At 74.4% G+C, this 57,671-nt stretch carries 43 protein-coding genes, 1 pseudogene and 1 riboswitch; of the genes and pseudogenes, 16 read left to right on the forward strand and 28 right to left on the reverse strand.

The window, feature by feature from the left end; genetic code table 11:
• Window positions 1–63 precede the first annotated feature (63 nt).
• Window positions 64–1,653: a methylmalonyl-CoA mutase gene (locus tag ACH4B3_RS16750; RefSeq protein WP_398463589.1), complete on the reverse strand. Its 1,590-nt coding sequence runs from the start codon at window positions 1,651–1,653 to the stop codon at window positions 64–66.
• 225 nt (window positions 1,654–1,878) lie between these two features.
• On the opposite strand from ACH4B3_RS16750, the gene ACH4B3_RS16755 reads away from it, so the two are divergent.
• On the forward strand, window positions 1,879–2,856 hold the full coding sequence (locus ACH4B3_RS16755) for a L,D-transpeptidase family protein (protein ID WP_398463590.1): 978 nt from the start codon (window positions 1,879–1,881) through the stop codon (window positions 2,854–2,856).
• Window positions 2,857–3,120: 264 nt separating this feature from the next.
• On the opposite strand, the gene ACH4B3_RS16760 is transcribed toward ACH4B3_RS16755, so the two are convergent.
• From ACH4B3_RS16760 to ACH4B3_RS16775, 4 genes are all read right to left on the reverse strand, one after another.
• Window positions 3,121–4,332, reverse strand: coding sequence for a hypothetical protein (locus ACH4B3_RS16760; protein ID WP_398463591.1), 1,212 nt, complete (start codon window positions 4,330–4,332; stop codon window positions 3,121–3,123).
• A complete protein-coding gene (locus ACH4B3_RS16765; RefSeq protein WP_398463841.1) occupies window positions 4,332–4,997 on the reverse strand; it encodes an RNA polymerase sigma factor in 666 nt (221 codons plus the stop codon). Before ACH4B3_RS16765 ends, ACH4B3_RS16760 begins: the two co-directional genes overlap by 1 nt.
• Before the next feature lie 125 nt (window positions 4,998–5,122).
• Window positions 5,123–6,094: a DUF4328 domain-containing protein gene (locus ACH4B3_RS16770; RefSeq protein WP_398463592.1), complete on the reverse strand. Its 972-nt coding sequence runs from the start codon at window positions 6,092–6,094 to the stop codon at window positions 5,123–5,125.
• Window positions 6,095–6,457: 363 nt separating this feature from the next.
• The gene (locus ACH4B3_RS16775) at window positions 6,458–8,107 is read right to left on the reverse strand and encodes a glycoside hydrolase family 20 protein (RefSeq protein ID WP_398463593.1); all 1,650 of its coding nucleotides are present in this window, start codon (window positions 8,105–8,107) and stop codon (window positions 6,458–6,460) included.
• Window positions 8,108–8,352: 245 nt separating this feature from the next.
• Between ACH4B3_RS16775 and ACH4B3_RS16780 the strand changes: the two genes are divergently transcribed.
• The 5 genes from ACH4B3_RS16780 (at window position 8,353) to ACH4B3_RS16800 (ending at window position 12,620) form a co-directional block, all read left to right on the forward strand.
• Window positions 8,353–9,015, forward strand: coding sequence for a 2-oxo-4-hydroxy-4-carboxy-5-ureidoimidazoline decarboxylase (locus ACH4B3_RS16780; RefSeq protein ID WP_398463594.1), 663 nt, complete (start codon window positions 8,353–8,355; stop codon window positions 9,013–9,015).
• 168 nt (window positions 9,016–9,183) lie between these two features.
• Window positions 9,184–9,564: a succinate dehydrogenase, cytochrome b556 subunit gene (gene sdhC / locus ACH4B3_RS16785; RefSeq protein ID WP_398463595.1), complete on the forward strand. Its 381-nt coding sequence runs from the start codon at window positions 9,184–9,186 to the stop codon at window positions 9,562–9,564.
• Between the two features lie 2 nt (window positions 9,565–9,566).
• Window positions 9,567–10,055, forward strand: a complete 489-nt coding sequence (locus ACH4B3_RS16790) for a succinate dehydrogenase hydrophobic membrane anchor subunit (RefSeq protein WP_398463596.1) — start codon at window positions 9,567–9,569, stop codon at window positions 10,053–10,055.
• A 34-nt stretch (window positions 10,056–10,089) separates the two neighbouring features.
• The gene (gene sdhA / locus ACH4B3_RS16795; RefSeq protein WP_398463597.1) at window positions 10,090–11,850 is read left to right on the forward strand and encodes a succinate dehydrogenase flavoprotein subunit; all 1,761 of its coding nucleotides are present in this window, start codon (window positions 10,090–10,092) and stop codon (window positions 11,848–11,850) included.
• Window positions 11,850–12,620, forward strand: a complete 771-nt coding sequence (locus tag ACH4B3_RS16800) for a succinate dehydrogenase iron-sulfur subunit (protein ID WP_398463598.1) — start codon at window positions 11,850–11,852, stop codon at window positions 12,618–12,620. Before sdhA ends, ACH4B3_RS16800 begins: the two co-directional genes overlap by 1 nt.
• 362 nt (window positions 12,621–12,982) lie before the next feature.
• Here the strand turns inward: ACH4B3_RS16800 and ACH4B3_RS16805 are convergent, their stop codons facing one another.
• The 3 genes from ACH4B3_RS16805 to ACH4B3_RS16815 all read right to left on the reverse strand — a co-directional run bounded on the left by ACH4B3_RS16805 (window position 12,983) and on the right by ACH4B3_RS16815 (window position 17,180).
• The gene (locus ACH4B3_RS16805; protein ID WP_398463599.1) at window positions 12,983–14,545 is read right to left on the reverse strand and encodes an ABC transporter substrate-binding protein; all 1,563 of its coding nucleotides are present in this window, start codon (window positions 14,543–14,545) and stop codon (window positions 12,983–12,985) included.
• Window positions 14,546–15,289: 744 nt separating this feature from the next.
• On the reverse strand, window positions 15,290–16,894 hold the full coding sequence (locus tag ACH4B3_RS16810) for a metallophosphoesterase (protein ID WP_398463600.1): 1,605 nt from the start codon (window positions 16,892–16,894) through the stop codon (window positions 15,290–15,292).
• 31 nt (window positions 16,895–16,925) lie between these two features.
• On the reverse strand, window positions 16,926–17,180 hold the full coding sequence (locus tag ACH4B3_RS16815; protein WP_398463842.1) for an SCO4848 family membrane protein: 255 nt from the start codon (window positions 17,178–17,180) through the stop codon (window positions 16,926–16,928).
• Between the two features lie 172 nt (window positions 17,181–17,352).
• Here ACH4B3_RS16815 and ACH4B3_RS16820 point away from each other — a divergent pair, with 172 nt between their 5' ends.
• Window positions 17,353–18,636, forward strand: a complete 1,284-nt coding sequence (locus ACH4B3_RS16820) for a D-alanyl-D-alanine carboxypeptidase family protein (RefSeq protein WP_398463601.1) — start codon at window positions 17,353–17,355, stop codon at window positions 18,634–18,636.
• A 429-nt stretch (window positions 18,637–19,065) separates the two neighbouring features.
• Here ACH4B3_RS16820 and ACH4B3_RS16825 read toward each other — a convergent pair.
• From ACH4B3_RS16825 to glyA, 4 genes and pseudogenes are all read right to left on the reverse strand, one after another.
• Window positions 19,066–19,906: pseudogene (locus ACH4B3_RS16825) on the reverse strand (YihY/virulence factor BrkB family protein); the annotation flags it as partial.
• Window positions 19,907–20,002: 96 nt separating this feature from the next.
• Complete coding sequence (locus ACH4B3_RS16830; RefSeq protein WP_398463602.1) at window positions 20,003–20,587, reverse strand: 2'-5' RNA ligase family protein; 585 nt, start codon at window positions 20,585–20,587, stop codon at window positions 20,003–20,005.
• A gap of 202 nt (window positions 20,588–20,789) precedes the next feature.
• Window positions 20,790–21,803, reverse strand: a complete 1,014-nt coding sequence (trpS, locus tag ACH4B3_RS16835) for a tryptophan--tRNA ligase (RefSeq protein WP_398463603.1) — start codon at window positions 21,801–21,803, stop codon at window positions 20,790–20,792.
• Between the two features lie 169 nt (window positions 21,804–21,972).
• Window positions 21,973–23,256: a serine hydroxymethyltransferase gene (gene glyA / locus ACH4B3_RS16840; protein WP_398463843.1), complete on the reverse strand. Its 1,284-nt coding sequence runs from the start codon at window positions 23,254–23,256 to the stop codon at window positions 21,973–21,975.
• A 41-nt stretch (window positions 23,257–23,297) separates the two neighbouring features.
• A riboswitch (ZMP/ZTP riboswitch) is annotated at window positions 23,298–23,391 on the reverse strand.
• A gap of 205 nt (window positions 23,392–23,596) precedes the next feature.
• Between glyA and rocD the strand changes: the two genes are divergently transcribed.
• Entirely contained in the window at window positions 23,597–24,802 is a 1,206-nt protein-coding gene (rocD, locus tag ACH4B3_RS16845; RefSeq protein ID WP_398463604.1) for an ornithine--oxo-acid transaminase, read from the forward strand.
• Between the two features lie 52 nt (window positions 24,803–24,854).
• Here rocD and ACH4B3_RS16850 read toward each other — a convergent pair whose 3' ends face one another.
• A complete protein-coding gene (locus tag ACH4B3_RS16850; protein ID WP_398463605.1) occupies window positions 24,855–26,360 on the reverse strand; it encodes a S41 family peptidase in 1,506 nt (501 codons plus the stop codon).
• Window positions 26,361–26,426: 66 nt separating this feature from the next.
• Window positions 26,427–27,350 carry a LysR family transcriptional regulator gene (locus tag ACH4B3_RS16855; protein ID WP_398463844.1) on the reverse strand — a complete coding sequence of 308 codons (924 nt, stop codon included), beginning with the start codon at window positions 27,348–27,350 and terminating at the stop codon, window positions 26,427–26,429.
• A 72-nt stretch (window positions 27,351–27,422) separates the two neighbouring features.
• Here ACH4B3_RS16855 and ACH4B3_RS16860 point away from each other — a divergent pair, with 72 nt between their 5' ends.
• Window positions 27,423–27,812, forward strand: a complete 390-nt coding sequence (locus ACH4B3_RS16860; RefSeq protein WP_398463606.1) for a RidA family protein — start codon at window positions 27,423–27,425, stop codon at window positions 27,810–27,812.
• Between the two features lie 196 nt (window positions 27,813–28,008).
• Entirely contained in the window at window positions 28,009–28,482 is a 474-nt protein-coding gene (locus tag ACH4B3_RS16865; protein ID WP_398463607.1) for a hypothetical protein, read from the forward strand.
• A 112-nt stretch (window positions 28,483–28,594) separates the two neighbouring features.
• Here ACH4B3_RS16865 and ACH4B3_RS16870 read toward each other — a convergent pair whose 3' ends face one another.
• Window positions 28,595–30,490, reverse strand: a complete 1,896-nt coding sequence (locus ACH4B3_RS16870; RefSeq protein ID WP_398463608.1) for a PLP-dependent aminotransferase family protein — start codon at window positions 30,488–30,490, stop codon at window positions 28,595–28,597.
• Between the two features lie 46 nt (window positions 30,491–30,536).
• Between ACH4B3_RS16870 and ACH4B3_RS16875 the strand changes: the two genes are divergently transcribed.
• The 3 genes from ACH4B3_RS16875 (at window position 30,537) to ACH4B3_RS16885 (ending at window position 32,662) form a co-directional block, all read left to right on the forward strand.
• Window positions 30,537–31,040: a carboxymuconolactone decarboxylase family protein gene (locus tag ACH4B3_RS16875; protein ID WP_398463609.1), complete on the forward strand. Its 504-nt coding sequence runs from the start codon at window positions 30,537–30,539 to the stop codon at window positions 31,038–31,040.
• Window positions 31,037–31,771 carry an isocitrate lyase/phosphoenolpyruvate mutase family protein gene (locus tag ACH4B3_RS16880; RefSeq protein ID WP_398463610.1) on the forward strand — a complete coding sequence of 245 codons (735 nt, stop codon included), beginning with the start codon at window positions 31,037–31,039 and terminating at the stop codon, window positions 31,769–31,771. Before ACH4B3_RS16875 ends, ACH4B3_RS16880 begins: the two co-directional genes overlap by 4 nt.
• Window positions 31,772–31,954: 183 nt before the next feature.
• On the forward strand, window positions 31,955–32,662 hold the full coding sequence (locus ACH4B3_RS16885) for a carbon-nitrogen hydrolase family protein (RefSeq protein WP_398463611.1): 708 nt from the start codon (window positions 31,955–31,957) through the stop codon (window positions 32,660–32,662).
• 127 nt (window positions 32,663–32,789) lie between these two features.
• On the opposite strand, the gene ACH4B3_RS16890 is transcribed toward ACH4B3_RS16885, so the two are convergent.
• The 5 genes from ACH4B3_RS16890 to ACH4B3_RS16910 all read right to left on the reverse strand — a co-directional run bounded on the left by ACH4B3_RS16890 (window position 32,790) and on the right by ACH4B3_RS16910 (window position 40,483).
• Entirely contained in the window at window positions 32,790–33,809 is a 1,020-nt protein-coding gene (locus tag ACH4B3_RS16890) for an ABC transporter substrate-binding protein (protein WP_398463612.1), read from the reverse strand.
• A 1-nt stretch (window position 33,810) separates the two neighbouring features.
• Window positions 33,811–35,805 (reverse strand): ABC transporter permease, encoded by a 1,995-nt coding sequence (locus ACH4B3_RS16895; protein ID WP_398463613.1) that lies wholly within the window; start codon window positions 35,803–35,805, stop codon window positions 33,811–33,813.
• Window positions 35,806–35,810: 5 nt separating this feature from the next.
• Window positions 35,811–37,154 carry a betaine/proline/choline family ABC transporter ATP-binding protein gene (locus ACH4B3_RS16900; protein WP_398463614.1) on the reverse strand — a complete coding sequence of 448 codons (1,344 nt, stop codon included), beginning with the start codon at window positions 37,152–37,154 and terminating at the stop codon, window positions 35,811–35,813.
• Entirely contained in the window at window positions 37,154–38,875 is a 1,722-nt protein-coding gene (locus tag ACH4B3_RS16905; RefSeq protein WP_398463615.1) for a GMC family oxidoreductase, read from the reverse strand. Before ACH4B3_RS16905 ends, ACH4B3_RS16900 begins: the two co-directional genes overlap by 1 nt.
• Before the next feature lie 105 nt (window positions 38,876–38,980).
• Window positions 38,981–40,483 (reverse strand): aldehyde dehydrogenase family protein, encoded by a 1,503-nt coding sequence (locus tag ACH4B3_RS16910; protein WP_398463616.1) that lies wholly within the window; start codon window positions 40,481–40,483, stop codon window positions 38,981–38,983.
• Between the two features lie 213 nt (window positions 40,484–40,696).
• On the opposite strand from ACH4B3_RS16910, the gene ACH4B3_RS16915 reads away from it, so the two are divergent.
• Together ACH4B3_RS16915 and ACH4B3_RS16920 are read left to right on the forward strand one after the other, a co-directional pair.
• Window positions 40,697–41,500 (forward strand): hypothetical protein, encoded by an 804-nt coding sequence (locus ACH4B3_RS16915; protein WP_398463617.1) that lies wholly within the window; start codon window positions 40,697–40,699, stop codon window positions 41,498–41,500.
• A gap of 380 nt (window positions 41,501–41,880) precedes the next feature.
• Window positions 41,881–43,119: a metallophosphoesterase gene (locus ACH4B3_RS16920; protein ID WP_398463618.1), complete on the forward strand. Its 1,239-nt coding sequence runs from the start codon at window positions 41,881–41,883 to the stop codon at window positions 43,117–43,119.
• 183 nt (window positions 43,120–43,302) lie between these two features.
• Here ACH4B3_RS16920 and ACH4B3_RS16925 read toward each other — a convergent pair whose 3' ends face one another.
• From ACH4B3_RS16925 to purN, 7 genes are all read right to left on the reverse strand, one after another.
• Window positions 43,303–44,292: a malate dehydrogenase gene (locus tag ACH4B3_RS16925; protein ID WP_398463619.1), complete on the reverse strand. Its 990-nt coding sequence runs from the start codon at window positions 44,290–44,292 to the stop codon at window positions 43,303–43,305.
• 615 nt (window positions 44,293–44,907) lie between these two features.
• Window positions 44,908–47,364, reverse strand: coding sequence for a DUF2690 domain-containing protein (locus ACH4B3_RS16930; RefSeq protein ID WP_398463620.1), 2,457 nt, complete (start codon window positions 47,362–47,364; stop codon window positions 44,908–44,910).
• 389 nt (window positions 47,365–47,753) lie between these two features.
• Window positions 47,754–48,155: a DUF3017 domain-containing protein gene (locus tag ACH4B3_RS16935; protein ID WP_398463621.1), complete on the reverse strand. Its 402-nt coding sequence runs from the start codon at window positions 48,153–48,155 to the stop codon at window positions 47,754–47,756.
• Window positions 48,156–48,177: 22 nt separating this feature from the next.
• Window positions 48,178–49,047 carry a bifunctional methylenetetrahydrofolate dehydrogenase/methenyltetrahydrofolate cyclohydrolase gene (locus ACH4B3_RS16940; protein WP_398463622.1) on the reverse strand — a complete coding sequence of 290 codons (870 nt, stop codon included), beginning with the start codon at window positions 49,045–49,047 and terminating at the stop codon, window positions 48,178–48,180.
• A 127-nt stretch (window positions 49,048–49,174) separates the two neighbouring features.
• Window positions 49,175–50,626 (reverse strand): RodZ domain-containing protein, encoded by a 1,452-nt coding sequence (locus ACH4B3_RS16945; protein WP_398463623.1) that lies wholly within the window; start codon window positions 50,624–50,626, stop codon window positions 49,175–49,177.
• Window positions 50,627–50,732: 106 nt separating this feature from the next.
• Window positions 50,733–52,334 carry a bifunctional phosphoribosylaminoimidazolecarboxamide formyltransferase/IMP cyclohydrolase gene (gene purH / locus ACH4B3_RS16950; RefSeq protein ID WP_398463624.1) on the reverse strand — a complete coding sequence of 534 codons (1,602 nt, stop codon included), beginning with the start codon at window positions 52,332–52,334 and terminating at the stop codon, window positions 50,733–50,735.
• Entirely contained in the window at window positions 52,331–52,975 is a 645-nt protein-coding gene (purN, locus tag ACH4B3_RS16955; protein WP_398463625.1) for a phosphoribosylglycinamide formyltransferase, read from the reverse strand. The genes purH and purN overlap by 4 nt, the downstream gene beginning before the upstream one ends.
• Window positions 52,976–53,575: 600 nt before the next feature.
• Here purN and ACH4B3_RS16960 point away from each other — a divergent pair.
• Window positions 53,576–54,469, forward strand: a complete 894-nt coding sequence (locus tag ACH4B3_RS16960) for a hypothetical protein (RefSeq protein ID WP_398463626.1) — start codon at window positions 53,576–53,578, stop codon at window positions 54,467–54,469.
• Between the two features lie 590 nt (window positions 54,470–55,059).
• Here ACH4B3_RS16960 and ACH4B3_RS16965 read toward each other — a convergent pair.
• On the reverse strand, window positions 55,060–57,519 hold the full coding sequence (locus ACH4B3_RS16965) for a DUF6350 family protein (RefSeq protein ID WP_398463627.1): 2,460 nt from the start codon (window positions 57,517–57,519) through the stop codon (window positions 55,060–55,062).
• Window positions 57,520–57,671: the final 152 nt, after the last annotated feature.

Genomic DNA, 57,671 nt, shown 5'->3' on the forward strand with positions numbered 1-57,671 from the left:
TGCCCTTCCTGACGCCGGACCGGCTGCCGCCGGTTCCGCCGCCCCGCCGGGCCCGCGCCGCGGTCAGCGGACGCCGCCGGGCTCGTAGCTGCCCCAGACGTCCCGCAGCGCCCCGCACACCTCGCCGATGGTGGCCCGCGCCGCCAGCGCGTCCTTCATCGGGTGGAGCACGTTGACGGTGTCCGGGTCGCTCGCCGCGGCCGCCCGCACCGCCGCGAGCGCGGTGTCCACCGCCCGCCGGTCGCGTTCGGCGCGCAGCCGGGCGAGCCGGCGCACCTGCCGGGTCTCGATCGCCGGGTCCACCCGCAGCGGCCGGTACGGTTCCTCCTTCTCCAGCCGGAAGCGGTTGACCCCGACCACCACCCGCTCGCCGGACTCGGTCCGCAGGGCCGTGCGGTAGGCGTTCCGCTCGATCTCGTCCTTCTGGAAGCCCTGTTCGATGGCGGCGACCGCGCCGCCCAGGCCGGCCACCCGCCGCATCAGGTCCAGCGCCGCCGCCTCGATGCCGTCGGTCATGGACTCCACGGCGTAGGAGCCGGCGAACGGGTCGACGGTCGCCGTCACGTCGGTCTCGTGGGCGAGTACCTGCTGGGTGCGGAGCGCCAGCCGGGCGGAGGTCTCGGTGGGCAGCGCGATGGCCTCGTCGAAGGCGTTGGTGTGCAGCGACTGGGTGCCGCCCAGGACGGCGCCGAGCGCCTGCACCGCCACCCGCACCAGGTTGACCTCGGGCTGCTGGGCGGTCAGCTGCACCCCGGCGGTCTGGGTGTGGAAGCGGAGCATCAGCGACCTGGGGTCGCGTGCGCCGAACTCCTCGCGCATGGTGCGGGCCCAGATCCGGCGCGCGGCGCGGAACTTGGCCACCTCTTCGAGCAGGGTGGTGCGGGCGACGAAGAAGAAGGAGAGCCGGGGGGCGAAGTCGTCCACCGCCATGCCGGCCGCCACCGCGGTACGGACGTACTCGATGCCGTCGGTGAGGGTGAAGGCGATCTCCTGCGCCGGCGAGGCGCCGGCCTCGGCCATGTGGTAGCCGGAGATGGAGATGGTGTTCCACCGGGGGATCTCCGCCTGGCAGTAGCGGAAGACGTCCGCGGTGAGCCGGAGCGAGGGGGCGGGCGGGAAGATGTAGGTGCCGCGGGCGATGTACTCCTTGAGCACGTCGTTCTGGATGGTGCCGGTGAGCGCGCCGGGCGCCACGCCCTGCTCCTCGGCGACGAGTTGGTACAGCAGGAGCAGCAGGGCGGCGGGCGCGTTGATGGTCATGGAGGTGGAGACCCGGTCCAGCGGGATGCCCTGGAACAGCAGCCGCATGTCCTCGATCGAGTCGACGGCCACCCCGACCCGGCCGACCTCGCCGTGCGCGAGGGGGGCGTCGGAGTCGTGGCCCATCTGGGTCGGCAGGTCGAAGGCGACCGAGAGCCCGGTGGTGCCGTGCTCGATGAGCTGCCGGTAGCGGGCGTTGGACTCGGCGGCGGTGCCGAACCCGGCGTACTGGCGCATCGTCCACGGGCGGGTGGTGTACATCGTCGGGTACACGCCCCGGGTGTACGGGTAGCCGCCGGGTTCGCCCAGGCGCTCCGCCGCGTCCCAGCCGGTGAGTGCGTCCGGTCCGTACACCGGCTCGACGGGCAGTCCCGATTCCGATTCACGCGCCATGGCGCACGCCTCCCGGCTGGTGTGCCGGGGCCCGGCGCCCCGGCATCGGCAGGTGCTGACGCCGGGACTCTAACGGCGTGCGGGGCGGAACGGCGGGGTGCGCGCCGGGCGCACACCCATCGGCCCGCCAACCCGCCGGGGAGACGGGATTATCCGATGTTCGCCCCGACGAGGGGGCGGGCATCAGAGGATGGGCGGGAGAGTAGGGCTCAGGGAGGGGATCACATGATCCGGATACGTCAGATGCACCGGGCATCCGTCGTACGGACCGCGGTCGCCGTGGCGGCGGCGGCCGCGCTCACGGCGGGGTGCGGGGCGGGAGCCGCCGATTCCGGCGGCGGACAGCGGGAGAACGCCGGGACGTCCCGCGCCGACGGCGGGAAGCTGACCGGCGCCGAGCAGGACCGGGTGGCCGCGGAGCGCGCGGCCGAGCGGGCCGCCGACCGCGAAGTCGCGCTGGAGGTCGGCCCGTTGGCGCAGCCGGGCGGCACCGGGGCGGACGGCGGGGAGGGCACGCGGGCCGCCGGGGCGCGTTCGGAGACGGCCACGGTGTCCGGGCTCGCCACCCGGCAGGCCGGGGTGCAGTCGCTGGGCTCGTCCGGGGTGAAGGTGCGGGAACTCCAGGCCCGTCTGCTGCAGGCCGGGTTCTTCCACCTCAACCCGACCGGGTACTTCGGGCCGGTCACCCGGAAGTCGGTGCTGGCCTTCCAGCGCAAGCACCACGTCCGGACCACCGGCAACGCCGGGCCGCTGACCTGGAAGGCGCTCAACCGGGTCACCCGGAAGCCGACCCGCGAACAGCTGTACCCGTCCACCACGCGGCCGATCGCCAAGCCGCACAAGCGGTGCCTCACCGGGCGGGCGCTGTGCATCAGCAAGAAGAGCCGCACCCTCACCTGGATGGTGAACGGCAAGGTCAAGGCGGCGATGGACGTGCGCTTCGGTTCGCAGTACACCCCCACCCGGGAGGGCGCGTTCACGGTGTACTGGAAGAGCCGCGACCACGTCTCGTCGATCTACCACACGCCGATGCCGTACGCGATGTTCTTCAGCGGCGGCCAGGCGGTCCACTACTCCAAGGACTTCGCCACCCGCGGCTACAACGGCGCGTCGCACGGCTGTGTGAACGTCCGGGACAAGGCCAAGCTCGCGAAGCTTTTCGGCCAGGTGCGCAATGGCGACAAGGTGATCGTCTACCGCTAGGCGGAACCGGCTGAATCCGGGCAGAAGCCCTGAAGAGGAAGGGGGCGCGGGTGGGACCGGGGGAACGAGTCCCACCCGCGCCAGGATGCGCGGTGCCGTAGGTACGGGGGGAACCCCGGCTCCCGCGCGGCCGATGACCAGTCGGCCCGTTTCTTACAGCGTCACCGCGGCCGAAAATGTCACACCCGCTGGTCATGGGCTGTTCGCGGGGGCGTCAGGCAACCCCGCCGGGCGGCCGGGCGCCGCCGGGTCCGGCGCGCTCCGCTAGCCCTGGGTACCGCTCGCCGCGCCCGGCTCGCCGGGGCCCGGCGCGTCGCCGCCGGGCGCTTCGGCCCCGGGCGGCGCGGTGACGGGCTCACCGCCGGCCGCCGGCTCACTCGCCTCGGGGCTCCGCACCGGCTCGGAGTCCGGGTCCGTTGTGCCGGGCAGGGTCGGCGTCGGGGATGGCGTCTGTGTGGGGGGCGGCGTCGGCGTGGAGGGTGGCGGCGGGCTTCCGGTGCCCCCTCCGGACCCCCCGTCGTCACCTCCGCCCCCGCTGTCGCCGTTGCCGTCGTCCCCGTCGTCGTCACCGTTGCCGCCGGAGTGGCCGCCACCGCCGCTGTCGCCCCCGCCGTGGTGGCCGCGGATGATCCGCTCGCAGTAGCGGCGCACCGCCGCCGGTCCGCCCGCCGCCTTCTCCAGGCGGCGCAGCCGGTCGGGGTCGATGTCCGGGGTCTCGCCGGCCAGGTACTGGCGGCAGGCGGTGACGATCCACCGCTTGGGGTCGTCGTCGCCGGTGGGCGGCGGGGTGGTGCCCGTGGGGTCCGGGTCCGGTTCCTTCTCCTCGCCCGTCCCGGCGGTCTCGGCCGGCCGGGTCTCCTCGGGCCGGTCGCCGTCGTTCCCCCCGGAGGGGGTCGCCTCGCCGGTGCCGCGGGTGGTCCCGCCCGTCGGGGACACCGGCGGGGTGGACAGCTCCGGTTCCACGCTCCGTTCGCGGCCGCTCTCCGCCGCGCTGACGCTGGAACCCGGTCTGGGGCGCTCGGCGCTCGGCCCGAACGGCAGCACTCCGGCCCCGGCGGCCACCGCCACCCCGCCGAAGGCGCAGCCCGCCAGCACCGCGACCATCCCGGCCCGCAGCGGGCGGCGCAGCCGGGACGGCCGGTCCACCGGAGTCCGGCCGAAGCGGACACCCACCGTCCGCACCACGGTCAGTTGCCGGGCCCCGGAGACCTCCCGGGTGGTCCCGGGTGCCGCGCCGCCGGCCCGCACCGCGCGAAAGGCGGCCACCGCCTCGTCCTCACCCGGCAGCGGGCCCGCCGGCGGCGGACCGGATTCGGCCAGGGCTTCGAGGGCGGCGGCCAGCCGGTCGGCGTCGGCCTGGGCCTGGGCCTGCCGGTCGACGCTGTCCTCGCTTCGGCACGTGTCCACCGGCTCGCCGCGGAGCAGCTTCTCCACGGCATCGTTGTCCAACCAGCTGTAGCGGTGGTCGTCGGCCATCACATGTCCTTCTGCGTCCGCGCGCGTGATTCCGTCACACCAGCCGGATCGGCCGTACCGCTGTGTGACTCCCGTTGCGCGGGCACGCCGTCGAGCACCGCCGCGTCGTCGCCGGCCGCTCCACCGAGCAGATCGGCGAGCCGCCGCAGGCCGCGGTGCGCGGCGGTCCGCACCGCCCCGGGGCGCTTGCCGAGCACCGACGCGGCGCTCTTGGCGTCGAGCCCCAGCACCACCCGCAGGACCACGGCCTCGGCCTGGTCCTGCGGCAGCCGGGCGATGAGGCCGAGGGTCCGGTCGGTGCCGAGCGCCTCCAGCGCCTCGGTGGCGGTGTCCGCGTCGGCGGGCCTGCCCTCCAGCTCGGTCTCGTCGCCGCCGATGGCCGGCCGGCGACCGCGCATCCGGATGTGGTCCAGCGCCCGGTTGCGTGCGATGCGCGCCGCCCAGCCGCGGAACCGGTCCGCGTCGCCGCTGAATCTGCCCAGGTCACGGGCGATCTGCAGCCACGCTTCGGAGGTGATGTCCTCCGCGTCGGACTCTCCGACGAGCGTTCTCACGTACCCGAGGAGGCGTGGGTGCACCGCTCGGTACACCGTTCGGAACGCCGTCTCGTCCCCGTTCTGCGCCGCGCGCACCGCGGCGGTCAGTTCCGCGTCGTCCCCCTGCACGCCCTCTTCCTGCCCCACTCGGAGAAATTGAGGTCTCGCGATGCCGATGCCGATGCCGTTGCCGACGCCGATGCCACCGGCGTAGTCGGCGCTTATCCCGTAGTCAGCCGTGACTGCCGCCTTACCTAGTAGCCCGTGGGGCCCGAGCCGTAGGGCGGGTACGGTCCGGCCTGCGGGCCGGGCGCGGGCGGCTGTCCGTACGGTGCGGCGCCGGGCTGCCCGGGCATCTGCCCGTAACCACCGGGCATGCCGTACGGGGCCGGGCCGCCGGGCTGCGGACCGAGGGCGGCGCGCTGCTCCTGCATGGTGGTGATCTGGCGGATCAGCAGCAGGGCGAGGATGGCGGCGGCGATGTTGAGGACGGTGGCGAACATGCCGATGGCGACCGAGCCGTGCATGGTGTCGATCAGGTCGTTCACCTCGTCCAGGGTGGAGTAGTCGCCGTCCTCCAGCTTGTTCTCGGCCACCGTGTACTGGACGTTGCCCCAGACGTCGACGAGCATGCCGGCCAGGAACGTCACCCACCAGCCGTTGAGCAGGCCGCGCGACACCGCCTGCGGCCCCTGCGGGGAGCTGGCCCGCCAGATGTCGTTGGCGATCTGCTTGGGGAACCACAGGTTGACGACGGGGGTGAACCAGGCACCGGCCGCCCAGCCGGGACCGAAACGGTGCCCGCCGGGGGCGAAGACCTCGGCGTTGAGCCGGAGCCGCCGGAACCAGACCGCCCACAGCACGATGACGGGCACGACGACCAGGAAGTACAGCACCGAGGCGACCTCGGCGAAGTCGTCGGCGTCCTCCGCCTCGCTCAGGGTCTTCTTGCCGTCGAGGAAGTCGCCGAACACGGAGTACTGGTTGCCGGCGGCTATCAGGACCAGCACCAGGCCGGCGAGCGTGAAGCCGAACATCACCGTCAGCGCCGTCCGCACCCCGCGCCGCAGGTCGACCCCGCCGGCGGGCATGCCGATCGGCGGTGCGGCCGGATATCCGGCGAGCCCGCCCGGCTGCTGCTGGAGTTGCTGCTGATAGGTCCCGCAGGCTGCGCAGCGCCCGTCCGGTCCGACGGCGGCGGCGTGGCAGTTACCACACGGATACATGATTTCGCGTCCCCCAGGGACGTGGCCGAGGCGTGGGCCACGCGAGAAATAACCAACAGACCGCGCGCCATAGCGCGGACCTGCACGTTACGGGCATCGGCGGGGCCGCGTCCAGAGCCTCTGCGAGCAGCGCCACGCGCTGGTCACGCGCTGGTCACGGGCTGGGCACGCGCCGGGCACGGACGGGAGGTGTGACGCTTTCGCGGCGTGCGACGCTGTAGGTGGTACGGGTCCGTACGCGGGCCCGAACCGGACGGCGGTCGGGGCCTCTCCTGTGGGGGGTGGCGGCCCCGGCCGTCCCTCCTCTTCCGGCCGGCCCTCCGTGCCGCGCGCCCGGGCCACCCGCCCCGGGCGCCCGCCCGCTCAGTCCACCCGCCCGGCCAGCGCCACGAAGTCCGGCCAGCTCAGCGGGGGTCTGCCCGGGTACCACAGGCGCTGGGCCAGGGCGGCCAGCGGCAGCCGGATCCCGTCCGCCACCTGCTGCGGGGTCTGCGCGCCCGGGATGTCGCCCCAGACCGCCAGCCGGGCTCCGGGCACCCGGTCGGGGCCGGTGTCCACGCCGGGCGGCACCGGCTCGGTACCGCGCAGCACCGCGGGCGACCACTCCTCGTAAATGCGTTCACCTGTCGGATAGATGAACTGGTTGGGCTGGCCGAGCACGTAGTAGAGGTACTCGTCGTTGAGGTTCACCACCGTCCAGCCCTCCCGCAGGTACTCCACGGGGAGCCGGGCGCCGATCTCCTTGCCGGTCCAGTAGTCGATCTCGAAGATGCGGGCGGGCTTCACCACCCCGCCGCGGAAGAACCCGTCGTTCCACGCCTTGGGGCGCTTGCCCAGTTCGGCCACGACCGCCCCGCGGTCGTTCAGCCAGTCGGTGGCCAGGTCCTGGACGCCGGCCTGGGGGCCGAACCGCGCGCGGGCGGCGGCGGCGAGTCCAGGGTAGGCGGCCTCCGGGTCGCTCGACATCAGGGCGCGGTACTCGTCGCCGCCCAGGTGCCAGTAGCGGCCGGGGAAGAGCGGGGCGAACTCGCGCAACAGGTCGTCCACGAGGCGCGCGGAACCGGGGTCGGAGATGTCCACCGCGCCGGCGACGGGGGTGCCCGCGGCGTTGCGCAGTTGCAGCTCGGGGTGGGCGCGGAGCACCGCGCCGAGGTGGCCGGGCGAGTCGAGTTCGGGGATGACGGTGATGTGCAGCCGGCGGGCCAGCCGGACGATCCGCCGGACCTCGGCCTTGGTGAGGTGCTGCGCGGAGACGACCTCCGGGTGGCTCTCGCTCTGGATGCGGAAGCCCTGGTCGTCGGAGAAGTGCAGGGCCAGCTGGTTGAGCTTGATGTCGGCCATCTCGCGCAGCCGCGCCTCGATCCACGCGGCGGTGAAGTGCTTGCGGGCGGTGTCCAGGTTGAGACCGCGCTGCGGTCGGTCCGGGCGGTCGCGGATCTCGCCGTCGGGCAGCTTGCCGGTCGAGCGGACGGCCTGGCGGACGGTGCGGGTGCCGTAGAAGACGCCCGCGTCGGTGGAGCCGGTGATGGTGGCCCGGCCGTCGCGCACGGTGAGGGTGTACCCCTCCCTGCCGCCGGGGTGGTCGCGGTCGAGGGTGAGTTGCAGGTCGCCGCGGCGGGCCGGGCCGCGGGAGGTCTCCAGGCCCAGTTCCCCGGCGAGCATCTCGGCCTCGTCGGCGACCGCGCTGCCGGGGTCGGCGACGATCCGGCCGCCCGCGCCGGGCCGCCAGCCGGGACCGGCGACGGTGTCGGCCTCCCGGACCGACGGGATGGTGGCCGGCGGCGGGACCGGGCGCGGGGGCGGGGCGGAGGTGGTCGCCGGGGCCGAGGTCGCCGGGGTGGTGGCGGCGGTGGTGGTCCGCTTCGTCGCCGAGGGGGTGCGGGTCGTCGGCTGGTCGCCGCCGTTCCCGTCGCCGTCGCTGCAGCCGCCGAGCGCGGTCAGCGCCAGGGCGAGGGTCAGCGCGGTGCCGGCCCGGGCGGCCGTGGTCCGGAACGTCCCCGAAGGCTCCCGCATGGCGTGCACTCCTTGTCGGCCTGGCGGTGGCTCACCCCGCCCCGGTCCGGCGGCCGCTCACCGGTGGCCGCGGGTGAGCGCCCGGCCGACCGGTGACAGCCTGTCCGAATGAGGCGTTTCCTCCCTGAAATTACGGTCTCCGGAGCGTTCTCGCACGCCGCGGTCCGTCCACCACATGCCCCGAACCCTCCCGTTCGGGTGAAATTTACGCATCCTTCGAACGGTGCAAGAAGTACGCCGTTACGGTGGCCTCGCTCCTGTCCCAGATGCCCCACCCGCCACGCGCGCCCGAGGAGCCCACGCTGTCCAGCGACACCCCCGCCCCACCCCCGCCCGCCCCGGGCGGCATACCGGGGCGGACCAGCGCCCCCGTACCGCCCCGCACCCCCGTACCGCCCCGCAGCCGCGTCCCGCTGGGGCTGGCCCGGTTCAACACCGCCCCCGCACGGGCCGCCGAGGCCGCACTGCTCGGCTGCTGCGGGTCCCGCCGCTGGGCCCGCCGGATCGCGTCCCGCCGCCCCTACCCGGACCTGGGATCACTGCTCGCGGCGGGCGAGCGGGCGAGCGCCGGCCTGAGCGCCGCGGACCTCGCGGAGGCGCTGGCCCGGGAGCCGGCCCAGCACCCCCTGTCCGGGGCGCGGCAGGCGAGCCGGCTCGCCGCGCGCACCGCTCTGACCGCGGCGCACGCGGAATACGAGCGGAAATTCGGCCATGTGTTCGTGATCTGTCTGGACGCGCTGGACCCGGCCGAGGCGCTGGACGCGGTACTGGCCGGAATCCACACCAGGCTCGGCCACCCGGTGGAGAAAGAGACCGCGGTGGCCGCGGACGAGCTGCGTCGGATCGCACAAGGCCGACTCGCCCGACTGGTGGCTCCGCACCATGGAGTGTCCGGAATCGGCCGGTAAGGGCGGGCCTGGTAGCCCGTACGTGGCTGTTTGATCACACCTGAGGACCCCGGGCGAGCGAACCGACAACACGTCGCTACGATGGCGAGGGCCGGTGGACCGTACCCGGCCGGGCCCGACCGACAGCGAAGCCGGCAGGCCCCGATCCCCGCTCCCGGAGGGTTTTCCGTGCCGGCTGGAACGCTTTACCGCGGCCGGGAAGGTATGTGGTCGTGGGTGGCTCACCGAGTCACCGGTGTCCTCATTTTCTTCTTCCTGTTCGTGCACGTGCTCGACACCTCGCTCGTCCGCGTATCGCCCGAGGCTTACGACGACGTCGTCGCCACGTACAAGACCCCCCTGGTCAACGTGATGGAGTACGGCCTCGTCGCCGCCATCCTCTTCCACGCGCTCAACGGCCTCCGCGTCATCGCGGTGGACTTCTGGTCCAAGGGCCCGCGGTACCAGAAGCAGATGCTCTGGACCGTCATGGGCATCTGGGTCGTGCTGATGGCCGGGGCCTTCTACCCGATCCTGCAGCACACGCTGCGTGACCTGTTCGGGAGCTGACGATGTCCTCCGATACGACTTCCACCGCGAACGACGTGAACACCGTGAACGACTCCGTCAGCCTGTACGACGTGGACAACCCGGCGCCGGTCATCGAGCCCCCGCGGGCCCGCACCAAGACGACGCCGCGGAGCACGCGCACCAACTTCGAGATGTACGGCTGGCTCTTCATGCGGCTGTCCGGCATCCTGCTCGTCGTCCTGGTCCTGGGCCACCTGCTGATCCAGCTCGTGCTGGACGGCGGCGTGACCAAGGTCGGTTTCGCCTTCGTGGCCGGCCGCTGGGCCTCGCCGTTCTGGCAGACCTGGGACCTGCTGATGCTCTGGCTCGCCACGCTGCACGGCGCGAACGGCCTGCGCACGGTGATCAACGACTACGCGGAGCGGGACTCCACCCGCCTGTGGCTGAAGGGGCTGCTCTACACCGCGGCCACCTTCACCATCCTGCTGGGCACGCTGGTGATCTTCACCTTCGACCCGAACATCCGCTAGGCGTTTTGGATAACAGGGACCGAGGTATCCACTCATGAAGATCCACAAGTACGACACCGTCATCGTCGGCGCCGGCGGCGCGGGCATGCGCGCCGCCATCGAGGCGACGAAGCGCAGCCGCACCGCCGTGCTCACGAAGCTCTACCCGACCCGCTCCCACACCGGCGCCGCCCAGGGCGGCATGGCCGCCGCCCTCGCGAACGTCGAGGAGGACAACTGGGAGTGGCACACCTTCGACACGGTCAAGGGCGGTGACTACCTGGTCGACCAGGACGCCGCGGAGATCCTGGCGAAGGAGGCCATCGACTCGGTCCTGGACCTGGAGAAGATGGGCCTGCCGTTCAACCGGACCCCGGACGGCACCATCGACCAGCGCCGCTTCGGCGGCCACAGCCGCAACCACGGCGAGGCCCCGGTCCGCCGGTCCTGCTACGCCGCGGACCGCACCGGTCACATGATCCTCCAGACGCTCTACCAGAACTGCGTCAAGGAGGGCGTGGAGTTCTTCAACGAGTTCTACGTCCTGGACCAGCTCCTCGTCGAGGACCCCGAGACCGGGCTGAAGAAGTCGGCCGGCGTGGTGGCGTACGACCTGGCCACCGGCGAGCTGCACATCTTCCAGGCGAAGGCCGTCATCTACGCCTCCGGCGGCTGCGGCAAGTTCTTCAAGGTCACGTCCAACGCGCACACCCTCACCGGGGACGGCCAGGCCGCCGTCTACCGCCGGGGCCTGCCGCTGGAGGACATGGAGTTCTTCCAGTTCCACCCGACCGGCATCTGGCGCATGGGCATCCTGCTCACCGAGGGCGCCCGCGGTGAGGGCGGCATCCTCCGCAACAAGGACGGCGAGCGCTTCATGGAGAAGTACGCGCCGGTCATGAAGGACCTCGCCTCGCGTGACGTCGTCTCCCGCTCCATCTACACGGAGATCCGCGAGGGCCGCGGCTGCGGCCCCGAGGGCGACCACGTCTACCTGGACCTGACCCACCTGCCGCCGGAGCAGCTGGACGCCAAGCTGCCGGACATCACCGAGTTCGCGCGGACGTACCTGGGCATCGAGCCGTACACCGACCCGATCCCGATCCAGCCGACGGCGCACTACGCGATGGGCGGCATCCCGACCAACGTCGAGGGCGAGGTGCTGGCCGACAACACCACCGTCGTGCCCGGCCTCTACGCCGCCGGCGAGGTCGCCTGCGTGTCGGTGCACGGCGCCAACCGCCTGGGCACCAACTCGCTGCTGGACATCAACGTCTTCGGGCGCCGCGCCGGCATCGCCGCCGCCGAGTACGCCGCGAAGGCCGACTACGTCGAGCTGCCCGAGGACCCGGCGAGCCTGGTGCGCGAGCAGGTCGAGCGGCTGCGCGAGTCCACCGGCAGCGAGCGGGTGGCCGAGCTCCGTCGCGAGCTGCAGGAGACCATGGACGCCAACGTCATGGTGTTCCGCACCGAGCAGACGATCAAGACCGCGGTCGAGAAGATCGGCGAGCTGCGCGAGCGCTACCGGAACGTGTCCATCCAGGACAAGGGCAAGCGGTTCAACACCGACCTGCTGGAGGCCATCGAGCTGGGCAACCTGCTCGACCTCGCCGAGGTCATGGCGGTGTCCGCACTCGCCCGCAAGGAGTCGCGCGGTGGTCACTACCGCGAGGACTTCCCCAACCGCGACGACGTCAACTTCATGCGGCACACCATGGCGTACCGAGAGGTGGGCGCGGACGGCTCCGAGTCGATCCGGCTCGACTACAAGCCGGTCGTCCAGACCCGCTACCAGCCGATGGAGCGTAAGTACTGATGAGCACCACAGCCACGCTCGACAAGGTCGAGGACGCCAAGCCCGCCGAGGCCGCCTCGCCCTACATCACGGTCACCTTCCGGGTCCGCCGGTTCAACCCGGAGATCTCCGACGAGGCGACCTGGCAGGACTTCCAGTTCGAGATCGACCCCAAGGAGCGGGTCCTCGACGGTCTGCACAAGATCAAGTGGGACCTGGACGGTTCGCTGACGTTCCGGCGCTCCTGCGCCCACGGCATCTGCGGCTCCGACGCCATGCGGATCAACGGCCGCAACCGGCTGGCGTGCAAGACCCTGATCAAGGACATCAACCCGGACAAGCCGATCACGATCGAGGCGATCAAGGGCCTCACGGTCCTCAAGGACCTGGTCGTGGACATGGAGCCGTTCTTCCAGGCGTACCGCGACGTGATGCCGTTCCTGATCACCTCCGGCAACGAGCCGACCCGGGAGCGCCTGCAGTCCGCCGCGGACCGCGAGCGCTTCGACGACACCACCAAGTGCATCCTGTGCGCCGCGTGCACCTCGTCGTGCCCGGTGTTCTGGAACGACGGCCAGTACTTCGGCCCGGCGGCGATCGTCAACGCGCACCGCTTCATCTTCGACTCGCGTGACGAGGCCGGGGAGCAGCGGCTGGAGATCCTCAACGACAACAACGGCGTGTGGCGCTGCCGCACCACGTTCAACTGCACCGATGCCTGCCCGCGCGGCATCGAGGTCACCAAGGCCATCCAGGAGGTGAAGCGCGCGCTGATCACGCGACGCTTCTGATCCGCGGCGGCCGGCCTGCGTGACGGAGCCCGCTTCCCCTCGGTGCGAGGGGAAGCGGGCTCCGTCGTGTCCGGGGCGGCGGATACCGGCACGTCCGGGGGCGGGTGGGCGCCGGCACGTCCGGGGGCGGGTGGGCGCCGGCACGTCCGGGGGCGGGTGGATACCGGCGCCTCCGGGGCGGTCGGTGCCGGCGGGACGGTCGGTGACTTCGGGGCCGGGCGGTCGGGCACGTCCGGGGGCGGTCGGTGCCTCCGGGTCCGGAGCGCTCGGCGCCGACGGGTCCCGGGCGGTCGGCGCCGGAAACGGCGGAGCCCCCGGCGAAGGCCGGGGGCTCGGGTCCGGGACGCGCCGGGACGGGCCGGTCAGATGCGGTTCAGCCGCCAGAGCCGCCACATGCCGGTACCGTCCGACAGGTACTCCGTACCGGAGACCTCGTTGCCGCTGAGCACGTAGTCCTTCTGCTGCCACAACGGGATCATCGGCACGTCGTCGGCGACGATCCGCTGGATCGCGCGGAAGTCCGGAGCCGTGCGGTCCCGCTTGGCCTCCTGCTGGGTCTTGAGGATCAGGTCCTCGACCCGCTTGCTCTCGTAGCCGGTGCGCCAGACCGGGTCGTGCCCCACCAGCGGGGTGGTGAAGGTGTCCGGGTCGGGGAAATCGGCGACCCAGCTGATCAGGAAGCCGTCGAACTCGTGATCGCTGATGCTCTCCTGGAACGTCGCCCAGCTGCGCTTCGCCAGCTTCACCTCGAACAGCCCGGAGGCGTTCAGCTGCTTGCGCACCGACTTCGCCTCGGCCTCGTTCATGGTGCCCTCGGCGTGCCCGAGCGTCAGCTTCACCGGCGTGGTCACCCCCGCCTCGGCCAGCATCTCGGCGGCGCGGTCGGAGTCGGGCTCCGGGTAGGTGTCGTGGAACGGCGTCTTGTGGCCGTTCATGCCCTGCGGGATGAGCGAGTACAGCGGGTCGACGGTGCGCGCGTACACGTCCCGGGAGATCGCGTCCCGGTCGATCAGCGCGGCCAGGGCGCGGCGGACCGCCTTCTCCTTCACCGGCGAGTTCTTGGCGTGCTGGTCCAGCACGAGGGTGCGGGCGTTCGCCGCGGCGCTCTCCACCACCTTGGTGTCCGGGTCGGCGGGGTTGATGTCCGCCAGCTCCTTCGGCGGCATGCCGCCGGAGACCACGTCCAGCTGCTGCTTCTTCCACGCGGCACTCACCGCCGCGGCGGAGGTGAAGTAGCGGACGGTGACCGGACCGCCGGTCTCACCGCTCTTCCCGGTGCCCTCGTATTCGTCGTTGGGCCGCAGCTCGGCCTTGTCACCGCTCTTGTACGTCTCCAGGACGTACGGTCCGGAGCCGACGACCTTGTTGTCGGTGCGGAGGCGGTCCGCCGGGTAGGACTCGCGGTCCACGATCGACCCGGCGCCGGTGGCTATCTTGTACGGGAAGGTGGCGTCCGGCGTCCGCAGCTGGAAGACGATCTTGCGGTCGCCTTCGGTGCGGGTGCTCTTCAACGTGTTCAGCAGGGTCCGGGGGCCCTGGGGGTCGTTGATGGCACGGATGCGGTCGAAGGAGTACTTCACATCGGCCGCGGTCACCTCACGGCCGTCGGAGAAGCGCAGCCCCTCGCGGAGCGTGCACGTATAGGTCGTCAGTCCGCTGCCCTGGAAGCCGCAGGCGGAGGCCGCGTCGGGCACCGGCTGCAGGGAGCCGGGCCGGAAGGTCATCAGCGACTGGTACACGTTGCTGAACAGCGCCCAGGATCCGCTGTCGTAGACGCCGGCCGGATCGAGCCCGGTCACCACTTCCGCCGTGCCGATGGTGATCGGCTCCGCGTCCTCCTCCGAGGACGACATCAGCGTCAGACCGCCCGCTCCGACGGCCGCAACGACCGCGCAACCGATGGCGATCTGGATTCCCTTGCGCATACTGCGTCCCCTCCGGCACACAATGCACCGCGGGCGTGCGACCGCACTCGCACGCCCGTTCAGTGTTGTTCAGCACCCAACCATATGGAGCGGGCCGTCGTCAGCAACTCCCGCGCATCGATGACATCTTGTGTCCGCAAACATCACAACTCGTCCAGCAGATTCGCGGGTTCCACACATCGATACAGGGTCGGCCACGGGGCCGGCGCAGGGTTGACCCCGACCGGATACGGGGAGGCTCAAGGGTTGGGCCGAGGGTCGGGGCCGCACGGCCGGACCGCGGCCGGCGAGGCGGGGCGGGCGGGCCGGGCCCGGCGGGCGGCACGAGCGGTGACGGGCACGGCCGGGCAGGACTGCCGGGCGCCGCCGCAGGGCGGACATGGCCGGGCAGGGCGGGCGCCGCCGGCGGAGCGGGCACGGCCGGGCAGGGCGGGCCCCGTAGGCGGGGGGATACGGCCGGGCACCGCCGGGCCGGGCGGCCACCGCCGGGCAGAGCGGCCGCCCCCGGGCAGGGCGGAGGCGGTCGGCGGTGCCGCGGGATGGCCCGGGCAGGACGGCGGCGAGACCGGCGGGCCCGGGCCGGGCCCGGGCCCGGGCCGGACGAGCGGGCGGGCGGGCGGGACGCGGGCTGCCGGCCGGGACGCAGGCTGCCGGAACGGCGCCGGTGAGCCCGGCGTGGCGGCGCCGACCGGGAGGCGGCCGGGGCCGCTCAGGCCCGGGTGGCCGGGAGGCGGCCGGGGCCGCTCAGGCCCGGGTGGCCGCCAGCCGGATCAGGGTGATGTCCGAGGGTGCGCCCACCCGGACCGGCGGCCCCCAGGCGCCCGCGCCGCGCGTGACGTAGAGCTGGGTGTCGCCGTACCGCTCCAGTCCGGCGACGGTCGGATTGGCCAGCGCGGCGATGTGGTTGCCCGGCCACATCTGCCCGCCGTGGCTGTGCCCGGACAGCTGGAGGTCCACCCCGTACTCGACCGCGTCGTGGATCACCACCGGCTGGTGGGCGAGGAGCACCGACGCCCGCGCCGGGTCCCGGTCGCCGAGCGCCCGTTCGTAGTCCGGGCCCTGGCCGTCGTCCTCGCCGCTGATGTCGTTGACGCCCGCCAGGTCGAACCAGGGCAGCTCCCGCCGGGCGTTCTCCAGGGGGTGCAGACCCAGTTCCCGGACGTGCGCCACCCACTCCTCGGCGCCGGAGAAGTACTCGTGGTTGCCGGTGACGAAGTACGAGCCGTGCCGGGCCCGCAGCCCGCGCAGCGGCTCGGCGGCCGGCCCGAGGTCCGCCACGCTGCCGTCGACCAGGTCGCCGACCACCGCGACCAGGTCGGGTTCCGCGCGGTTGATGGTGTCGACGATGCGCTGGGTGTGCGCGCGGCCCAGGATCGGCCCGAGATGGATGTCGCTCACCACCGCGATCTTGTAGCCGTGCGCGGCGCGCGGGAGCTTGGCCAGCGGCACCGTGACGCGCTTCAGCCGCGGGCCGCTGAGCACGGTGTACATCCCGTACCCGACGGTGCTCGCCGCCACCACCCCGGCGCCCGCGGCCACGGTCCGGGCCACGAAGAGGCGGCGTGAGGGGCCGGCCGGCGCGGACGCGCCGATGCGCTCCCCAGCGGGGTCGGCGAGGGCCGGCCGGCCGGACTCCGGCCCGGTGTCCGCGCCGTCCGTCGCGGCCGTGGCGTCTGCGGCGGCGGTGTCGTCCGTGGCGGCCGTGTCGCCCAGGGCATCCGTGTCGTCCGCGGTGGCCACCGGGCCGGCGGCGGCCGCTGCGGTGTGCTCCCGGTGGTCCGGGGTGCCACCCGTCGCCGGAGCGGTGTCCGCGGTCCGGCCCCGGCCGGCGGCCGCTTCCCGGCCCACGGCGGCCGCGGGGGCCGGGCCGTGGACGCCGGGGGTACCGGCCGGGCCGTCCGCCGGGTGACCCGCCCGCTCGGCCCCGACCGGTACGGCCGCCACCGTCCGGCGGTCGGCCCGTTCGGCACCGCGGGCCGGGGAGTCCGCGGGGTCCGGGGGCTGCGGTGCGGTCCCCCGGCGCCGGTCGCGCCGGACCAGCCAGCGCAGCAGCAGCGGACGCACCGCCTCCCCCACCAGCAGCGCCAGGGTCAGGTAGAGGACCATCGCCAGCCACAGGTAGCCGGGCCAGGCCAGCACCCGCTGCAGCGTGAAGGGTGCCCCCGCCCGTCCGCTGACCAGCGCCGCCACGCTGATCACCGGCAGCGCGAAGGCCGCCCACGTCCCCACCCGGCGGGCCCGCCCGCCGGGTGCGGTGGTGTCCCGGACCAGCCGCCGCCACAGGTACCAGTGCACCACCGCCAGCAGGCCGAGCACGGCCACTGCGATGAGGACGAAGACCGCGACCACCGGATTTCCCCTTACGACGTACGGCGTATGGCTACTGCTCTACGTCGACGAGCGGCGCGCGTCCATCGTTCCGCCGAAGGGCCCGGAGTCCACGCAACCCGATCACTCCGACGGCCGTCCCCAAGAGAAACGAGGTGATCGCGAGCAGCAGGTGCACCCAGAAGTACGTGGTCGGATCACCGGCGTCGTCGAAGGCCAGCCCGCTGCCGTCCTTCCACAGGTTCTTGACAAAGGTGATCCAGATGAACCAGCTCCAGACCCCGAAGGCGAGCAGGAACCAGGCCACCGGACGGCTGGTGACGACCGGGAGGGCGCGGGCGGCGGGGGTGCGGGGGGCGTCCCCTCGGGTGTGGAGCATGTTTTCCAGTATGCGGACCGGGCGAACCATGCGTCCGGGTGGGTCGCCTTCCGCCGAGGCACCCCCCGTTCGTCAAGTCCCTGACGGTACGTTCACCCCCGTGCCCACACCTTCCACCGCACCCGCCGCGGCCCCGGCAGCCGCCCTCGTCGTTGCCGTGTCGATGCTGCTCGCGGCCGCCCCGGCGCAGGCCGCCCCCCGGCGCGCCGACCCGGAACCACCCGCCAGGATGTCCACGGTGGGCGGGGAGCGGCTCGGCCGCCCCGGCACCCAGGTGGCCCTCAGGCCGGGCGCCCCCGCCCTGCCGGAGGGCCTGACCGGCCGCTCCTGGCTGGTGGCGGACGCGAAGTCCGGCGAAGTGCTGGCCGCGCACAACGCGCACTGGCAGCTGGCTCCGGCGAGCACCCTGAAGATGCTCTTCGCCGACACCCTGCTGCCGCGGTTCCCCCGGGACCGGAAGCACAAGGTGCGGCCCTCGGACCTGGAAGGCATCGGGGAGGGCAGCAGCATGGTGGGGATCAAGGAGCACTACACCTACTCGGTGCACGACCTGTGGCTCGGCGTCTTCCTCCGCTCGGGGAACGACGCGGTGCACGTGCTGTCCGCGATGAACGGCGGCAAGGAGAAGACCGTACGGGACATGCAGGCGCACGCCCGGGAGCTCAACGCGCTGGACACCCATGTCGTCAGCCCCGACGGCTACGACGAGAAGGGCCAGGTCAGCAGCGCCTACGACCTGACCCTCTTCGCCCGCGCCGGGCTGGGCAAGGCGGACTTCCGGGAGTACTGCTCGACCGCGACCGCCAAGTTCCCCGGTGATGTGAAGAAGCCGAAGAAGGGCGCCAAGCGGGGTGCCGAACCGGAGCGCGAGTACTTCGCGATCCAGAACACCAACCGGCTGCTCACCGGCGCCGGGGTCCCCTTCTACGAGGGCATCGGCGGGGTGAAGAACGGCAGCACCACCCACGCGGGCAACACCTTCACCGGCGTCGCCCGCCGGGGGGACCGGGAACTGCTGGTGACGGTCATGAACCCGGCCAAGCAGGAGGCGTACGAGGTCTACAAGGAGACCGCGATGCTCTTCGACTGGGGGTTCGCGGCGGCCGGTTCGGTCGACCCGGTGGGCGCCCTGGTCGCCCCGGGAGCGGCCGGCGCGCAGAACGACGGCAGCCCGCGGGGCGGCGGCGAGCGGGACGGCGGCACCGGGCACGCCGGAGCCGCGTCCTCCGCGCGCGCGGACTCCGGCTCCGGGTCCGGTGGCATGTGGACCGCGCTGGGGCTCACCGGCGGGGCGCTGGCGGCGGTCGCCGCGGCACTGTTCGCGGTGCACCGGCGTCATCCGCTGCCGGCGCTGGTCCGTCGCCGCGGCGGGGACCGGGGCTGAGGCCGTCCGGGCGGTCCGCACCGGCTGAGCCCGCGGCCGGACCGGTGCGGCCGTGGGCCCCGGCGGCGGGGGCTTCGGCACGGCGGTCGGCTCCGGTGCGGTCCGGGCCGGGGTCCGCGGAACCGGCGGAGTCCTCCGGAGGGCCGGCGGGCGCGGCGGAACCCGGGGCTTCCCCGGGCGGGGCGGCGCCGGCGGGGCCGGGAGACGCGGCGGGGCCGGGGGCTTCCCCGGACGGAGCGGCACCTTGGGGGCCCGGGGACGCGGCCCCGCCCGACGCTGCGGGGCCGGGAGACCCGGCGGATGCGGGAGACCCGGCGGATGCGGGAGACCCGGCGGATGCGGGAGACGCGGCGGGGCCGGTGGTTTCGGAGGGCTCGGCGGGGCCGGAGCAGTCGGGGCACCGCTGGTCCGGCCGCTCGCCCCGGTGGTCCCCGGTGGCCGTCCACGCCGCGCAGTACAGGGTCAGCTTCGCGGTGAGGTTGATCCACAGCAGCAGGGCGATCGGCACCCCGAAGGCCCCGTACATGCTCTTCGCCGCCACCCCTTGCAGATAGCTGCTGAGCAGCAGTTTCAGCAGCTCGAAACCGATGGCGCCGATCAGCGCGGCGGTGATCACGGTCCGCCGGGGCGGCTGCACCCCGGGCAGCAGGGTCAGCACGTAGCCCAGCAGCAGGACGTCCGCGGCGACCGCGGCGGCGAAGGCGGCGATCCGCAGCAGCCAGCCGCCCGGCCCGTTCTCGGCCAGGCCCATGTGGTCGGCGCCCCAGCCGACGGCGGTGACGGCGAAGGTGGAGACGGCGAACGAGCTGAGCGCGACCCCGCCCAGCCCGATCAGCACCCCCGCGTCCTTGACCTTGCGGGCGACCGGGTTGCCCGGGTCCTCCTCCAGTTCCCACACCGCCCGCAGGCACTCGCGCAGCGACCCGACCCAGCCGATGCCGGTGAGCAGCAGCAGCGCACCGGCGACGGATCCGACCGTGGCCGCGTTCTCCACCAGGCCGCTCAGGTCCAGCTGCCCGGAGATGCCGGGGACCTGTTCGGCCAGCTTCCGCTCCAGCTGGGCCATCCGGTCGTCGCTGAGCACCGCCGCGCCGATGGCCGCGCCGACGGTGATGAGCGGGAACAGCGCCAGGAAGCTGATGAAGGTGATCGCGGCGGCCAGCCGGGTCCAGTGGACGCGGTCCAGCGTCTCGTACGCACGCCAGGCGTGGGTACGCATCACGCGGGCAGCCACCGGCCCGATCACCGGCAGCCGGGTCAACCAGTCCATGATCGACCTCTTACCGTTTCGCCGGATTTCATGCCTTTCCCGCACCGGATACCCGGAAGGCTCGGTACCGGAGGTGGGCCGGGTGCGGCGCCCGCTCTAGACGGAGGGCGCCGGCGGGCGGGCCAGCTGCGTCTGGCGGGGCACGCCGGTGGCCGAGCCGGCGCCGAACGGGTACTCGCGGTCCAGCCGCCAGACCCCGTCCGCACCCTGCTCGTAGAGGGCGAACCCGCCGATGGTCCAGGCCGCCTCGAAGTCCCGCAGCTCCCGCTGGGCCCGGTCCATGGCCTCCTCGTCGATGCCGTGCGCCACGGTCACGTGCGGGTGGTACGGGAACTGCAGCTCACGGGCGCACGGCCCGGAGGCCTCGCGGACCCGCTCCTGGAGCGCCGTGCACTCCTCCGCGCCCTCGACGATCTTGACGTAGACCACCGGGGACAGCGGCCGGAAGGTGTCGGTGCCCCGGAGCCGCATGGGGAAGGGGCGGCCGGCCGCCGCGACCTCGGCCAGATAGGTCTCGATGGCGGGCAGCGCGGAGGAGTCGACCTCGGTGGGCGGCAGCAGCGTGACATGGGTGGGGATGCCGTGGGCCGCAGGATCCCCGAAGCCCGCACGCCGCTCCTGAAGGAAGCTGCCGTACGGCTCCGGGACCGAAATCGAAACGCCGAGCGTCACGGTCCCCACGGTGATCTCCCTTCTGGGCGCCAGGTCAGGCTTCGCTGTCGCACCCGTGTCAGTGTGGCGGCTGGGCCGCTCCCGCGGCCAGCCGCCTGAAGTCCCGCGCCTTCGGGTCCATGGACCCCTTGTCGCCGGGGCCGAGGACCCGTACGCCGCGCCGTCGTCTCCCCCGCTCGTCCGGCCCGCGGACCCGCCGCGGGCCACGTGGTCAGGGCCTCGCCGGCAGGAACCCGATCTTGTCGTAGGCCACGGCCAGCGTCTCCGCGGCGACCGCGCGGGCCTTCTCGGCCCCCTTGGCCAGGATCTTGTCCAGCGTCTCGGGGTCGTCCAGATATTCCTGGGTGCGGCTCCGGAACGGTGTCACCCACTCGACCATCACCTCGGCGAGGTCGGTCTTCAGCGCACCGTACCCCTTGCCCTGGTACTTCGCCTCCAGGTCCGCGATGGAGGTGCCGGTGAGGGTGGCGTAGATGGTCAGCAGGTTGCTGACGCCGGGCTTGTTCTCCTCGTCGAAGCGGATCTCGGTCTCCAGGTCGGTGACCGCGCTCTTGATCTTCTTCGCGGAGACCTTGGGCTCGTCGAGCAGGTTGATGATGCCCTTCGGCGTGGACGCCGACTTGCTCATCTTGATCGCCGGGTCCTGGAGGTCGTAGATCTTCCCGGTCTCCTTGACGATGTACGGGTCCGGGATGGCGAACGTCTCACCGAAGCGCCCGTTGAACCGCTCGGCGAGGTCGCGGGTCAGTTCCACGTGCTGCCGCTGGTCCTCCCCGACCGGCACGTGGTTGGCCTGGTAGAGCAGGATGTCGGCCACCTGGAGCACCGGATAGGTGAAGAGGCCGACGGTGGTCCGGTCCGCACCGTGCCGGGCCGACTTGTCCTTGAACTGGGTCATCCGGGACGCCTCGCCGAAGCCGGTGAGGCAGTTCATCAGCCAGCCGAGCTGGGCGTGCTCGGGCACATGGCTCTGGACGAACAGCGTGCAGCGATCGGGGTCCAGGCCCGCCGCCAGCAGCTGGGCGGCGGCGGTGCGGGTGTTCTCCCGCAGCTCCCTCGGGTCCTGCGGGACGGTGATCGCGTGCAGGTCCACGACCATGTAGAACGCGTCGTGGGTCTCCTGCAGGGCGACGTACTGGCGGATGGCGCCGAGGTAATTCCCGAGGTGGAAGGAGCCTGCGGTCGGCTGGATACCGGAGAGCGCACGAGGACGGTCAAGGGCCATGGCACCCATTGTCTCAGGTCCCGGAGGCGCTCGATCCGGGCCCCGGTCCCGATCCGGTCCGGATCCGGTCATGATCGCGTCATCGGGGCGGGCTCCGGCCGGCCGGGCCCGGGCCGCGGCCCGGCGGACCGGGCGGCGCACCGCCCGGTCGCGGCCGGCCGGGGCCGGGTCAGCCGGTGGTGGTCGGCAGCCCGGGCGCCGGGTGGGCCGCCATGAGTTCGGCGACCTCCGCCCGGATCTTCGCCAGCGTCTCCTCGTCGCCGGTCCGGGCCGCGCCCACCCCGCGGTCGATCCATTCGGCGACCGTCGCCATGTGCCCGGCGCGCAGGCCGCGCGAGGTCAGCGAGGGGGTGCCGATGCGGATGCCGGACGGGTCGAACGGCTTGCGCGGGTCGAAGGGCACGGTGTTGTAGTTGACGACGATCCCGGCCCGGTCCAGGGCCTTGGCCGCGACCTTGCCCGGGACGTCCTTGGGGGTGAGGTCCATGAGCACCAGGTGGTTGTCGGTGCCGCCGGAGACCAGGTCGAAGCCGCGCGCCAGCAGCGCCTCGGCGAGCGCCTTGGCGTTGGCCACCACGGCGTGCGCGTACTCGCGGAAGGAGGGCTGCGCGGCCTCGTGCAGGGCCACCGCGATGGCGGCGGTGGTCTGGTTGTGCGGGCCGCCCTGCAGACCGGGGAAGACGGCCTTGTCGACGGCCCGGCCCAGGTTCTCGGCCTCCCTGGCCAGGAGCATGGCGCCGCGCGGGCCGCGCAGCGTCTTGTGGGTGGTCGTGGAGATCACATCGGCGTGCGGCACCGGGGAGGGGTGCGCGCCGCCCGCGACCAGCCCCGCGATGTGCGCGATGTCCGCGACCAGCACGGCGCCCACCTCCCGGGCGATGTCGGCGAAGGAGGCGAAGTCGATGGTGCGGGGCACCGCGGTCCCCCCGCAGAAGATCAGCTTGGGACGCTCCCTGCGGGCGATGTCGCGCACCTCGTCGAAGTCCACCACGCCGGTGTCCTGGCGGACGCCGTACTGCACCCCGCGGAACCACTTGCCGGTGGCGGAGACGCCCCAGCCGTGGGTGAGGTGGCCGCCCATGGGCAGCGCCATGCCCATCACGGTGTCGCCGGGCGAGGCGAAGGCGAGGTAGCAGGCGAGGTTGGCGGGAGACCCGGAGTAGGGCTGGACGTTGGCGTGGCCGGTGCCGAACAGCGCCTTGGCGCGCTGCACGGCGAGCGCCTCGACCTGGTCGATGACCTGCTGTCCCTCGTAGTAGCGGCGGCCCGGGTAGCCCTCGCTGTACTTGTTCTGCAGCACGGTGCCGCCGGCTTCGAGGACGGCCCTGGAGACGTAGTTCTCGCTGGCGATCATGCGCAGCGTGGTGGCCTGCAGCCGCTCCTCGTCGGCGACGAGCGCGGCGAGCTCGGGGTCGTCGGCGGTGAGCGCGGGATGGTGGTGGGGCAGGGTCATGTCGTCCTCCGGGGCGATCGGCTGGTCTTCCGGTCGTGTTCCCGGGGTGCCCAGGCGGGGCGACACCTCGTGATGGTTGCGCCGCGCGCCGCTTCCTCGTGGTCGGTTCCACGTTCGCCAGTCACGGTGCGCGGGTCCCAGTCTACGGCGGGGCGGGCCCGCGTCCGCGCGCCCCCGAACCGGTCCGCGCCCGGTCCGCGCCCGGTCCGCGCCCGGCCCCCGCCCGGCGCGGGCCACCCGGGTACCCGCCGGCCCCGCGCGCCGGAAGGTCCCTTCGCATTCCGGCCGGGCGGCGATAGAAATGACTCCACGTCAGCCGCGAGACCGAACGGAGCACCCGGTGACCGCAACGGAACGGGCGATCGCAGCAGCCGAGGCGCACAGCGCGCACAACTACCACCCACTGCCGGTCGTCGTGGCCACCGCCGAGGGCGCCTGGATGACGGACGTCGAGGGCAACCGGTACCTGGACATGCTCGCCGGCTACTCCGCGCTCAACTTCGGGCACGGCAACCCCCGGCTGATCGGCGCCGCCAGGGCGCAGCTGGAACGGGTCACGCTGACCTCGCGCGCGTTCCACCACGACCGGTTCGCCGACTTCTGCGCCGGGCTCGCGGAGCTGTGCGGCATGGAGATGGTGCTGCCGATGAACACCGGCGCGGAGGCGGTGGAGACCGCCGTGAAGACGGCCCGCAAGTGGGGCTACCGCGTCAAGGGCGTCCCGGACGGCAAAGCGAAGATCGTCGTCGCGGACAACAACTTCCACGGCCGGACGACGACCGTGGTCAGCTTCTCCACCGACCCGGAAGCGCGGGCCGACTTCGGGCCGTACACCCCCGGGTTCGAGATCGTCCCCTACGGCGACCTCGCGGCGCTGGAGGCGGCGCTGGACGAGCACACGGTGGCGGTGCTGCTGGAGCCGATCCAGGGCGAGGCGGGGGTGCTGGTGCCGCCGCCCGGCTATCTGGCCGGGGTGCGGGAGGCGACCCGGGCCCGGAACGTCCTGTTCGTCGCGGACGAGATCCAGTCCGGGCTGGGCCGCACCGGAAGGACCTTCGCCTGCGAGCACGAGGGCGTCGTCCCCGACATGTACCTCCTGGGCAAGGCCCTCGGCGGCGGTGTGGTGCCGGTGTCGGCGGTGGTCTCCACCCGCGAGGTCCTCGGGGTCTACCGCCCCGGCGAGCACGGTTCCACCTTCGGGGGCAACCCGCTGGCCTGCGCGGTGGCGCTGGAGGTCATCGCCATGCTGCGCGGCGGCGAGTTCCAGCGGCGGGCCGCGGAGCTGGGTGAGCACCTGCACCGCGAGCTGAACCTGCTCGCCGCCGGCGGCGCCGTGCGGGCCGTCCGGGGGCGGGGCCTGTGGGCGGGGGTGGACATCGATCCGGCGCGCGGCACCGGCCGGGAGATCTCCGCCAGGCTGATGGAGCGCCGGGTGCTGGTGAAGGACACCCACGGCAGCACGATCCGCATCGCGCCGCCGCTGGTGATCAGCGAGGAGGACCTGGACTGGGGCCTGGAGCAGCTGCGGCAGGTGCTGGCCGGCTGATCCCGCCGCCGGGTGTCCCCCGGTGGCGGTGGGACACCCGACGCGGGCCCCGCTAGCGCCGGCCGATCGGCAGCACGGCGACCGCCCGGTCGAAGGCGCTGTCCCGGTCGTGGTCGAACTCCTCGTCGGTGAAGACGGGTTCCGGCAGGTGGGGCGGGATGCCGCCGCCGTCGAAGGTGCCGCCGTCCCGGGTGCGGAACACCTCGTTGGGCAGGCCGAACCGCCATCCGTTGGGGAGTGCGCGTTCCATCACGTCGGAGAAGACGCCCTGGGTGGGCTGCCCGATCCGCACCGTCCGGCCCGGCCGGTCGATCAGCGCCTGGGTGAAGGTCTCCCCCGCGCTGAAGGTGGAGCCGCCGGTCAGCACGGCGATCGGGCCGGTGTACCGGGGCCCCGGCGCGGGCTTCACCCGGATCGGCTGGGCGCGGGTGAAGGCGGAGGCGTCGGCCGGGTCGTTGCGGGCCTGCTTGCGGTAGGCGACGTAGCCGCGGTCGGTGAGGCGCTCGGCGATGGCCAGCCCCAGGCTGTCGGAGCCGCCGCCGTTGATCCGCAGGTCGATGACGAGGCCCCGCAGCCGTGCGGTGCGCTCCGGGGTGAGGACGGCGTCCAGGGTGCGGTCCAGCTCGGCCCGGTTCGCGGCGTAGCTGTTGTGCGGGTCCTGGGTGTAGCCGCCGAATCCGGAGATGCGCAGGTAGCCCTGGTCACCGGGGAGGTCGGCGTATCCGATGCGGCCCCCGGCGAACTGCCGCAGCCGCTCGCCGCCGAGGTCGCGCCGTTCGACGAAGGAGACGACCTTGGCGTCCAGCTCCCCGTCCGGCACGAGGGTGCCGGGACGGCTCTGGGTGAACCTCTCGCCACCCGGCCCGGTGACGTGGACGTGCGCGTCGTCCAGCGGCCGGACCATGTCGCGGAGCACGGCGAACAGCTGCGCGTCGGACATGCCGCCGTGCACCCTCGGCCGGTGGCGGTCCCGCACCGCCTGCCAGTCGACGCCCTTGGCCTCGAAGAAGGGGTAGTTCTCGGCGAAGGTCTGCCAGAACACGTCGAAGACCGCGACCGGGTCGCGGCGGCCGGTCCCCGGCGCGGCGCAGTCGCGGGGCGGGGCGTCGACGCGGCGCAGTCCGCGGTCCCCCGGCGACCCGTCGATGTGCAGCCAGGCCCGGTCCGGGTCCTGGCCGCCGCGGGCGAGGCGCACCCGGTGGACGGTCCGGTCGTCCGAGGTGTAGGTGGCCGCGACCCCGCCGCCGGCGGTGCGCCGGGCGACGTCCCCGTCCAGACAGCCGACCGAGGTGGTCTCGTACTGCCGCAGCCGGCCGTGCGAGATCTCCAGCACGGTGCCGTAGCCGTCCATCCGCCAGGTCCCGTCGACCGAGGCCGTGGGCGCGGCGTGCGACGCTTCGCCCGGCAGCAGGAGCGCCGCCCCTCCGGCGATCGCCAGCAGTCCGGCGACGGCCACCCCCTTGGCGGCGGAAGTCTTGGTGAGCACGGTCGTCGGCCTCCTGCTTGACGCGTCGGTTCGGGAGCACCAGGTTCGTTCCGCGGGACGTCCACCGGCCATCCGGCTGCCCCGCCGGTCCGTCCGGGGGTTATCCCCCGCGGCCGCCGCGGGCCGGTGGCGGCCGGGTCATCCGCGTGGCGGCCACTGCGCCGGACGGCCCTCGCCGATGGTGGCCAGCAGGTTCGCGACCAGCGGGTCCGGGTCGTCGGCCCGCCAGCCGACGGCGGCCCGGGTGCGGGGCGCGCCGGGGTCGATCCCCCGGAAGGCGACGCCCTTCAGGCGGATGCGGCGGATGCCGGCGGGCGCCAGCGAGACGCCCAGCCCGGCCTCCACCAGCGCGCAGACGGTCTGCCACTCCACCGCCCGCTGCACCACCCGGGGGGTGAAGCCGGCCGCGGCGCACAGGGCGGTGATCCGGTCGTGCAGCCGCGGTCCGGCCTCCCGGGGCAGCAGGACGAACGGCGAGTCCGCCAGCTGCGCGACGCGCACGGTACGGTGCGCCGCCCGCGGGTCGGTGGCGGGCAGGACCGCCACGAACGGCTCGGTCAGGACGGTCCGGAAGCGCAGCTCCGGCTCGTCCTCGGGCGGCTCGCGCAGCAGGCCGACGTCGAGGGTGCGCTCGCGCAGCGCGGCGATCTGCGGGGCGGTGGTCATCTCGTGGATGTCCAGGCGCACCTCGGGGAAGCGTTCCCGGAAGGTGCGCAGCAGGCCGGGCAGCACGGTGAGGGCGAGGGAGGCGGCGAAGCCGATCCGCAGCCGGCCGGTCCGTCCGGCGCCCGCCGCCCGCGCGGCGGCCAGCCCGTCCGCGAGTCCGGTGAGGCTCCGGCGGGCGGCGGGCAGCAGCTCCCGGCCCGCCGCGGTGAGCGCGACGCCGCGCCCCGGGCCGCGCAGGAACAGCGGGTGCCCGACCTTCTCCTCCAGCCGGCGGATCTGCTGGCTCAGCGGCGGCTGCGCGATGCCCAGCCGTGCGGCGGCACGGCCGAAGTGGAGTTCCTCGGCGAGGACGGTGAAGGCGTGCAGCTGCGGCAGGGGCAGTTCGGGGCGGTCCATACCTCCAGGCATATCAGACCCCCTCATTTCCGGTATTGGACGTATCACCGCTGCTCACCTAGCGTGCGGCGCATGACGAAGCGACGTGCGGTCCTGAGCGGTTCCCCGTTCGAGGAGCAGATCGGCTATGCCCGTGCCGTGGTCGACGGCGACTGGGTGCATGTGTCCGGGACGACCGGTTTCGACTACGCCACCATGACCATCTCGGACGACGTGGTGGAACAGGCGGAGCAGTGCCTGCGCAACATCGGAGCGGCGCTCACGGAGGCCGGGTGCTCCTTCGCCGACGTGGTGCGGGTGCGGTACCTGCTGCCCGAGCGGGCCGACTTCGAGCCCTGCTGGCCCACGCTGCGGCGCTGTTTCGGGGAGGTGCGGCCGGCCGCCACGATGCTCGTCTGCGGCCTCGCCGACCCCCGCATGAAGATCGAGATCGAGGTGTACGCGCGGCGGCACGGGGGGTGAGGCCCCGGGATGCCGTTGCCGGGCCGGGGTGCTGACGGGTCGACAGCCGCTGCACCATCCGGGCGAACCACGCCGCCATTCATACAACCGGACAAAACTTCTGGGTGTCTCCTCTGATAGGGAGACACATGGGGCGAACCCGTGACCGCACGGGACGCGGCCGACGGTCCCCTCTCTCATCACCCAGGAGATCACCATGAAGACCGCAAGGAAGAACGGAACCCGTCCGCCCCGGCACGCCCTGCTGGCCGCGGGTGCACTGGCCGTGGGTGCCGCGGTGGCCGGAGCCGTACCGGCCGGGGCCACCGGGGTGCACACCCCGCCGAAGACGACTCCGCAGACCAGCACCATCGCGACCAGCACCCTCGGCAACGACCTGCGGGTCACGCTCACCGCGGTCCGTTCCACCCGGGACGAGCTCGCCGCGAGCGTGCGCCTGACCACCCACACCAAGCACCGCGGCCACTGGAAGCACCAGGACACCGCCCAGGTGGGCAAGAAGGACAGCTGGTTCTGGTTCCCGCTCACCGGATCGCAGGCGGTGTGCGAGTTCTCCACGGCGAGCCGGACCCCGCAGCGGATCAAGGTCCAGCTGCTCGTCACCCCGTCCATCGGGTGCTCGCCGGTGCACAAGTTCAAGGTGAAGGACGGCCAGATCGTGGCCGGCTGAACCGCCCGGCCGCCCCCGGGCCGCCCGCCGCCGCGCGCGGGGACGTCCGGGACGCGGCCCCCGCTACGCCGTCTCCGGTGGTACGTCCCCCTGCCCTCCCCCCGAGCGCCGCTCAGGGGGAGGGCAGGGCACGGCACAGGGCGTCCAGCGCGCCCGCGAAGGCGTGCTCGGGAGGTGTGCCGTAGGCGGCGACCAGGCCGTCCCGGATCGTCCCGGCGCCCTCCTCCGCGGCACCGCCCGGCAGCTCCGGCGCCCCGGGTCCGGCCGGTGCGCCGACCTGCTCCGGCCGCACCGGATCCGGCTCCGGCCCGTCCGCGTACCGGAAGCCCGCCAGCCCCCACACCGCCAGCCCCTGCCAGGCGGCGGCCCGCAGCACCGACCGCTCGGTGCCCGGCGGCAGTTCCAGGACGGCGTGCAGCCCCGCGGCGATCCCGGTGACCGTGATGTGCGGGGCGCGTTCGGCGAGGGCACCGACCAGCTGGTCGCGGCGGCGCCGGTAGCGCAGCCGCATACCGCGCACATGCCGGTCGTACGCCCCGGACCGCATGAACTCCGCCAGCGTCAGCTGGTCCAGCGTGCCGGACTGCCACTCCCCCGCCGACCTGACCGCCAGCACCTCGTCGACGAGCCGCTCCGGCAGCACCATCCAGCCCAGCCGCAGCGCGGGCGCCAGGCTCTTGCTGGCCGTGCCCAGGTAGACCACGTGCTCGGGGTCGAGCCCCTGGACCGCCCCGACCGGCTGCCGGTCGTAGCGGAACTCCCCGTCGTAGTCGTCCTCCAGCACCAGTCCGCCGGTCCGGCTCGCCCAGTCCACCACCGCCGCACGGCGGTCCGGGTGGAGCGGTACGCCGGTCGGGAACTGGTGGGCGGGGGTGAGCAGCACCGCCCGCGCGTCCGGCAGCCCGGCCAGCAGCCCGGTGCGCGCGCCGTGCCCGTCCACCGGCAGCGGCACGGTGCGCAGCCCGGCCCGGTGGATCACCGCACGGTGGGCGGCCAGCCCGTAGGACTCCACGGCCATCGTGCCGGTGCCCCGCGCCCGGAGCACCCGGCTCAGCACCGCCAGGCTCTGGATGAAACCCGCGCAGACCACGATCCGGTCCGGATGCGCCCGTACGCCCCGGGCGCGCGCCAGGTACTCGGCGAGCACCGCGCGCAGCTCCGGCCGGCCGCGCGGATCGCCGTAGCCGAACGCCTCGCTGGGAGCGCCGGTCAGCGCCCGGCGGGCCGCACCGAGCCAGGCGGAGCGCGGGAACGCGGAGACGTCCGGAGCCCCGGAGGTCAGGTCGTACCGGGGCCGGACCGCCGGACCGGCCGGGCGGGACCGGAGCGACTCCGCCGACCGCGGCGGGACGACTCGCCGGGCGACCCGGGTGCCGGACCCCTGGCGGGCGGTCAGCCAGCCCTCCGCGACCAGCTCCCCGTAGGCGTCGGCCACGGTGTTGCGGGCGATGCCCAGGTCGGCGGCGAGGGTCCGGGACGACGGCAGCCGGGTGCCGGGGGCGAGCCGGCCGCTGCGCACCGCGTCCCGCAGCGCGCGGATCAGCCCGGCCCGCAGTCCGCCCGCCGCGCCGAGCGCGCCGAGGTCCAGATGGAGATCGCTGCCGGTGCCGCGGCCGCCGGCGACCGCCGGCCCGGCGGAGCGCCCGGTGCCGGGAGCCCCGGCACCGGAGCCCCTGGCATCGGCGCCGGCGCCCGCCTGGCCGTCGGGGGCGCGGCCGTCTCCCGCGTCACCGGTACCGCCCGGGCCGCCGCCACCTCTCGGGTCACCGGCATCACCCGGGTCACCGGTACCGCCCGGCCCCGCGGCGTCCCCCGCTTCACCGCCACCACCCGCATCACCGGCACCACCCGGGCCCGCGGCGTCCCCCGCTTCACCGCCACCTCTCGGGTCACCGCCACCTCTCGGGTCACCGGCGCCGCCCGGGCCACCGGTACCGGCCCGGTCGCCCGCGCCGCCCGCCGTGCCCGCGCCGCCTTCGGTGGCCTCGATGGCCCATGAATCCTCCATGGGAATGGACCATACCGATGGGCTGCCCGGCTCCTAGCCTGAGGCCATGAGCACCCGTCCGGAAGCCCCGGAGCACCCCACCGAGCAGCAACCCCGGCTGAACTTCGCCGAGTTGGCCCCCGAGGTGTACAAGGCCATGTACCGGCTCGACACGGCGGCCCGGCAGGGCCTGGACCCGGTCCTGGTCGAGCTGGTCAAGATCCGCGCCTCGCAGATCAACCACTGCGCGTTCTGCATCGACATGCACACCAAGGACGCCCGGCACGCCGGTGAGAGCGAGGCCCGCATACACCTGCTCAGCGCCTGGGAGGAGGCCGCCGGCCACTACACCGCGAAGGAGCGGGCGGCCCTCGCGCTGACCGAGGCGGTGACCGTGCTGACCGACGGCTTCGTCCCGGACGCGGTGTACCGGCGGGCCGCCGCGCACTTCGAGGAGCGGGAGCTGGCCCAGCTGATCGCCCTGATCCTCACCATCAACGCCTGGAACCGGATCGCGGTGACCTGCCGGTCCGTCCCCGGCACCTACCAGCCCGGGCAGCCGCACCGATGAGCGGCGGCGGCACGGTACTGCGGGCCCTGCACCACGGCCGCGCGCCCGGCGATCCGCTGGTGCTGCCCGGCCCCTGGGACGCGGCGAGCGCCCGGGTGTTCGCCGACGCCGGGTTCGCCGCCCTGGCGACGCCGAGCGCGGGGATCGCGGCGTCGCTGGGGTACCCGGACGGCGGCGGCACCCCGCCCGGCGAGATGTTCGCCGCCGTCGCCCGGATCGTCCGGGCGGTGGACGTCCCGGTGTCCGCGGACGTCGAGGACGGCTACGGGCTGCCGCCCGGCGAACTCGTCGAGCGGCTGCTGGAGGCGGGGGCGGCCGGCTGCAACCTGGAGGACACCGACCTGCGCACCGGGGAGCTCAAGGACCCGCGGCGGCACGCCGACTGGCTGGCCCGGGTGTGTGCGGCGGCGGACGGCGCCCTGGTGGTCAACGCCCGGGTGGACACCTTCCTGCGCGGCCGGCCCGGTGCCGCGGCGGCCGTGGAACGCGGCCGGCTCTACGCCGCGGCGGGCGCCGACTGCGTCTACCCGATCGCCGCACCGCCGGAGCTGCTGGCGGAGCTGGCGGACGGCATCGGCGTCCCGATCAACATCAACGCCCGCCCGGACGGCCCGTCGCCGGCCCGGCTCGGCGAACTGGGCGCCACCCGCGTCACCTTCGGCGGCTCCCTGCACCAGGTGACCGTCACGGCGCTCCGGCAGACCGCCGAGCGGCTGGGCGGCACGGGCTGACGACCGGCCCGGCACGGGCTGACGACCAGGCCGGGACGGTGCCCCGGGCGGAGGCGGCACCCGCCACCCGGGGCGCCCGGCCCTCCGGCTAGTTTGATCACACAGCTGTTCGTCCCGGCGGGCGGTGGTGCCCCTCGCGTACCCGCGCCGCACCGCGTCCGGCCCACCGATCCGGAGGAGCCCATGCCCGGTCCGCTCACCGTCGCCGTCGCCCAGCCCGCCTGCGCCGGCCCCGACGTCGCCGCGAACGCCGCCGCCCACGCGGCGGTGATCGGCTCCGCGGCGGCCCGGCTGGTGGTCTTCCCCGAACTCTCCCTGACCGGCTACGACCTCACCGTCCCGGCGGTCGCGCCGGACGACCCCCGGCTGGACCCGCTGGTCGCCGCGTGCCGCGGCACCGGGGCGACGGCGCTGGTCGGCGCCCCGGTGCGGGCCGGGGACGGGCGGGAGTACATCGCCACCCTGGCGGTGACGGGCGACGGCGCGCGGGTCGCCTACCGCAAGATGTGGCTGCACGGCGCGGAGACCGGGCGCTTCACCCCGGGCGGGCAGCCCGAGGTGCTGGTCCTCGGCGGGTGGCGGCTCGGGCTCGCGGTGTGCTTCGACGCGGCCGTGCCCGAGCACGCCGCGGACACCGCGGCCCTGGGCATGGACGCCTACGTGGCGTGCACCCTCTACGGCACCGGCCCGGAGTCGGCGGCCCGCCGCGACGCACACCTGGGCGGGCGGGCGAGGGCGCACCGGGTCTGGGCGGTGCTGTCCACCGCCGCCGGGCCGAGCGGGGAGTACGCCGGGACGTCGGGCGGCTCCGGGGTGTGGGCCCCGGACGGGGAGGTGCTGGTCCAGGCCGGGCCGGAGCCCGGTGCCGTGGTGCGGGCGACGCTGCGCTGACGCCGCGTCCACCGGCCCCCGGGGGCGGCGCGGCGGTGGCCCGCACCCCCGGCGCCCCGGGCGGGCCGGGCACCGGGCGGGCTCCCGGTGCCGGGCCGCGCCGGGCCCGGCACCGGCCGGTCGCGCGCTACGGCAGCCAGGCGCGCCACACCTCCGGGTGGTCCTTCACCCAGCGCTCCGCCGCGTCCTGCGGGGACAGCTTCTCCGCGGCGATGAGTTCGGAGACCTCGTTCTGGTGCTCCTTGGTCCAGCGGAACTTCTTCAGGAAGGCCGCCGCCTTCCCGCCGTTCCGGGCGAAGTCCGCGTTGAGGTACTTCTGCAGCGGGGTGGTCGGGTAGCCGCAGTCGACCGAGGCCGGGTCCTCCGCCCCCTCGGCCGCGCACTCCTCGGTGTGCTCCGGCAGCTTCACCTCCACCATCGGCACCTCGTTGAACAGCCACTGCGGCTCGTACCAGTAGGTGAGGAAGGGCTTCTTCTCCTTGGCGAACTGCTTGATCTGGGTGATCTGCGCCGCCTCGGAACCGGCGAAGACCACCTTGTAGTCCAGGTCGAGGTTGTCCACCAGCGCCTTGTCGTTGGTGACGTAGGACGGCGAGCCGTCCAGCAGCTGGCCCTTGTCGCCGCTCTCCGGGGTGCGCAGCCGGTCCGCGTACTTGTCGAGGTTCCGCCAGTCGGTGACGTCCGGGTGCGCGTCGGCGAAGTACTTCGGCACGTACCAGCCGATGTGGCCGGTGACCCCGAGGTCGCCGCCGGCGGCGATGGTCTTCTTGTCCTCGACGTACCGCTGCTCCTGCTCCGGGTGGCCCCAGTCCTCCAGGAGCGCGTCCACCCGGCCCTGGCTGAGCGCGTCCCACGCCGGGACCTCGTCGACCTGCACGGTGTCGACGCGGTAGCCCAGCTCCTCTTCCAGCAGGTGCTGCGCGACGGCGACGTTGGCCTGCGCGCCCACCCAGGACTGGACGGAGAGGGTGACGGTCCGCGCCCCGTCGGCGTTGGCGTACGGCGAGGACTGCCGGGTCATGTCGGCCGCGCCGCAGCCGGTGGTGAGGGCGAGCAGCGCCGCGGCACCGGTGGCGGCGGCGATGGCCGGCCTGGTCCGGGAGCGGGCGCCGGCCGGGCGGGACGGGCGGGTGTGTGCACGAGCCATGTCAGGCCCCCTTCCGCGGGCGGCGCGCGGTGGGCTGCGTCACCCGGTCGAGCATGAGTCCCAGGCAGACGATCGCGGCTCCCGCGACCAGTCCGGTGGCCAGATCGCCCTGGGCCAGGCCGAAGACGACGTCGTAGCCGAGCGCGCCGGAGCCGACCAGACCGCCGATGATGACGACGGAGAGGACGAGCACCACGCCCTGGTTGACGGCGAGCAGCAGGGCGGGCCGGGCGAGCGGCAGCTGCACCTGGAACAGCTGCTGGGTGCGGGTGGCCCCCAGGGAGCGCGCCGCTTCCAGCGCGGCCGGATCGACCTGCCGCAGCCCCTGGGTGGTGATGCGGATGACGGCGGGCAGGGCGTAGACGATGGCGGCGGCCGCCGCCGGGGCCCGGCCCACGCCGAACAGCGCGACCACCGGGATGAGGTAGACGAACTGCGGCATCGTCTGGAACACGTCCAGCACCGGGCGGAGCAGCCGTTCCAGACGCGGGCTGCGGGCGGCGGCGACCCCGACGGCGAAGCCGAGCACCAGGGTGACGGCGACGGCCGCCAGCACCTGGGAGAGGGTGTCCATGGACGGCTCCCACACGCCCAGCACGCCGATCGCGGCCATGGCGAGGGTGGCGGTCGCGGCGGTTCCCCAGGTGCCGATGAGCCAGGCCGACGCGGCGACGATCAGCAGCACCGACCACCAGGGCAGGGCCTGCAGGCCGTCGCGGAGCGGGTTGAGGACCCAGGTGACGTACGCCGAGGCCCAGTCGGCGGTACCGCCGATGACCGGCACCCCGGTGTAGAGGTGGTCGACCATCCACTCCTTGGCCTCGTTCACCGGGGCCTCGATGGCCACGGTCCAGCCGTCCGGCCAGTGCAGCGCCCCCACGGCCCGCGAGCCGAGCGCCGCGGCGGCGGTGAGCACGGCGGCCGCGGCCCAGCGGGCCGGGCCGGGCAGGGCGGCGGGCCCGCGGGAGGGCCGCGGTGCCCGGTCGCCCCGCTCACCGGCCGCGGCGGTGGTGCGGTCCAGCACCACGGCGAGCAGCACGATGGGGATGCCCGCGGCCAGCGCCTTGCCGACGTCCACCGTGGACAGGGCCTGGTAGACCCGGTCGCCGAGGCCGCCGCCGCCGATCATCGAGGCGATGACGGCCATCGACAGCGCCATCATGATCGTCTGGTTGACGCCGAGGAGGAGCTCCTTGCGGGCCAGCGGGAGCCGCGCGGAGAGCAGCCGCTGCCGCCCGGTGGCGCCGAGCGAGGTCACCGCCTCCAGCACCCCGGCGTCGGCCCGGCGCAGGCCGAGCGCGGTGAGGCGGGCCATCGGCGGGGCCGCGTAGACGACGGTGGCCAGCACCGCGCCGGGCACCCCGATGCCGAAGACCAGCACCACCGGCAGCAGATAGGCGAACGCGGGCAGCACCTGCATGGTGTCGAGCACCGGCCGCAGGGCGCGGTGCGTCCGGTCGGACAGGCCGCCGGCCAGGCCCAGCAGCCCGCCGATGACGACCGAGACGCTGACCGCGACGGCCATCAGCGCCAGCGTCTGCATGGTCGGCACCCACATGCCCAGCAGCCCGCAGACGGCGAACGACCCGCCCGCCACGGCCGCCACCCGCCAGCCGGCGACCCGCCAGGCGAGCAGTGCGGCACCGGCGGTGACCCCGGCCCAGCCGAGCGCCAGCAGCGTCAGGTAGACGGCGCGGACGGAGACGATGACGGCGTTGCTGATGTGCCCGAAGAAGTAGAGGAAGACCGGGTGGCTGTCCCGGTTGTCGATGATCCAGTCGTTGGCGTCGCCGAGCGGTGCGGAGACGTCGACGGTCAGCGCGCCGGGCCAGCTGCCGCTCGCCCAGCGGGCGTGGACGACGGGCACCAGCACGGCCGCCAGCACCGCGAGGGTGAGCAGCTTGCGTGCGGCGGGGCGGCGCAGCAGGGCGGCCGCGGCGCCCGCCGGGCTCGTGGCGCGGGTCCGCGGCGGTGCGACGGCGGTGTGCGAGGTCATGGCGTTCACCCCCGGTCCAGCCCCGCGACCACCGCGAGCAGCCGCTGGTGGTCGACGACGCCGAGCAGTCGGGGCCCGTCCATGACCCGTGCCGGGCCGCCGGTGCGGGCGACCGCCTCGATGGCGGCGGCCACGGTGGTGTCCGGGGTGAGCGCGGGGCCGGTCGCGGCCTCGTCGCCGACGGCCGGCCGCAGGGCGCCGCGTACCGTCAGGACCTGTTCCCGGGGCACGTCCCGGACGAAGTCGCGGACGTAGTCGTCGGCCGGGGAGCCGACGATCTCCTCCGCGGTGCCGAGCTGCACGATCCGGCCGTCGCGCATCAGCGCGATCCGGTCGCCCAGCCGCAGCGCCTCGTTGAGGTCGTGGGTGATGAAGACCATGGTGCGGCCCTCCTCGCGGTGCAGCCGGACGACCTCCTCCTGCATGTCCCGGCGGATCAGCGGGTCCAGCGCGCTGAACGGCTCGTCGAACAGCAGTACTTCGGGGTCGGCGGCGAGCGCCCGGGCCAGGCCGACGCGCTGCTGCTGGCCGCCGGAGAGCTGGCCGGGACGCCGCTGCTCCAGTCCGGCGAGGCCGACCTTGGCGACCATCTCGGCCGCCCTGGCGCGGCGTTCGGCGCGCCCGACGCCCTGGATCTCCAGGCCGTAGGCGACGTTGTCGAGAACGGTGCGGTGCGGCAGCAGGCCGAAGTGCTGGAAGACCATGGCGGCGCGGTGCCGGCGCAGGTCCCGCAGCCGGGCCCGGTCCATGCCGACGACGTCCTCGCCGTCGATGGCGATGGCGCCGCTGGTCGGCTCGATCAGCCGGGTCAGGCAGCGCACCAGGGTGGACTTGCCGGAGCCGGACAGGCCCATGACGACGAAGACCTCGCCGGGCCGCACGTCGAAGGAGACGTCGCGCACGGCGGCGGTGCAGCCGGTGCGTTCCCGCAGGTCGGCCGGGGAGAGGTCGGCCTCGGCGCTGCCGGGGATCCGCTCGGCCCTGGGCCCGAAGACCTTCCACAGGTTGCGGACGGAGAAGACCGGGGCGCGGGTGTCGCCGTCCCCGGCGGCGGTGTTCTCGGCGGCGGTGCTCCCGGTGACGGTCTTCGCCGTGCCGGTGCTCTCGGGGGCGGTGCTCTCGGTGCCGGTGCCGGCCCCGGCCGGTGCGCTTCCGGTGCCCGACGGCACGGTCGCCGACGGCGCGGTCCCGGCCGGCACCGCAACCGCGGCAAGCGCGGCGGGGGCGGTGGGCGCGGCCGACGCGTCCCGGGTGGCGGGCGCGTCGGAGGTGGCGGGCGTGACGGGGATGCTGGGGGTGGTGGGGGCGGTGGCCCCGGTGGGTCCGGTGGTCGGACGGTCCGTACTCATCACGCGTCACCACCCTCGGCCGACCCCACGCCGAGCAGGCCGGCACCCGGCGCCCGGCCCCGGAGCAGGCCCTCGCCGGCCGGCACCGCGGCGCCGGCATCGGCATCCGTTTCGGCGCCGGCAACGGCACCGGCACCGGTCCGGAGGTCTGCGGCGAGCAGTTCGGCGCACTTCTCACCCACCATCAGCACGCCGATCATCGGGTTCACGGCGGGCATGGTCGGGAAGACCGAGGCGTCGGCGATCCGGATCCCGGCCAGGCCGCGGATCCGCAAGTGCGGGTCGACGACGGCGAGTGGGTCGTCGGCGGCCCCCATCCGGCAGGTGCCCGCCGGGTGGTAGACGGTGTGCGCGACCTGGCGCGCGTACGCGCTGAGCTCCTCGTCGGAGGTGACGTCCGGCCCCGGGCAGACCTCCCGCTTCAGCCAGCCGGCCAGCGGCTCGGTCCGGGCGATCTCCCGGGCGATCCTGATGCCGTCCACCAGGGTGCGGCCGTCGTAGTCCTCCTCGTCGGTGAAGTACCGGAAGTCCAGGGCCGGTTTGACGTCCGGGTCGGCGCTGGTGAGGTAGAGCCGGCCGCGGCTGCGGGGCTTGGGGATGTTCGGGGTCATCGAGACGCCGTGCTCCGGCTTCTGGTAGCCGATTCGCTCCGGATTGTCGGTGAACGGAATCTGATAGAAGTGGAACATCAGGTCAGGGCCACGCGAATCGGGGTCGCGCCGGACGAAGAGACCCGCATCCGAATCCATCGCGGAATTCTCCGGAATCGGCCCGTCGGTTTCCCAGACGATCACCGATTCGGGGTGGTCCAGCAGGTTTTCACCGACTCCGGGAAGATCGTGGACCACCGGAATTCCGAGGTTCCGCAGATCGGCCGCGGGGCCGATCCCGGAGTGCAGCAGCAGCCGCGGGGTGTCCACCGCGCCCGCGCACACCACCACTTCGCGGCCGGCCTCCACCAGCAGCTCCGCGCCGTCAGCGGTGCGCACCCGGACCCTGGTCGCCCGGTCGCCGTCCAGCTCCAGCCGGAACGCCCAGGTCTCCAGCATGAGATGGAGGTTGGGCCGGTCGAGGAAGGGGTGGAGGTACGCCACCGAGGCGGAGGAGCGCTTGTTGTCCTCCGGGTGGTAGGCGAGGTCGAAGAAGCCGACGCCCTCGTCGAACGGCCGGCGGTTGAACCCCTCGACCCGCGGCACTCCGGTGGCCTCCTGAGCGGCGGTCACGAAGTCGCGGGCGATGGCGTTCCGGTCCTTCTCGTGGACCGGCACGATGTTGTTCCGGAGGCGGTCGAAGTAGGGGTCCATGGCGGCCGCGTCCCAGCCCTCGGCACCGGCCTCGGCCCACTCGTCCCAGTCGCCGGGCAGCGGCTTGAAGGAGATCAGGGTGTTGTGCGAGGAGCATCCGCCCAGCACCCGGGCCCGGCTGTGCCGGATGTGCGAGTTGCCGCGCGGCTGCGGGGTGGTCGGGTAGTCGTAGTCGAGTTCGCCACCGAGCAGCCCGAGCCAGCGGCGCAGGGTGAGCACCTCGGGACGGTCGACGTCGGAGGGGCCGCCCTCGATCACGGCCACCGTGGTTCCGGGGTCCTCGGTGAGGCGGGAGGCGATCACCGATCCTGCGGTGCCGCCGCCGACCACGACGTAGTCGTACCGCGCGGTGGGCACGGCCGGGCGGCCGGCATCCGGCGCGCGGCGCGGGGTGGGGGGAAGCGTGGGCTGGGACATGGGGGAGTCACTCCTCGACTGCAAGGTGCGTGGCGTAATGAGCGGGTGGGCCGGGCGCGTGCCGCCCGGACTCCCGGACCGGGAGGCGGGCGGCCCGTGCCCGGATCAGCCCGCGAACCAGCGGACCGGCCGGGGCCGGAGGTTTTCGTAGACGTGCTTGGCCTCCCGGTACTCGGCGAGGCCGGAGGGTCCCAGCTCGCGTCCGACGCCGGACTTGCCGAACCCGCCCCACTCCGCCTGCGGCAGGTAGGGGTGGTAGTCGTTGATCCACACGGTGCCGTGCCGCAGCCGGGCGGCGACCCGGCGGGCGCGGGCGGTGTCGGCGGACCAGACCGCGCCGGCCAGGCCGTACTCGGTGTCGTTGGCCAGCGCCACGGCCTCGTCCTCGGTGTCGAAGGACTCCACCGTGAGGATCGGGCCGAAGGTCTCCTCCCGCACCACCCGCATCTCGCGGTGGCAGCCGTCGAGCACGGTGGGCAGGTAGAAGTAGCCGGTGGCGGGGCGGGTCGCGGAGGGCTCGGGCCGGGCGCCGCCGCAGCGCAGCCGGGCGCCCTCGGCGAGCGCGGAGGCCACGTACGCCTCGGTCTTCGCCAACTGCTGCGCGGACACCAGCGGTCCGCACTCCACCCCGTCCTCGGTGCCGCGGCCGAGCCGGATCCGCTCGGCGCGGCGGGCGAGTTCGCCGACGAAGCGTTCGCGTACGGACTCCTCGACGATCAGCCGGGCGCCCGCCGAGCAGACCTGCCCGCTGTGGATGAAGGCCGCGTTGAGCGCCTGGTCCACGGCGGTGTCGAAGCCCTCCTCGGTGGCGCAGGCGTCGGCGAAGACGACGTTCGGGTTCTTGCCGCCGAGCTCCAGGGCGACCTTCTTGACGCCGTCGGCGGCGGCGCGCATCACCGCTGTGCCGCTGGCCAGGCCGCCGGTGAAGGAGACCAGGTCCACTCCGGGGTGCTCGGCCAGCCGGGCGCCGACCGGGTCGCCCGCGCCGGTCACCAGGTTGGCGACGCCGGCCGGCAGCCCGGCCTCGCCCAGCAGCGTCACCAGTTCGATGGTGGACAGCGGGGTGACCTCGCTGGGCTTGATGACGAAGGTGTTGCCGGCCGCGAGCGCGGGGGCGATCTTCCAGCTGGCCTGGAGCAGCGGGTAGTTCCACGGGGTGATGAGCGCGCAGACGCCGACCGGCTCGTACACCACGACGCTGTGCACGTCCGGGCTGCCCGCGTCCACCACCCGGCCGGCCGCCTCGGCGGTGACCTGGTCGGCGAAGTAGCGGAACGCGGCCGTCACGTCGTCGACGTCGACCCGCCCCTCTTCCAGGGTCTTGCCGGTGTCCCGGCTCTCGATGAGGGCGATCGCCTCCCGGTTGCGCTGCAGCAGGTCGGCGACGCGGCGCAGCAGCGCTGCCCGCTCGGCGACCGGGGTCCGGGGCCAGGGCCCGTGGTCGAAGGCGCGGCGCGCCGCGGCGACCGCCGCGTCGGTGTCCGCGACCCCGCCCTCGGCCACCACGGCGAGGGACTTGGCGTCGGCGGGGTCGAGGACCTCCCGCTGCGCGCCGGACGCGGCGGCACGCCACGCCCCGTCCACATAAATGGTCTCGACTGCCGACACGTGTTCTGCCTTCCGGTTTTCCTGATCTTTCCCTGCCGGCAATGCCGGCAACACGAACCCCTAACCGGAGACGTCGTTCGTATGCGCGATCGGCGCTGGAAAGTGGCCTGAGTCACTGGATGTGCACCGGAAACGCCCGGGCACGTAAGGTAAAGCGTTCGTAAGCAACATCGAATCTCGATCCACGGGATCCATAGGGGTAGGGCGCTCGGCATGAAGAAGTACGGAGTTTGGGCTGTCGCCGCTTGTGCGGCGATGGTGATGGGGGTCTCCGGCTGTGGGGACAACGACAAGGACAGCGACAAGGGTGGCGACAAGGTCACCGGCGGCGAGCAGAGCAAGGCGCCCGCCTCCAACGGCGTCGACAAGCTCTCCGCCACGGAGATCTACGAGAAGTCCACTACCGAGCTCGGCAAGGCGAAGTCGCTGCGGATCCTGGGCGACGGCAAGGAAGAGGGGCAGGCCATGAAGATGGATCTGCTGCTCGACAAGTCGGGCAACTGCCGCGGTTCGATGACCATGGGCAGCGCGGGCTCCTTCGAGCTGGTCAAGGTCGGCGAGAAGGTCTGGATGAAGCCGGACGACGCGTTCTGGAAGACCTCCATGGGCTCGGAGGGCGGCGAGCAGGCCTCGAAGCTCTTCTCCGGCAAGTGGATGTACGGCACCACCTCGGACGACATGCTCAAGGACATGGCCGGCGTCTGCGACCTGTCGGCCATCCAGGCCAAGGCCGCCGCCGACTCCGCCGACGAGAAGGGCTTCACCAAGGGCGCCCCGACCTCGATCGACGGCCAGCAGGTCATCCAGCTGAAGGGCAAGAACGACGAGGGCAAGCCGCTCACCTACTCCGTCGCCCTCACCGGCAAGCCGTACCCGGTGAAGATCGAGGAGGCCGGTGCCGACCAGTCCACCATGACGTTCTCCGACTTCGACAAGCCGGTGGGCACCGACACGCCGGCCGAGGCCGAGTCCATCGACGTGGCGAAGATGGAGAAGGAGTTGGGCGCGGGCGCCTGACCCTCCCCGCCGGGACGCTCGGGGTAGGACCTCCGAGACGCTCCTGGAAGAACGACCGGGACCCTCCGAAGAACGACCGGCCCCCCACCCGGAAGCACGACCGGATCCCCGGAAGCACGACGGCGATGCCCTCGCCGCGGCCGACCGCCGCGGCGAGGGCATCGCCCGCATCGGAGACTCGGCCAGGATCCGGCCGGGGCCGCCGCCGGGAGGGCCGCCCCGCTCACCCGGCGACGCACGCGGCATCTCATCGGCGTACCCCGATACCGGGCATTCCCCCACGCACCGGGCAGGCGCACCGCCCGGCGCACAGAACACCTTCACCCATCCTTCGTCAGTGCTTCACCAGTCCGGTGAAGTTACCTGCGAGAAACATGGGCATGTGTGATGACGAGTACATCCCGCCGCGCCCCGACCTCACCGAGCCCCAGTGGCTCGACCTCGACGGCAGCGTGACCACCACCGGCCGGACCGTCCCGGCCGCCGGCCCGCTGACCCGGCGCACCGTACTCGGCGGGGCCGTCGCCGGCGCCGCCGCCCTGACCGTGCTGCCGCAGTTGACGGCGGGCCAGGCGCACGCGGCCCCCGCCAGCGCCCCCGCGGCGTCCTCCGGCACCCCGGTCACCAAGTTCCCGCTGCCCGACCGGCCCGGTCCGGGCGGGGAGTACGCGGTACTCGTCACCGGCGACGCCGGCACCGGCAACGAGGCCCAGTACGCGGTGGCCGCCGCCGCGAAGCGGGTCTGCGAGGCCGAAGGGGTGGGGCTGGCCGTCGGGCTGGGCGACAACCTCTACGAGAACGGCCCGGAGTCGGCGCACGACGACGAGTTCGCCACCAAGTTCGAGCAGCCCAACACCGGCATCGACGTGCCCTGGCTGATGGTGCTGGGCAACCACGACTGCTCCGGCCTGATACCCGGCAGCGGCGGCGACCCGTCCCGCGGCGACCGCGAGGTCGCCTACGCCACCACCTCCCGGCGCTGGTACATGCCCGCCCGGTACTACTCGGTCGCGCTGCCCACGGCACCCGGCTCCGGCGCCCCGCTGGTGGAGTTCTTCGCCCTGGACACCAACCCGGTGGCCTCCACGGTGGTGCAGCTGGACCCGTACTTCTACTGGAACGGCCCGTACATGCGGGAGCAGCGCCGCTGGCTGGACGCCGCGCTGACCGCCTCCCGGGCCAAGTGGAAGGTGGTGCTCGGCCACCACCCGTACCTGAACAACGGCAAGCACGGCAACGCCGGTTCGTACGACGGCTTCGTCATCGGCAACTACACCAGCGGGGTGCACCTGAAGGAGCTGTACGAGGAGGTGGTGTGCGGGCGGGCCGATCTGATCCTCTCCGGCCACGACCACACCCTGCAGATCCTGGAGCCGACCACCCGCAGCCGCGGCACCCGGCAGATCGTGTGCGGGGCGGCCGGCAAGTCCGGTGACGGAAAGGCGCACGGCAGCACCCCGGCGCGCTGGCAGGACTTCTCCCACCACGGCTTCATGGTGCTCAAGGCGGCCGCCGACCGGCTGACCGTGGACGCCTACACGGTGGACGTGGCGACCTCGACCGCCCGGCTCGCGCACACCTTCACGACCGGCGCCCCCGCCGCGGCGGTACGCGGCTGAGTCCGCGGCGGGAGAGGCCACCGCCGGCCCCGCGCGGGGCGGGCCCGCGAACGCGGCAGGGCCGCCCGGAGAACTCCGGGCGGCCCTGCCGCGTTGCGTGGACCCCGGTCCGGGACGGCCGCCCGGACGAGGGCGCGGTCGGGGGCCCGGCCGGGAGCCGGACCGGGAGCCGACCGAGGGGGCTCAGATGAGGCCGAGCCCGCGGACCGCGTCGCGCTCCTCCGACAGCTCCTGCACCGAGGCGTCGATGCGGGTGCGGGAGAACTCGTTGATCTCCAGGCCCTGGACGATCTCGTACTTGCCGTCCTTGCAGGTGACCGGGAAGGAGGAGATCAGGCCCTCCGGGACGCCGTAGGAGCCGTCCGACGGGATGCCCATGGAGGTCCAGTCGCCCTCGGCGGTGCCGTTGACCCAGGTGTGCACGTGGTCGATGGCGGCGTTGGCGGCGGAGGCGGCCGAGGAGGCGCCGCGGGCCTCGATGATCGCCGCACCGCGCTTGGCGACGGTCGGGATGAAGGTGTCGGCCAGCCACTGCTCGTCGTTCACGACCTCGGCGGCGTTCTTGCCCGCGACCTCGGCGTGGAAGACGTCCGGGTACTGGGTCGCGGAGTGGTTGCCCCAGATGGTGAGCCGGCGGATCTCGGAGACCGGGGCACCGGTCTTCTTCGCCAGCTGCGAGATGGCGCGGTTGTGGTCCAGGCGGGTCATCGCGGTGAAGCGCTCGGCCGGTACGTCCGGCGCGGCGGCCTGCGCGATCAGGGCGTTGGTGTTCGCCGGGTTGCCGACCACCAGCACCTTGATGTCGTCCGCGGCGTGGTCGTTGATGGCCTTGCCCTGCGGCTTGAAGATGCCGCCGTTGGCCTCCAGCAGGTCACCGCGCTCCATGCCCTTGGTCCGCGGGCGGGCACCGACCAGCAGCGCGACGTTGGCACCCGCGAAACCGACGTTCGGGTCGTCGGTGATGTCGATGCCGCGGAGCAGCGGGAAGGCACAGTCGTCCAGTTCCATGGCGGTGCCCTCGGCGGCCTTCAGGCCCTGCGGGATCTCCAGCAGACGCAGCTTGACCGGCACGTCCGCGCCGAGAAGGTGACCGGAGGCGATGCGGAAGAGCAGCGCGTAGCCGATCTGGCCGGCGGCGCCGGTGACGGTGACATTAACGGGAGTGCGGGTCATGGCGGTCTCCTGCGCTGTGTTTTTTGATCGATCTCTTGGTGTCGAGATACCGGGCGTCAGGCTATCCGACCCGCGCCCGCGCGGGGTCCGCCGCCCCACTGTGTCGATGCTCACCGCCCGCACGGGCGGCCGCCTGCTCACTGAGGAGGGGGAAGCAGGCGGCCGCCGGGTGGGGGAGATACCCGTGGGGGGTCGAACTGCGCCTGCCCCGCATCCCCGGTCTCATTCCTCTTCCGTTCGCGGAGATTTCGTGACGGCCGGATGGGGGCCCGGCAGGTCCACGGGGTTGCCCGCGGGGCCCCGCCGGGGGCGCGGGGACGGCGGTCCCGCGGAGTCCCGCCGGAGGCGGAGACGGCCGGGGCCGGAGGCGGAGACGGCCTGGGATGGAGGCGGTGACGGCCGGGGCCGGAGGCGGAGACGGCCTGGGATGGAGGCGGTGACGGCCTGGGATGGCTGGGCCGGAGGCCATCGGCCGGCCGGGAACCGGCGAGTCCGGCCCAGGGGCCCGCCCCGCCCGAGGCGGAGAGGGCCGGGGCCGGAGGCCGGCGGCGGGTCGGGATCGGCCGGCGGGCCGGTGCGGCGACGGGCCGACGCCCCGGGCCCGGCCGGCCCGGCTCAGGGCCGGATGACCGGCCGGGTGCAGCCGCTCTCGCCGCCGGCGAGCGTCACACACGCCTCCGCCTCGTCGCTGGACGGCACCGCGAGCATCCTGGTGTAGGCGCCGCCGTCCGTGCCCACCCGGTCGCTCTCCTCGGCCCGCGAGCCGCCGCCCTCGCCCACCCGGGCGACCCGGACCTCGTCCCCGGGGCTGCCGTGGGCGATCCGGGCCCAGGCCGCGCCGCACACCGCGCTGTACCGGACCTCGATGTAGGCGTTGCCGACCATGGCGTCCGCGGTGGTCTGCACCCGGTCGTCGCCGCACCCCATGGCCTCGGGGTCCTTGCCCGCGCAGTCACGGCCGGTGCACTTGACCCCGGGCGGCAGCAGCGGCTCGCTGCTGCGGGCCGGCGGCGACGCCTTCGCCGGGCGGTCGTCGCCGTCGCCGCCGAGCAGGAGCACCCCGGAGAGCACCAGCAGCCCGGCGCCGACCGCCGCGGCCGCGGCGACCGCCTTGGCCGACGCCCGACCCCGGACCCGCCGCACGGCGGCGGCCGCGACCGACCGCGGGGGCCGCCGCGCGGCCCCGGGTATCCGGTCGCCGGGCGCGGCCGGGTCCGCGGGGTGCGCCGGGGGTGCCGAGTCCGCCGACGAGGCGTCCGACCGGCCGGCGACCCGCGCCGCACCACCGGCCCCGGCCGTCCGGCCGGTCCTCGGCGCGGCGGTGCCCCCGGGGGGCGGCCCGGTCACGAGCGCGGTCGGGTCCGCCGGGGCGGTCCCCGCGCCCGGCCGGGCGGGCGGGTGCGGCGGCCTCGGACCGCGCGCCCGGGCGGCGATGTCCAGCCCGGCGCCCGTGTCCGCCCTGGCGTGACCGCCGGTCCGCTCGCTCGCGTCCGACGGCTCCGCGCCGACGGCGGTCCGGCCTGCGGCCACCGTGCCGGTGTCGTTTCCGGGGCGCGCCCACGTCACCCGGGTGTGCGGCCGGGCCGCCGGCCGCACGGACGGCGGCCCGGCCGGGTCCCGGGAGGGGCGCGCCGGGGCCGACGGGGTCCCGGAGAGCCCGCGCGCGGACCCGTCCGCGCCCCGGCCGGGCGCAGCGCCGCCGGGGGCGGGCAGGGTCGGGGGCATGGGCAGCAGCGGCCAGGCCATGCGCGCCGGCGGGTCGTCCGGCTCGTCTTCGGCGATACGTTCCGGCACACGGTCAACGGGCCGCTCCGGCACCCCGCCGCCCGCCGCGTCACGCCGCACCGGATCGCCCGCGGCCGGTTCCGGCGCACGGTCAACGGGCCGCTCCGGCACCCCGCCGCCCGCCGCGTCACGCCGCACCGGATCGCCCGCGGCCGGTTCCGGCGCACGGTCCACGGCCGCCTCCGGCGCACGGTCCGAGGCACGGTCGGCGGGCTGTTCCGGCACCCGGCCCGCAGTCGCCTCCGGCGCACGGTCCGAGGCACGGTCGGCGGGCTGTTCCGGCACCCGGTCCGCAGCCGCCTCCGGCGCACCGCCCTCCGACGAACCCTCCGGCGTACGACCCTCCGGCGAACCCTCCGGCACCCGGCCCCCAGCCGCCTCCGGCGCACCGCCCTCCGACGAGCGTTCCGGCGTAAGGTCCACGGCCGCCTCCGGCGCACGGTCCGCCACAGGCTCCGGCACCCGGTCACCGGCAGAGCCCGGCACCCGGTCCGCAGGGTGTTCCAGCCCGGGATCCGCGGGCTGTTCCGGCCCCCGGTCACCCGCAGGGTCCGGCACGCCGTCCGCGTCGTCCTGACCCGCGGCCGGCGCCGCACCGGTCGCGGCCGCGATCTCCGTCTCCGGGCCGGTCCCGGGCTCGGGACCGGTCCCCGCCCGCGGGCCGGCCCCGGATGTCGGTGCGGGCTCCGGCCCGGGACCCGCAGCCGTCTCGGTGCCTGTTCCACGGACGCCTTCGGGCGTCTCCCCGGCCTCGGGGGCGAGCGTCGTCCCGTGCCCGTCCCCGTACCGCTTCCCGGGCTCCATCTCGTTCTCCGTCTCCACCACTGCCCCGGACTCCGCTCCGGCGGAACGGCCGTCCGCCGGGCCGCCCGTCCGGTCCTGCCGCGGGCTGCCGCCGCGCCCGTCGCCCCGTCCGGCCCGGCCGTCAGGCTTGTCCGCGGCGGCGCGGGCGCGTTCCACGGCTTCCTTCGCGCGCGCTGTTCGTATCGCTTCCATCGTGACGTCGTTCCGCATCTCCGAGCGGCTCCAGGCGCGTTCGGCCAGTTCCCACAGGGTGGTGAGGTGCTCGGCGTCGGTGCCGGTGACCTCGGCCAGTGCCTCCACGGCCGGACGCGGCGGCAGCAGACGGCCGTTGAGGAACCGCTCCCACGACGTCTTGCTGTAACCGGTGCGGTCGGCGACCGCGGCCACGCTCAGGTCGTTCCGGTCGACCAGCGCCCGCAGCCGTCCGGTGAACTCGCACAGCTGCGGGTCGAGTTCCTCCGGCAGTTCCCGCCAACGAGGCATCGCCTCTTCCTACCCCCTGCCCGCGCCCAGGACGTCCCTCCGTGCCCAGGAGTATCCCAGAAGCCGTGATTCTCCGGTCTCCCCGCCGGTGGGGCCGGGCTCGCCGGCCCGCCGGGCCCGCGGGCCGGAGCAGCGGCTCGGGCCCGGGGGCCGGAGCAGCGCCCCCGGCCGTCGGCTGACCGCGCCCGCGGCGCGGCCTCCCGTCGGCTGACCGCGCCGCCGCGGTAAAGCGTTCCAGCCGGCACGGAAAACCCTCCGCGGGTGGCCGGGGCGCCGGTACGGGCGGTGGCGGCGTTCCGGGAACCGCGGGTCCCAACGGCGGTGGCCCGTCCTCCCCGGGCTCGGGGAGGACGGGCCACCGCCGCACGGAACTCCGGCCCCGCGGCCGGTCAGCGCACCGTGAAGTGCACCACGTCCTCCAGGACCGGCACCTTCAGCCAGGGCTCGGGCTGCGCCATCATCGACAGCATCACGATGACGAAGCCGAGTCCGCCGTAGGTGAGCAGGTCGGTGAAGCGGGACCGCACCGCCAGCATGCCGACCTCCGGCAGCAGCCAGCGCAGTGCCGCGCCCAGCATGAGTGACAGGCCGATGATGATGGTGCCCGCCCGGAACGCGTCGAGGGCGACCACCAGCAGTCCGGCGCCCACCCCGCCCATCACCGTCAGCAGCGGCCACTGCCGGACCGGCGCCGGTGCGTCCCCCGGCGCGGCCCGGCCGCCGCCCTCCGGTCGCGCGGTGTCCCGCGTGATCAGGGGGAAGCGGCGCGACTTCCTCGGTTCGGCAGCCATCGGGCCCTCCGCGGCTCCGGCCTCAGCCGACATCGCCGATACCGGCGGCCCGCTCGGCGGCCTCGACCACGTTCACCAGCAGCTGGGCCCGGGTCATCGGCCCCACGCCGCCGGGGTTCGGGGCCACCCAGCCGGCGACCTCGCGGACCTCGGGGTCCACATCGCCGACGATCTTGCCATTGCCGTCCCGGCTGACACCCACGTCGAGCACCGCCGCACCGGGCTTGACGTGCTCCGGCTTGATCAGGTGCCCGACGCCCGCCGCGGCCACGATGATGTCGGCCTGCCGCAGGTGGGAGGCGAGGTCCTTGGTGCCGGTGTGGCAGAGGGTGACGGTGGCATTCTCCGACTTGCGGGTCAGCAGCAGCCCGATGGACCGGCCGACGGTGACACCGCGCCCGACCACGACCACGTGCGCCCCGTTGATCTCCACCCCGTGGCGGCGCAGCAGGTGCACAATGCCGTACGGGGTGCAGGGCAGCGGCGCGGTCTCGTTGAGCACCAGCTTGCCGAGGTTCGTCGGGTGCAGGCCGTCGGCGTCCTTGGCCGGGTCGATCAGCTCCAGCACCCGGTTCGTGTCGATGCCCTTGGGCAGCGGCAGCTGCACGATGTAGCCGGTGCAGTCGGGGTTGTCGTTCAGCTCCCGTACGACCGCCTCGATCTCCTCCTGGGTGGCGGTACCGGGCAGTTCGCGCTGGATCGACGCGATGCCGACCTGGGCGCAGTCACGGTGCTTCCCGGCCACGTACTTCTGGCTGCCGACGTCGTCCCCCACCAGCAGGGTTCCCAGGCCGGGGGTGACCCCCCGGGCCTTCAGGGCCTCGACGCGGGTGGCGAGGTCGGCTTTGATCGCGGCCGCGGTGGCCTTGCCGTCAAGAATCTGGGCGGTCATGCGGTCCATTCTCCCGGATACGGATGCTTGGGCTGTAATCAGGTCCACGGAGCGGCCGGGCCGGCGGGGCGGGGGCGCCACGCCCGGTCACCCGGCGCGCGGACGGCTCGGCGCCGACCGACACGCTTCACCCCTTGCCGGGGTCGTCCGCGGTGTAGGACAGTCGCTGAACCTGGCCGGACGGGAACTCCTCCCGGACCTTCTCCCCGTTCACCACGAGTCGGATCCGGCTCGCGTCGCCGAGGACGAGTTCGACCTTCTCCTCGTCGGTGAAGGTCCTGGTCTCGCCCTGCCGGAGGAGTCCGTCGAAGAGCAGTTCACCACGGTGGTCCCTGGCCGAGACCCAGCTCGTTCCGTCGCCGCTGACCACGACCGTGACCCCGCCCTCCGGCGCGTCGGGGGTTCCGCCCCGCCCTGGCACGGGCTGCGAGCCGGTCGGCGACCCCGGTCCGGCCGGCGACTCCTCCCGCGGGGATGTCGTCACGGACGCGGACGAGGAGGCCGGCGCCTGCCGTGATCCCGACGGGGTGGCGGACGGAGCGTCGGCGGAGTCGTCCTGGTTCACGAGGAGGACGGCGCCGCCGATGAGCGCCCCCGCCGCGACCGTGGCCACGAGCGCCACCGCACTGGTGCGCTTCCGTGACGGCCTCGGCCGAGCGGGCCAGCCGGGGTCGTCGTGGGGCGGCACGTCCCATGCCGCGCTCACCACTCCGTCGACCAGCGTCGGTTCCGCCCCGGCGCCCACCACCTGAGTGGTCCGGGCGGCCAGCAACGCGACGCACCGTTCGGCGGCCTCGGCCGCGGTCGGCCGGTCCGCGGGCTCCTTGGCGAGGGCGCGCTCCAGGATCTCGGCGAGTGCCGCCGGGACCCCGTCCGTGTCCGCCGGTTCGGACATGACGCGGTAGGCCACCACATCCGGGGCGCCGGTGCCGAACGGCATCCTGCCGGTGGCGGCGTAGGCCACGAGCGCGCCCCAGGCGAAGACGTCCCCCTCCGGCCCCGCCTCGCCGGTGCGGTAGACCTCCGGACTGATCCAGCCGGGGGTGCCGGTCACCATGCCGGTACGCGTCACGCTGGTGCCGTCGAGCGCGTGGGCGATACCGAAGTCCAGGACCCTGGGGCCGGCCGGAGTGAGAACCACGTTCTGCGGCTTCAGGTCGCGGTGGATCACTCCGGCCTGGTGGACCGCCGCGAGCGCGGTGACGGTACCGACGGCGAAGGCGTACAGGCTGCCGCCGGTGAGCGGCCCGTGGGCCGCCACGTGTTCGTCGAGGGTGGGCCCCGGTGCGTAGGCCGTGGCCAGCCATGGGCGCTCGGCCTCGGGGTCGGCCGCGAGCAGCGGCACCAGGCAGGGGCCGGACACCCGGCGGGACAGCGCGACCTCACGCCGGAACCTGGCGCGGAACTCCGGATCCTCGGCCTGCGCCGGGTGGATGAGCTTGACCGCCACCCGGAGCCCGGCGGGATCGAGGGCTGCCAGGACGGTGCCCATCCCGCCCGCGCCGAGCCGTCCGATGATCCGGTAGGGGCCTATCCGGGCCGGGTCACCCGGCTGGACGGGACCGATACGAGCAGGCAACGAGAGCTCCCGTGGCTGAGGGGAACGGCGGTGTCCCGGCGGCCGCCGACGGACGGCGGCCGCGAGGCCGCGCCCTCGGTCGGGGCGCGGCCTCGGTCGGTACCGATCAGTGGAAGAAGTGCCGCGTACCGGTGAAGTACATGGTCACGCCCGCCTTCTCGGCAGCCGCCACGACCAGCTCGTCACGGACCGAACCACCCGGCTGCACCACGGCCTTGATCCCGGCCTCGGTCAGCACCTCCAGGCCGTCCGGGAACGGGAAGAACGCGTCCGAGGCGGCGTACGAGCCGGCCGCGCGCTCCTCGCCCGCCCGCTGCACCGCGAGCCGGGCCGAGTCGACCCGGTTGACCTGGCCCATGCCGACGCCGACCGTCGCCCCGCCCTTGGCGAGCAGGATCGCGTTGGACTTCACCGCACGGCAGGCGCGCCAGGCGAAGGCCAGCTCGGCGAGGCCGTCCGCGTCCAGCGCCTCACCGGTGGCCAGCGTCCAGTTGGCCGGGTCGTCGCCGTCCGCCTGCAGCCGGTCCTTGGTCTGGAGCAGCACCCCGCCGTCGATCGGGCGGAGTTCCCGGGGCTGCGCGGGGGCGTCGGCGACCCGCAGCACCCGGATGTTCTTCTTGCGGGCGAGGATCTCGACGGCGCCGTCCTCGTAGTCCGGGGCGACGATCACCTCGGTGAAGATGTCCGCGACCTGCTCGGCCATCGCCACCGACACCGGCCGGTTGACCGCGATCACTCCGCCGAACGCCGACAGCGGGTCGCAGGCGTGGGCGTTGCGGTGCGCCTCGGCGACGTCCGCGCCGACCGCGATGCCGCACGGGTTGGCGTGCTTGATGATCGCCACGCACGGCTGGTCACCGTGGTCGTGGGCGGCGCGCCGGGCGGCCTCGGTGTCGACGTAGTTGTTGTACGACATCTCCTTGCCGTGCAGCTGCTCGGCGTGCGCCAGACCGCTGCCGGTGCCGTCGGTGTACAGCGCGGCGGGCTGGTGCGGGTTCTCGCCGTAGCGCAGCACGTTGCCGCGCGTGAAGGTGGCGCCGACGAACTCGGGGAAGCCGGAGTCGTCGGCCGCCGCGTAGCCCTCGCCGAACCAGTTGGCCACCGCCACGTCATAGGCGGCGGTGTGCTGGAACGCCTCGGCGGCGAGCCGCTTGCGGCGGGCCAGGTCGAAGCCGCCGTCCGCGACCGCCGCGAGCACGTCGGCGTACCGCGCCGGGTTGACCACCACGGCCACGGACGGGTGGTTCTTGGCGGCGGCGCGGACCATCGACGGGCCGCCGATGTCGATCTGCTCCACACACTCGTCCGGGCTCGCGCCCGAGGCGACGGTCTCCCGGAACGGGTAGAGGTTGACGATCACCAGCTCGAACGGCTCCACGCCCAGGTCGGCCAGCTGCGCCCGGTGGGCCTCCAGCCGCTGGTCGGCGAGGATTCCGGCGTGCACCCGCGGGTGCAGGGTCTTCACCCGGCCGTCCAGGCACTCGGGGAAGCCGGTCAGCTCCTCGACCTTGGTGACCGGCACCCCGGCCGCGGCGATCTTCGCGGCGGTCGAGCCGGTGGACACCAGCTGGACACCGGCCGCGTGCAGTCCCTGCGCCAGCTCCTCCAGGCCGGTCTTGTCGTAGACGCTGACCAGAGCGCGGCGGATCGGGCGCTTGCCCTCGGAGCCCTCGGGGTTACTGCCGGAGGCGGTCACGGGTGCGGTCACGGGATTCTTACCTTTCGTCCCTCGATGCGGTAGCCGTTGCGGGCCAGGCGCCCCACGACATCGACGAGCAGCGAGCGCTCGACTTCCTTGATCCGCTCGTGCAGTGCGGATTCGTCGTCCTCGTCCCGGACCTCGACCACGCCCTGGGCGATGATCGGGCCGGTGTCGACACCGTCGTCGACGAAGTGCACGGTGCAGCCGGTCACCTTCGCGCCGTACGCCAGCGCGTCCCGCACCCCGTGCGCCCCCGGGAAGCTGGGCAGCAGCGCGGGGTGGGTGTTGACGCACCGGCCGCCGAAGCGGGCCAGGAACTCCGGCCCCACGATCTTCATGAACCCGGCCGAGATCACCAGGTCCGGCCGGTGCGCCGCGGTCGCCTCGGCGAGCGCGAGGTCCCAGTCGGCGCGGGTGGCGTGGTCCTTCACCCGGCACACGAAGGTCGGGATGGAGAGCCGCTCGGCACGTTCCAGGCCCTCGATCCCGTCCCGGTCCGCGCCCACCGCGACGACCTCCGCGCCGTAGACGGCGGCGCCGTGGTCGGAGATGGCGTCGAGCAGGGCCTGCAGATTGGTGCCCGAACCGGACACGAGGACGACCAGGCGGGCCGGAGCCGGCGGGGCGGGAGAAGGCGGGGAGGCCACGGCGGGGCTCTTTCTCACTGGTGGTGCGGGGCTGTCAGCGGGAGTGCGGGGCGGTGTGGGTGGCGGTCGGCGGTGTCTGCGGCGCGGTCGGCGGTGACCTCGCGATCTCTTTGTGCGGTCGTACAAGCGTGCAGAGGGTCCGATTCCGGGGAACTCTACGAAGCCGCCGACCGCCAGCAACGATACCGGCACCCGTTCCCGGCCCCGACGGCGTGGCGGAGCTCCCCCCGGAGGCCCCCTACGGGACGGGGGCGCACCCGGGAGGTAGCGTCTGGACTGCGAATCCATCCGTCGCCGTGGTACCGACCGCCCCACCCACGCAGCACCGCGGGGCCCGTCCGGGCGGTGCGGACGGCACGAAAGAGGAGCACGGCGGCACTCACCGCGCCATCCGGCCGTTCAGTAGTCGGATACGCGGAAATCGCCTCCGGGCGCCTCTCGCGTATCGCAGACGCCGCCGCACCCCGTACCGTGCCCGGCGTGCAGGACGACGACACAAGGGGAAGACACACTCCACATGCCGCACCGACGCCGCCGCGCGGCCCACTGCCTCACCCCGGTCCCCGACTCCACCGAGGGGCGGCGATGAGGGGCGCCCGGATGCCGCACGCGCCGCTGCTGCGGGAGCGGCAGTCGCCTTCGTCCTCCCCGTCGCCCGGCGGCCAGGACGACCACAACCCGTTCGCCCCGCCGCCGGAGGGCAGCCCGGACCGGCCCTGGCAGCCCCGGCACCAGCCCACCGGCGACCCCGGGGGCAACGGGGGCGGCAACGGCTCCTGGGGCCCGGCCGGCGGACCCGACGGCAACGGCGGCCGGGGCCCCGACGGCGGCCAGGGCGACGGTTCCGGTGACCCGGGCGACGGCTCGGGCGGGCAGGACGACGGCTCCGGCGGCCCGCAGCAGCCCCCGCGGCAGCCGCCCGCCTGGGGCAGCCAGTGGAGCAGCCGGCAGCCCGGCCGGCAGAGCGGCGGCTGGGGCGGCAACCAGGGCGAACGGCCGGGCGGGCAGAACGGCCAGCGCGGCTCCGGTCCCCGCTGGGATCCCACCGACCCGGCCCAGCGGCGCGCCCGGTACGCCCTGCTGGCGGGCATGTGGGCGTTCTTCTTCGCCCTCTTCAGCCTGCCGGAGATCGCCCTGCTGCTCGGTGCGCTCGCGCTGTACTGGGGCATCAGCTCGCTGCGCGGCAAGCCGGGCCGCGCCAGGCCGGACCGTGCGGCAGTGGCCCCGGACGCCCCGCCGCCGGCCCCGGACGCCCAGCGCGCCGCTCTCCCGGCCCCCCGCGCGGGCGGGCGGAAGCCGCAGGCCACCGCGGCCATCAGCGGCCTGGTGACCGGTGGTATCGCGCTGGTCATCGTGGCGGCGACCTACAGCGTCCAGCTGGTCTACAGCGACTACTACAGCTGCGTGGACGACGCGCTGACCAACACCTCGCGCGAGCAGTGCGAGGACAAGCTGCCGGAGCAGCTCCGGCCGCTGCTCAGCACGGACGACTGACGACATCGGCCCGCCGGCCCGCCGCTCGGCCACCGGCGTCGAGCGGCGGGCCGGCGGGCGTCGGAAGCGGTGCGTACCGGGCCCGCGGCGTACGGCGCCGGCGGTCGCCGGTGTGCGGCCCCGGCCGTCACCGGTGTGCGGCGCCGGCCGTCACCGGTGTGCGGCGCCGGCCGTCACCGGTGTGCGGCGCCGACGGTCACCGGGCACCTGCGGGTGCCCGGGTCCTTGCTTCCCGGTTCCGGGGCCATGCTTTCCGCCTCCCGGGCGCCTTGCGGGTGCCCGGCGCCATGTGTCCGGCCCGGGACCTTGCAGGTGCCGGGCCATGCGCCCCGCCTTGCGGGTGCCTTCCGGATGCCTGGTGTCATGCGTCCCGCTTCCCGGAACCCCGCGGGTGCCCGGGCCCCTGCGTCCCGCCTCCCGGGCGCCTTCCGGATGCCTGGTGTCATGCGTCCCGCTTCCCGGAACGCCGCGGGTGCCCGGGCCCCTGCGTCCCGCCTCCCGGGCGCCTTGCGGGTGCCCGGTGTCATGCGTCCCGCTTCCCGGAACCCCGCGGGTGCCCGGGCCCCTGCGTCCCGGCGCCGGGGCGGGCGCTACATCCCGCCCCCGGGCCGGTCGGCCTCCGGCGGTTCGGCGGCGGGTCCGCAGGGGAACCGCGGTTGATCGGCCCACTCCCGGCCGGGTTCCCCGGCCCCCGCCCACGGGTCCTCGTCGTCCGCCCACCGCTCGCCGGCCGGATCCGCACCGCCCGGCCATTCCGCCCGCTCCGACCACTCCGGGGAGTCCGCCGGGTCCGCGAAGACCGGCGGGTCCGTGGCCGGCCTGCGCACCGGCCCCATCCTGCTCCGCAGGCGGGCCACCGTGCCCTCGACCCGCAGCCCGGGCACCGGGCCCTCGCGGTACCCGTAGCCGGGCGGGCCCACTGCCGGGTCCGGGTCGCCGGCCGACTCCGGGCCGGGCCGCGGATCCGGTTCGGGTTCCGTCCAGCGGTCGACGTCCGGCTCGTCCGGCAGGAAGGGCCCCGGAACCTCCGGCGCCCGGGCGGCCTCCGCGGGCGGCTTTCCGGAGGCCACGCGGGGGACGTCGCGGCGCGGCCGGCGGCGGCGCGGGGTCACCGCACGGGCCGTCCGCCGCCCGGTACGACCGAGCGTTCCGCACAGTCGCCGCCAGGGTGCCGAGGCGGTGAGCCGGCGGAGACCGGTCGGCGGTGGCGCGGTGCCGGCCGCCGCGGCCGCCGCCTCCGCCCGGCGACGGGCCGCCCGGTGCACCAGACGGAACCAGCGGAGCGCCAGCGCCCCGGGCACTCCGATCAGCGCGCTCCAGCCCAGGGCCGCACCGCCCGCCTGCCACCAGCTGGGGCCGAAGTCTGCCAGGGCCCGGGCCCCCAGCGGTCCGCCGGAGACTCCGGCCAGCAGGGCGGCCGCCAGGCCGCAGCCGCAGGCCGCGAGGGCGGCCGTGACCGCGGTCTCCCGGTGGTTCCAGGGCTTGGCGGCACCCTCCGCCGAGGTGTACTCCGACGCTCCGCCCAGGTACCGGCGGGCCGAGCGCAGGGAGCGGCTGAGCCAGCAGGGCGTCAGGGCCCGCAGGCACCGCCGGGCCCAGGGTGTCCGGACGGTTCCGGTCGCCCCGGAGGGCCGAGGCCGGACGGCACGCCGGACCGCACGGGAAAGCCGCCCGGACCGGCCGGGCCGGCGGGAGCGGGCAGGCGGGGCGGGCTGCTCCGGTGGCCCGTCCTCGCCCGCCGCCCGGCCGCGTGCTTCGCCCGCTCCCCCGGCCGCTGCGGCGGTCCTCCCCCGCCCGGCTCCCGCGCGGCCCGGCGGCTCCGGGGACGGGCCCGGCACGGTGCCCGGCCGGTCCGGGGGCGGGCCCGGCGGGTCCGCGGGTTCCGCTCGGGTGTGCGGGATGCGCACCCGGGGCACGGGCCGCAGCGCCGCGCTCGACACGAACCAGGCCACCGACAGCCCGACGGCGAGCGGCACCAGCCCCGCGAGCAGCCAGTGCAGCACGGTGCCGTCCGGATGCTCGTCCGGCAGCGCGGCCAGCAGCGGGAAGCGCGGCAGTTCCGGGTAGCCGGTCATGGCGAGCGGCGCCACGGTGCTGCCCGCGCCGATGGTGAAGCCGGGCCCCAGCCCGTAGATCCCGGCCCAGACGACCGCGTTGGGCAGCAGGACCAGGCTCAGCACCAGCACCGCCAGCCGCCCCGACCAGGCGCCGGTGAGCTGGGCGAACGAGGCGTGCACGGCGCCCGCGTGACCGGCCAGCGACACCACGGTCAGCAGCGCCCCGGTGCCGATCAGCGCCAGCATCCCGGCCCCGGTCGCGCGCAGCGCCGCGGACAGCCGGCGCGGGGTCAGCCAGTCCGGGGCGTGCAGTGACCGGGCCAGCCGTACCCCACCGGGGACCGGCAGGGTGGTCAGCAGCCTCCGCACGGCCGTCGGCAGCAGGACGTAGGGGCGTCCGCTCCCGGTCCAGGCGCCCGCCGCGACGACCGCCACGGTGACCACGGGCAGATGCAGCAGCGCCCCCAGCGGCTGGACCCGCACCGGACCCTCCGCCGCGTACACCACGGCGGCGAGACCGACCAGCAGATAGCCGCCGGTCACCCAGGCGATGGCGCGGCGCGGAACCAGCGGCGGGGTGGAGAGCGCCAGCACGGCGGGCGGGGCGGTGAGCGCCGACCCCCCGGAGACCGGCTCCGGAGGTTCCAGGGCGTGCCGGGCGGCGCGGTGCAGCAGCCACAGGGGCAGTGCGCTGATCAGCAGCGGATTCAGCCCGATGGGGGCCGAGCCACCGCCGACCGACTGGGGGCGGGCGAGTTCCGCGCCGTGCGCCAGCAGCCACAGGTCGGCCGCGACGTGCAGGGCGCCGCTCGGTCCGCTGCCGGCGTACGGCGAACCGATCCACAGCGCCAGGACGACCACGGCGATGGTGCCCAGACCGAGGCAGGCGGCCACCACCCCGCTGAAGAACGCCTGCCCGACCGCAGAGGTGTCACGCGACGCGGAGTAGCCGCGCGAGGACAACGAGGGGCCCCGATCGGTCAATTGGGTCACCGGGCCATGCTCCCAAGAACATCCCTTTTGTACATGTAGCAGGCGAATAGTCGCCGTGTCGCCCACCATATGTTTATGCACTTTTCCTCACAGTCTGGGAGTGGCGAGACATGACACGAGGGAGATCCGGAGCCGGCACCGCGCGCCACCCG

Origin of the sequence: Streptomyces sp. NPDC018031, assembly GCF_044327625.1 — a bacterium.
In the GTDB taxonomy this organism is placed as follows: domain Bacteria; phylum Actinomycetota; class Actinomycetes; order Streptomycetales; family Streptomycetaceae; genus Streptomyces.

Excerpts from the sequence above, each read along its gene's own strand:
- ACH4B3_RS16750 (WP_398463589.1), bottom strand. The coding sequence starts at position 1,653 with ATGGCGCGTGAATCGGAATCGGGACTGCCCGTCGAGCCGGTGTACGGA.
- ACH4B3_RS16755 (WP_398463590.1), top strand. The coding sequence starts at position 1,879 with ATGATCCGGATACGTCAGATGCACCGGGCATCCGTCGTACGGACCGCG.
- ACH4B3_RS16760 (WP_398463591.1), bottom strand. The coding sequence starts at position 4,332 with ATGGCCGACGACCACCGCTACAGCTGGTTGGACAACGATGCCGTGGAG.
- ACH4B3_RS16770 (WP_398463592.1), bottom strand. The coding sequence starts at position 6,094 with ATGTATCCGTGTGGTAACTGCCACGCCGCCGCCGTCGGACCGGACGGG.
- ACH4B3_RS16775 (WP_398463593.1), bottom strand. The coding sequence starts at position 8,107 with ATGCGGGAGCCTTCGGGGACGTTCCGGACCACGGCCGCCCGGGCCGGC.
- ACH4B3_RS16790 (WP_398463596.1), top strand. The coding sequence starts at position 9,567 with ATGTCCTCCGATACGACTTCCACCGCGAACGACGTGAACACCGTGAAC.
- sdhA (WP_398463597.1), top strand. The coding sequence starts at position 10,090 with ATGAAGATCCACAAGTACGACACCGTCATCGTCGGCGCCGGCGGCGCG.
- ACH4B3_RS16800 (WP_398463598.1), top strand. The coding sequence starts at position 11,850 with ATGAGCACCACAGCCACGCTCGACAAGGTCGAGGACGCCAAGCCCGCC.
- ACH4B3_RS16805 (WP_398463599.1), bottom strand. The coding sequence starts at position 14,545 with ATGCGCAAGGGAATCCAGATCGCCATCGGTTGCGCGGTCGTTGCGGCC.
- trpS (WP_398463603.1), bottom strand. The coding sequence starts at position 21,803 with ATGGCCCTTGACCGTCCTCGTGCGCTCTCCGGTATCCAGCCGACCGCA.
- glyA (WP_398463843.1), bottom strand. The coding sequence starts at position 23,256 with ATGACCCTGCCCCACCACCATCCCGCGCTCACCGCCGACGACCCCGAG.
- ACH4B3_RS16850 (WP_398463605.1), bottom strand. The coding sequence starts at position 26,360 with ATGGCCGGTGGACGTCCCGCGGAACGAACCTGGTGCTCCCGAACCGAC.
- ACH4B3_RS16855 (WP_398463844.1), bottom strand. The coding sequence starts at position 27,350 with ATGGACCGCCCCGAACTGCCCCTGCCGCAGCTGCACGCCTTCACCGTC.
- ACH4B3_RS16860 (WP_398463606.1), top strand. The coding sequence starts at position 27,423 with ATGACGAAGCGACGTGCGGTCCTGAGCGGTTCCCCGTTCGAGGAGCAG.
- ACH4B3_RS16865 (WP_398463607.1), top strand. The coding sequence starts at position 28,009 with ATGAAGACCGCAAGGAAGAACGGAACCCGTCCGCCCCGGCACGCCCTG.
- ACH4B3_RS16870 (WP_398463608.1), bottom strand. The coding sequence starts at position 30,490 with ATGGAGGATTCATGGGCCATCGAGGCCACCGAAGGCGGCGCGGGCACG.
- ACH4B3_RS16875 (WP_398463609.1), top strand. The coding sequence starts at position 30,537 with ATGAGCACCCGTCCGGAAGCCCCGGAGCACCCCACCGAGCAGCAACCC.
- ACH4B3_RS16880 (WP_398463610.1), top strand. The coding sequence starts at position 31,037 with ATGAGCGGCGGCGGCACGGTACTGCGGGCCCTGCACCACGGCCGCGCG.
- ACH4B3_RS16885 (WP_398463611.1), top strand. The coding sequence starts at position 31,955 with ATGCCCGGTCCGCTCACCGTCGCCGTCGCCCAGCCCGCCTGCGCCGGC.
- ACH4B3_RS16890 (WP_398463612.1), bottom strand. The coding sequence starts at position 33,809 with ATGGCTCGTGCACACACCCGCCCGTCCCGCCCGGCCGGCGCCCGCTCC.
- ACH4B3_RS16895 (WP_398463613.1), bottom strand. The coding sequence starts at position 35,805 with ATGACCTCGCACACCGCCGTCGCACCGCCGCGGACCCGCGCCACGAGC.
- ACH4B3_RS16900 (WP_398463614.1), bottom strand. The coding sequence starts at position 37,154 with ATGAGTACGGACCGTCCGACCACCGGACCCACCGGGGCCACCGCCCCC.
- ACH4B3_RS16905 (WP_398463615.1), bottom strand. The coding sequence starts at position 38,875 with ATGTCCCAGCCCACGCTTCCCCCCACCCCGCGCCGCGCGCCGGATGCC.
- ACH4B3_RS16915 (WP_398463617.1), top strand. The coding sequence starts at position 40,697 with ATGAAGAAGTACGGAGTTTGGGCTGTCGCCGCTTGTGCGGCGATGGTG.
- ACH4B3_RS16920 (WP_398463618.1), top strand. The coding sequence starts at position 41,881 with ATGTGTGATGACGAGTACATCCCGCCGCGCCCCGACCTCACCGAGCCC.
- ACH4B3_RS16925 (WP_398463619.1), bottom strand. The coding sequence starts at position 44,292 with ATGACCCGCACTCCCGTTAATGTCACCGTCACCGGCGCCGCCGGCCAG.
- ACH4B3_RS16930 (WP_398463620.1), bottom strand. The coding sequence starts at position 47,364 with ATGCCTCGTTGGCGGGAACTGCCGGAGGAACTCGACCCGCAGCTGTGC.
- ACH4B3_RS16935 (WP_398463621.1), bottom strand. The coding sequence starts at position 48,155 with ATGGCTGCCGAACCGAGGAAGTCGCGCCGCTTCCCCCTGATCACGCGG.
- ACH4B3_RS16940 (WP_398463622.1), bottom strand. The coding sequence starts at position 49,047 with ATGACCGCCCAGATTCTTGACGGCAAGGCCACCGCGGCCGCGATCAAA.
- ACH4B3_RS16960 (WP_398463626.1), top strand. The coding sequence starts at position 53,576 with ATGCCGCACGCGCCGCTGCTGCGGGAGCGGCAGTCGCCTTCGTCCTCC.